Origin of the sequence: Enterococcus sp. C50, assembly GCF_040887505.1 — a bacterium.
Lineage (GTDB): Bacteria > Bacillota > Bacilli > Lactobacillales > Enterococcaceae > Enterococcus_B > Enterococcus_B thailandicus.
This window is the reverse complement of the sequence record NZ_JBFOFW010000003.1, coordinates 115,344-173,014: the sequence shown is the minus strand read 5'-3', so window position 1 is coordinate 173,014 and position 57,671 is coordinate 115,344. Positions and strand designations below refer to the sequence as shown.

Genomic DNA, 57,671 nt, shown 5'->3' with positions numbered 1-57,671 from the left:
TTTTCGTTTGATGACGCGTCAAATGGTCAATGCTGTTTTAGAATTAACAGAATACAATCGTTTTTCTAAAGGCTTATTCAGCTGGGTTGGTTTTAAAACAGAATATATTTCTTATGAAAATCGTGAACGTGTAGCTGGAGAAACTTCATGGTCTTTTTGGAAGCTGTTAAGTTATTCGATTGATGGCATCATCAACTTTTCTGATGCACCGCTTACCTTAGCTGCATTAATTGGCGCACTTTCTTGTATCGGTTCAGGGATTGCAATTTTATTTATCATTGTTCGCGCTCTTTTATTCGGCGATCCCACATCTGGTTGGCCTTCTATGGTTTCAATTACCTTATTCATCGGTGGAATCCAGTTGTTGTGCCTTGGTATTATTGGCAAATATATTGGGAAAATTTTCCATGAAACCAAGCGTCGTCCTATTTATATCATTCGTGAAACAGAGAAAATGAAACCTCATCAAATTGATTCTCACTAAAACATACGTCAATCAATACAAATTTTTTTAACGAGGCTGGGATAAAAATAAATCCTAGTCTCTTTTTTATTTTATAAAAAGACATAGAAAAAACCATCTCACTGGTACGAGATGGTTCATGACTAAATTTTTTGTAATTGTTTGTAATTAATAATAACTACGCCTTTGCTTTGGGTCATCAGGTTGGCATTTTCAGCAGTTTCATCAATTTCAACCACTGCAGAATTCTTAAGCTGCTTTGAAATCGTGCCAGTTTGTGGCTTTCCATGTACTGTAAAAGTGACGTGAGTGTCAATTGTAAATTTTTCACCCAATTCTGACGGGACGACATGTGTATCAAATTTTCCAAAAGTTGCCATTTCATAAAACCTGCCTTTCATTACAATTATAGCACATTTTATGAAAAAAATCATGAAATTGATAAAATCTACGAATATCTCTTTACATTCATTAAGATTGGGTTTATAATTTCCTTGGCATTTGCCAGCTTAGCTCAGTCGGTAGAGCAACGCACTCGTAACGCGTAGGTCACAGGTTCGATTCCTGCAGCTGGCATAAAAAGGTTGTGAAAGAAGTGACCTGCTCCAACAAATAAGAATAAATTTTCGGAAATTGCTTCCCAAATTTTTGTAAAATTTAGGCTTATTTGGAAGGAGTTACTTCTTGAACACCGTGAATGAAGTTGTGGCACAAAGTACTTGGCCGCAACTAAACAAATGCAAGAGTCTTGGGCATTCACTTGTCTTAGGCTCTTTTTTATAGCAAAAATCACTTATTTATTTTATATTGAAAAATACCTCACAGCAAAAGGAAGTTTACTATGATGAAAAGTTATCAGTTTGAATCAAAAATTTATTGTTCTGAAACTGGCAAAGGTGGGGCCTACGTTATCTTTCCTTACGACCTCCGAAAAGAATTTCATCAAGGGCGTATAAAAGTCCATGCTACTTTTGATGGTGAAGATTATCAAGGAAGTATTGTAAACATGGGAGTGAAGAATGAAGACGGCAGCATTTGCTATATTCTCGGTATAAAAAAAGAAATTCGAAAGAAAATTAAAAAGAAAATTGGTGATACTGTACTCGTTACCGTTCACCCCATTTAAATCGTTAACAATAACCTATCGCATAAAAAACTGGACTCTCTTGACAGTGAGAGCCCAGTTTTTATTTAGTACTCTTTCTCAACGTTTTTTATTTAACGTTAACAGTTATATTTAGGCTGACCTTATCATTATATTCTTGATGAACTTCAATAATAGTGCCCGTTAGCTGTGCAGGAATGTCCATTACCCATTGTTTATCTTCGTCAACAGTTGTCCTTCCAATTTCAACATTGTTTACTTTTGCAATAACTGTTGCTCCTTTGAAACCTGTTCCTTGTAACTTGTCATCAACAGATGTTACTTCGCTTTGAATAGTAGGTGGCAATAAAAGCCACGGTGTGTCATCATTAACGAATGAACCGCCAATTATTTTTCCTACTTGATTCGCCATAAAATCAGCCGAAAAATCTTCGTTTGAAGAGGAAATCATTTCCTGAACAGCAGTACTGCCAATTCCACTAAGTGAAAATTCTGCTTCAACTGGTTCAGCATAAATTTGATCTGGTGTTTGAAGAAGCGCCCGACCACGCACCCAAGTTTTTACACCTTCCTTAGAATTCAGTTGGATAGTTGCTTTTCCACCAATATTGCTCCCAAAAATAGTTCCTAATTTTTGACTATTATTATTTACAATTTTAAAGTTAGCTCCTTCTTCAAAAATAATTTTTCCATTACTCATAATTGTTCCCTGTGCTTTTGTACCAATCGCTTCAAAAGTAGCGCCATTTTTTACTGTAATATCGGTGTTTTTTCCAACAATTCCTGTACTGCCACTTATTTTTGAGGTACTTCCAGATGCAAAATATGCAGAACTATTATTATCAACACTAATGGCAGAACCACCAAATCCATGAACTTCTAACACTCCTTCATTAGTCAATGTCAGATTTGAATTGTTGTGTATTCCGTGAAGTGTACCTTGAACGTTTAAAGAAGCATTTTCCCCAATCGTAACATTTGGATTCGTACCGATCATATCAATTCCATTTGTTGCGGGATTAGGATAGCCCACTCTTGCACGCATATCTGCAATTGCATTCGGTAAAATTGTTAGTTTATTTCCTTGAAATGCCTCTTCTAAATTGGAAACACATTTAAAGTTTCCTGCAACTTGTAATTCACCAGAAGGCAAGTAAGTAAATTGATGCCCATTTTCAAAATCAACATTCTCAACATTCAATACAACGTTAGGTTGATCGCTCCAAAATACCCCATAGTTATCGGTATTTTCAATTTTTATATCTTTTAATGCTATCTGGGCATCTTCAACAGTGACCTTTATTTGAAATAGATTGGCATTGATTTTATGGTTATTGCCATAAATCGTTTTATTTTTAGCATTAGCTAAAATCGTTTCTTTTAAGTCCAGATCATTTTGCAAACTAATTTCTGTAATCGAACTGTCAATCAGAGCAGCCTTTAACTGTTCAGGAGTAGACACTTCTGCTAATCCTTTATACACTTCAATTTCATTTTGTCTCTCAGCATTCGAAATTGTTTGTGCTAAGCCAACACTTCCGTTCATCATCACTGCGCAAGTGAATAATGTCACGGAAAAATAAATTGATTTTTTTATCATTATTCTTTCCTCCAAGAAATAGTTGATTTGCTAAGTATTTTGTTAACTCTGCAAGTTATTGTACGTTATCATTTATTTTACGACTAAATAGCCAATGCCATCTTTATCTAATGGCGCAATTGTGTGACTACCAACGGTTGTTTCTGGAATTTCAGTAAAGATGTGCGCATAGTTATCACGGACAGCACTTGCGACATTTAAGTCTTGTGTTTCTTTAAAGTCGCCTACTTCAAGTGTGATACTTAATTTATATTCGCCTGGTTCTAGCCCAGCTAGCACTGTATCTTCAACAATTACTTGATAGCCATTGAAAACGCCAGTGTTGTACCAATCATGGTTTGCACAAGCAAACGTTCCGATCTCTGTTCCATCCGTTGCTGTTAGATGAAGCGTTTTCTTCACAGCATCTTTATTTGTTAAGTCTAAGCTTCCGTTATCAATTGAACCTTCTAAAATCAGACCATATCCTTGCCAGTAACCTAATTTAAAAAAGTTAACTGTTTGATCCAAATGACTAACGACTTGTGAAACAAACTCACTTTCGTTTCCGTCAACAACTTGATTCACATCAATTTTTGTTCCTTCTGCTTGTGGCTCAATCGAGATTGTCCAGCGACCATCTGCCCCTACTACTCCAGTTCCAAGCAGCACGCCGTCTACGTAAGCATTAATTGTTGCTCCTGGTGTACCAAGACCAGTTAACTGCTTATCTTTGTCATTCACAACGTTAAAAACAGGTGCATCAATTTTTTCTCCGACGTAAGTTCCACCTTGAATTTTACTTGTTTGTCCTGTGACATATGTACTCGAAAAATCTGCATTACTTGATTGCATGTTCGTTTGTTTCACACTCGATAGATAGCCTGACAACGTAAAAGTAGCTGTTGTTTTCTGGTACACTTTATCTGGCTGGCTTGCTTCACTATTTCCCAAATTCCAAGTATTGATTCCTCTGGTCGAAGCAATGCTAACATCTGTTGGAGTCGTGTAAGAACCCATGACAACTCCATTTTTATTATGATTTGTAATTGAGAAATTTGCGCCATCTTCAAACACAATCTTTTCACCTGCGATCAAAGTTCCTTGTGTCCCTTTACTTTCTGCAACAAAATCTGCACCTGTTCGTACAAATATACTTCCTGAAGTGGCTTCAACTGCTTCTTCAATTGTGTCTCCGCCATTTGCCTTCGTACTACTTCCTGCTTCAAAATTCATTTTACTCTTTGAAGCTAAATGAATTGCTTGATGTAGCTTTGAGGTAACTTCCAAATCTCCTTGATTTGTCAATATAAAATTAGTTCCGCCATAAATGCCAATTGAACTAGAATTTAATGTAAAGCTTGCACCTGTTCCAATCGTTAATTTCGCTTGGTCATAATCCATTGACACTGGCGCCCAAAGAGTAGAGTCGTTTTCAAATAAAACTTCTGCACCCGTCGTTAATTCTATTTCTTTTCCTTGAAAAACTTCCTCTGTATCCGAATGACTACTAACTTTTCCAGCTAGAATCAATTTCCCGTTTGGTAAGTAAATCATTTGCTTCCCACTATGGGTAATATTTTCATATGTAATTTGCACATTTTGATTGTCACTCCACAATAAGCCATAAATATCTGTGTTGATAATCGTTGCACTATCAATGGACCCGATTGACGAATCTTCATTAAAATATATTTGATAAGAATTCGCATCTAATGTATGACCGTCTCCATGAATATGTTTTTCTACTCCCTGAATCGCTACAGTTGACTCTAATGTCAAATCATTCGCTAATGTGATATCTGAAACGTACTCATCACTTAAAGCATCTTTTAGCTCTTGCCAGTTAGCAACTTCGACTTTCCAACCCTTATCTTCCAACAGAACACTGTCAGAGATTGCGCTTTCATTCCCTTGTATTACTTGTCCACTTACCGTACTTGTTAACAATAACGTCGATAACAATACTCCTGCTAACAAGCCATTACGAAACACCACGTTTTTCAAAACTATACCTCCTGTTATTTTTATATAGAATTTTAATTCTAAAATAATTATACCAACAGAAAAACAAGACAGTCAATATAGATAAAATAAAGAATACATGTTTTTTTAATTTTAAAAAAAGTTATTTAAAACCATTTTGATTCATTAGATAAAAGAAAAGATACCATTCTCTCCGTATTAGAAAGAGAATGGTATCTTTTATTTCTTAACTAAATTTGAACTTATAGCCTTTAACTATTTTGTTCCAAATAAACGGTCACCAGCATCCCCTAAACCAGGAACGATGTACCCTTGTTCATTTAATTTTTCATCAAGAGCTGCTGTGTAGATATCAATATCAGGGTGTGCTTCTTGTAAAGCTTTCACGCCTTCTGGTGCAGCAACAAGACAAACAAATTTAATGTTTGATGCGCCACGTGCTTTCAAAGCATCAATAGCCATGATTGCTGAGCCACCAGTTGCTAACATTGGATCAACAACAAATAATTGACGTACGTCGATGTCTTCAGGTAATTTAACGAAATATTCGTGTGGTTCTAATGTTTCTTCATCACGGTATAAACCAATATGGCCAACTTTAGCAGCAGGAATCAATTCTAAAATTCCATCAACCATTCCAATACCTGCACGCAAGATTGGTACGATTGCTACTTTTTTTCCAGACAATGTTTTTTGTGTTGATTCTGTAATCGGTGTTTCAATGACGATATCTTCTAGTGGCATATCACGTGATACTTCATACGCCATTAACATAGCGATTTCATCGACAACTTCACGAAAAACCTTTGTTCCGCAGTTTTTGTCTCGAATAATAGTCAGTTTGTGTTGAATTAATGGATGGTCGATCACTTGAAATTTGCCCATTTTTAGCTCTCCTTTGTTCTGTCGTTTCTTTTTTATTTTAAAACAAAATTATCAGTTTAGCTAGTCCGAGTTGCCTTTTTCCGGAAGAAAATCATAGTCTAGTTTAATTTGTTTAAAAATAATCAGTCAAATTTTTGAGGAAGTCGCTTCAACTTTATCAAATCCTCATTCTCTTCCAATTGCTTTTTTCTCTATGAGAATACACTCAACTGTCATCTGTTCAACCAACGTATTAAAAAAGTTTTTCGCAAAAAAGGAGTTATGACAAAACTCTTGTCATAACTCCTTTTTACGAATAAACGGTGTTCAAGAAGTAACTCCTTCCAAATAAGCCTAAATTTCACAAAAATTTGAGAAGCAATTTCTGAAAATTTATTCTTATTTATTGGAGTTGAACACTTCTTTCACAACCTTATCCACGGTGTTCCCAAAACAACTCCTCGATATAGTTTGCCTACTCCTCAAAATATGAAAAGTTGCGTGTTTGCTCACTATCTTGTCGGAGCTAAGCATTTTGTGTCACAATCTACCAAATAGTTTTACCTTAAAATTTATTTTGAATACAAAGGATATTTTTGAGTCAACTCACGAACGCCTTGTTTTACTTCGTCTAACTGGGCATCGTCACCTTTTGATTGTAAAGCTTTCACAACAAGTTCAGCTACTTGAGCTGCGTCTTCTTCTTTGAAGCCACGTGTAGTGATTGCAGGTGTCCCAATTCGGATACCGCTTGTCTTGAACGGGCTTAATGTTTCAAATGGAATTGAGTTTTTATTTACTGTGATATTCACACTGTCTAAAATTGCTTCTGCTTCTTTCCCATTAAGACCCATCTCACGAACATCGATTAGCATCAAATGATTATCAGTGGCACCTGAAATAACACGCGTACCCGTTGCTTGATTGAACACTTTGACCATCGCTTTAGCATTGGCAACAACTTGTTCGCTATACTCTTTGAACTCTGGTGTCAAAGCTTCTTTAAAGGCAGCCGCTTTTCCAGCAATCACATGCTCCAATGGACCACCTTGGATTCCTGGGAAGACAGCACTATTGATTTTTTTCGCTAATTCTTCATTGTTTGTTAAAATCATTCCACCACGTGGACCGCGAAGTGTTTTATGCGTTGTTGTTGTTGTAATATCAGCATATGGTACTGGGCTAGGATGAACACCAGCAGCTACTAAACCAGCAATATGTGCCATATCAACCATTAATTTTGCACCGACTTCATCAGCAATTTCTCTGAATTTCGCAAAATCAATTTCTCTTCCATAAGCACTAGCACCCGCAACAATTAATTTTGGATGATGTTTTCGTGCTAAAATTCGTACAACATTGTAGTCAATGACTTCTGTTGTTGGATCAACGCCGTAAGCCACAAAATGATACGTTTTCCCACTGAAATTTACTGGTGATCCATGTGTTAAATGTCCACCTGCAGAAAGATCCATACCTAAAATCGTATCACCAGGTTCTACCAAGGCAAGGTATGCCGCAGTATTTGCTTGTGAACCAGAATGTGGTTGAACATTTGCAAATTTGGCACCAAATAATTCTTTGGCACGGTCAATTGCTAAATTTTCCACGATATCAACAAATTCACAACCGCCATAGTAACGATGTCCAGGATATCCCTCAGCGTATTTGTTTGTTAAAATACTTCCTTGTGCTGCCATCACCGCTTCAGAAACAACATTTTCAGAAGCAATCAGCTCCAAATTATTTTCTTGTCGCTCTTCCTCACGTGCAATTGCATTCCATAGATCAGGGTCAAACGTTTTGTAGTCCACCACAAACAACAGCTCCTTTTAACTAGTATACTGCATTGTATCATACTAAAAATTCATCGTAAAAAGTATTAGACTATTTTTCAAAATAATTTTGAGCCGCCGCTTTTTTCAAACGGTTCATGTAAGCGACACCTAACCCTTCGTTAGGGAAAACTTGAACAAAAATCAAGTCCAACCCAAGCAGTGGTTCATCTAAACCACGTAGACCTGCAAACAAACCTTTTGCCGCCGCTTCAATAGAATCATCATGAAACATATATACAGCTGCCGTATCAAATCGTGTCTCTTCTGCAATTTTTGGTCCAGCAATCACGCCTGTTCTGAACCCTTTATTTTTTGCCCATTGAATAGCATCTGCCCAATCATTATCATGAACCATCAGGACTTTTGTGTCAGGTGAATAATGTTTATATTTCATTCCTGGTGCTTTCGGTGTCTCCGATTCTTTCACTAAATGCTTGTCAACAGAAACTTCTCCTACAACTTCTTCCAATTGCTCTTTGGTCACTGCACCTGGTCGTAAAATCATTGGCACTGCATCAGGATTACTTAAATCAATTACGGTTGATTCTACCCCAATTCGAGTTGCTCCATCTTCGATGATTCCAGTAATTTTCCCATGTAAATCGTGGTACACATGATCTGCCGTTGTTGGACTTGGCTTACCTGACGTGTTTGCACTTGGTCCTACTAAAGGCACACCCGCTTGGCGAATAACTTCAAGTGTTTTTTTGTTATCTGGCATTCGAAAAGCAGCTGTGGATAAGCCACCTGTTACGACACTTGGTAACTTGTTCTTTTTGATTTCAAAAATCATCGTCAACGGGCCAGGCCAGAAATTTTCAACAATTTTAGCTGTTGCAGGATGAAAGTTATCCACATATTCTTTTACTTGGTCAAACGAAGCAACATGAATGATCAATGGATTATCTTGTGGTCGTCCTTTCACTGTAAATACTTTCGCAACTGAATCGGGTAAAAGTGCATTAGCACCTAATCCGTAGACCGTTTCTGTAGGAAAAGCCACCAGTGAGCCATCGCGTAATGCTTGGGCCGCTTCTTTCAATTCTGATTCATTATATCGTTTTGTTTCCACAGTTTATCCACATCCTTTTTTTTGAAAATCCTTGATTTTTAACGATTTATCCTCAGGTTATCCCCAAATTGTTGATAAGTTATTTGTCAATAGTGGATAAGTATGTTGATAAGTTTTAAAATCGCTTTTTTAACTGTTATATCAGTGTTTTTTTATCATAAAAAAACACTAAAAAATTTTTTCATCCACAGACCTGTTAATAAACTTGAATCATTCGTTCATTTCCAGATAGATCTTTTTTTACTATGACCGTTTTATGCGGAAATGCCTGTTGAAAGATGTTTTGGACTGCCTCTCCTTGACGAAAACCAATTTCAAGAAAAATCTTTCCTTCTTCAGTCAAGACGTCTGGTGCTTCCCTCGCAATTTTCCGATAAATCGCTAAGCCATCAGCTTCTGCAAATAATGCCATTTTAGGCTCAAACGTTCGAACACTTTCATCCATTAAATCCCATTCTTTGTGACTAATATATGGTGGATTAGAAATAATTATGTCAAAACGTTGATCTAAGACCGGCTCTAATGTATCACCGAGATAAAAATCGATTTCAGCTTGTTCTTTTTCAGCATTTTCTTTTGCGACATCCAGGGCAGACGCAGATAAGTCTACTGCCGAAACTTGCCATCCTGGTCTTTCAGCCTTTAAACTAATGGCAATTGCACCTGTTCCCGTTCCAATGTCAATAACGGCTTGTTCAGAACCAGCTACTTCCGCCAAACACCAGTCCACCAGTTCTTCTGTTTCTGGGCGTGGAATAAGAGTTGCCTCCGTTACTTTTAGTCGATGACCATAAAAATCTGCATAGCCCAGTAAATATTGGGGGGGATGATTTTCCAGCAATAATTTCATATCCGTTTGGATCAAGAGCTGGTCAGCTTCTGAAATCACCTCATTCATATGCAATAACCAATCTAATTTTTGCCATTGTTTTCTTTCCAGAAATAAGAATTGGATACTATAACCTTCTTTGCCTTGCGCCTCTAAAAAAGAAGAAGCCCCTAACAAGGCTTCTCGATATGTTTTCTTATCCATTTTGCATAGCTTCCAGTTTAGAAGTTTGATCATACATAATCAAGGCGTCTACGATTTCATCTAATTTTCCAGCTAAAATTTGATCTAATTTTTGGATCGTTAAACCGATTCGATGATCGGTTACTCGATTTTGTGGGAAGTTATACGTACGAATACGCTCTGAACGATCACCTGTACCAACAGCTGATTTTCTAGTTGCATCATACTCACTTTGTGCTTCTTGTTGAATTTTATCATACACGCGCGCACGTAGAATTTTCATTGCTTTTTCTCGGTTCTTCAACTGTGAACGTTCGTCCTGCATTGCGACCACGATTCCTGTTGGTAAGTGAGTCAAACGAACAGCAGATGCCGTTTTATTGACGTGCTGTCCACCGGCACCAGATGCATGATAAATATCTGTACGAATGTCTTTGTCTTCAATATCAATTTCAACTTCTTCTGCTTCTGGCATAACAACAACTGTAGCTGTTGATGTATGGATGCGCCCTTGTGATTCAGTTGATGGCACACGTTGTACGCGGTGTGCGCCACTTTCATATTTTAGTTTTGAATACACGTTTTCGCCCGTAATCATCATGATCACTTCTTTGTATCCGCCAATACCAGTAATATTCGCTTCCATCACTTCGGTTTTCCAACCTTGTGCTTCTGCATATTTTTGGTACATATTGAATAAATCACCTGCGAACAAGGCTGCTTCGTCCCCGCCAGCAGCGCCGCGAATTTCCATGATGATATTTTTATCATCATTAGGATCTTTTGGTAAAAGTAAGATTTTAATGCGGTCTTCTAAAATTTCTTTTTCTTTTTTTAGATCTGATAACTCTTCTTTTGCCATTTCAGCCATTTCATCATCAAGCTTTTCGCCTAAAAGTTCTTCCGTATCAGAAATTCCTTGGACAACTTCTTTATAACGACGATAAACTTCAACTGTTTCGCGTGTGTTTGCTTCTTCTTTTGATAATTCCATGAAGCGTTTTGTATCCGTAATTACTTCTGGGTCACTCAGTAACTCACCCAGTTCTTCATAACGGTCTTCAATTGATTGTAATTGATCGTACATGCTTATTCTCCTTCTTTGATAACTGGTGGGTGAAAATAATGATGTCTACATACTGGATAGTAAGCTTCATTTCCACCAATTTGGACTTGATCCCCTTCATAAACAGGCTGATCGTCGATATAATGTAAATTCATGATTGCTTTTTTGTGACAGAACCAACAGATTGTTTTCATTTCTTCAATCTTGTCTGCATAAAGCAATAAGTATTTTGATCCTTCAAATAACTCATTTCGAAAATCATTTTTCAAACCAAATGCCATAACTGGAATATTTAGTTCGTCAACAATTCTTGTGAACGCAATGACATGTTTCTTCTTCAAAAATTGCGCTTCATCAATCAAGACACAATAAGGTCTTTCTTCATCAATCATTTGGCTAATCAATTCAAATACATCTGTTTCTTCAAAAACTGGTATGGCTTCTCGCTTCAAACCAATTCGGCTTGAAACTACACCAATCCCATCACGTGTATCAACACCACTGGTCATTAATACGACATTTTTCCCTTGTTCTTCGTAGTTATGCGCTACTTTTAGAATCTCAATTGTTTTGCCGCTATTCATTGCGCCATATTTAAAAAAAAGTTGTGCCATTTATCCGTTCACCTTCCAGTTTGTTCCTAAGGTATTATACTTGATTTTCATCATTTTTTACAGTGACAATTTTTAACCATACTGAAATAAGTTTGAAAAGTCATTTTTCTTTGTCTCAATTCCATCTAAACAAAGAAGTGATTCTCCTTGTTTTTATTTGAAACAGCTCGATAAACGTTGTTTCAGCTAACCTAAAAAATTTATGTTACAATCAATTTCTTATCAACGATGTTAAAGGAGACTTTCTATGTCTGAAAATATTTTTAATCAAATGGCCAATCATTATGACACACCTGACAGATTGGCGCTCGCAAAAATTATTCGTGCAGAAATTCGTCAAAATTTACCCAAAGAAACAAACCAAAAAGTTTTTATTGACTATGGTGGCGGTACTGGACTTGTTAGTTTACCTTTGGCAAAGTTATTCAAAGAAACTTGGATCATGGATGCTTCTAAAGCAATGTTAACTGTTGCTGACCAAAAAATAACTCACAGTCACTTAAATAATGTGCATACTCAGTTAGCAGACTTGACGAAGGATTTACCGAGTCAAAAAGCAGATCTTTTGCTGGTATCTTTAGTACTTTTACATATCCCCGATACTAAATTGATTCTGAAAAAACTAGCAGAACTATTAAACCCTGGCGGTCAATTATTCATTGTCGACTTCAATAAAAATGAAGCAGTCAACCATCCAAAAGTCCATAATGGATTTGAGCAAGAACCTTTGGAGCAATTGTTGGCAGAAGCTGGACTAACACCCCTCAAGCTAGAAACTTTCCATGAAGGAGAAAACCTTTTTATGAGGCAACCAGCTTCTTTGTTCTTAGCTATTAGCCAGAAATAAAAAGGGGCTGGGACAAAAGTAGCCTAATGGATAGAAAAAAAGCCTAAAACCCGTTTTTGAAAACGTTGATTTAGGCTTTTTTTATCTGTTAAGAACGACTGGATTTTTAGTTTTGTCTCAGTCTCTTTTTCGTTAGCTGTGTTTTACCTTTCGTCCTTCGGGTTGCACTCTTTTCTACAATCATTATTTTTCCGTAAAATGAATAGCTATTTTTTGAAAGAACTTCGTATTGCTTGAAGCTAAACGCTTTATTTTTTCGAAGCTGAGTGCTTGAAGCCACAACCTTCTCCTCGGTGCTCAAGAAGTAACTCCTTCCAAATAAGCCTAAATTTCACAAAAATTTGAGAAGTAATTTCTGAAAATTCATTCCTATTTATTGGAGTTGAACACTTCTTTCACAACCTCTTTCTCGGTGTTCCCAAAGCAGCTTCTTCGGTAATAAGTTTTCTTTTCATAAATATGAAAAGTTATTTTTAGAAAAGATTCCTTATCACTTGAAGCTAATCACTTTGCGCCACAACCTTAACTAATCAACGAAATTTCTGTCAACGGCCAATAACGGAAAACTACTTTTCCCTGAACCAATTTTTCATCAACTAAACCAAAAATTCGGCTATCTTTTGAAATCAAGCGATTATCGCCTAAAACCAAATAATTTCCTTCCGGCACCGTGTACTCAAAATCACTAGTGAAATTTGTCGAATTTTCTGCTTGAATTTGGAATGACTCATTATAAGAATACTCGTTTTGCAATTTGTCATCGGCAAACTTTTCTTTGTATTCATCCAAATAAGATTCATCATATTTTTTCCCATTGATTGTCAGCTGGTCATTGACCATCTTCACTGTGTCACCAGGCATCCCAATTATTCGTTTCACGATCATCCGTTCTTCGTCTTCCGGTTCTTTCGTGGTAATAATATCAAAACGTTCATATTTTGAAATTTTAGATGAAATCAATCGTTGTCCATCACTCAATGTTGGATCCATCGAATGACCATTGACAGTTACTGGTGTAAAAACAAAAACTCTAGCTAGCAAAATAGCTGCCAAAACGAGAATTAATACGCCCCAGTTTTTCAAAAAATTTTTCACACTATCCCTCCTTTTTTCTTTGCATTCGTTGTTTATTCTCTTTGTTCATTTAAAAATAAAACTGATAACATAAGATTATGCTTACCTTTTATTCTACATTTTTTACAGAATAAAGAAAAGAAAAAGTGTCATTTTTAGTGACCTCTGTGTTTTCGATTTTAGGCATAAAAAAAGAAAAACTTGCCACTTTCCAAAAGAAACAATCTGCTTTCTTTTGGAAATTCTTTACTAGCAAGTCTCACTTCTTTTATGAATGTTTTCGACGCTGGCTTCGACTGTAAACAACAGGCTCTCCTGTAGCTGCTTGCAGTTGCTCTTTTTTCGCTATCAATTTTAGCCGATATGGCTCATGGTAGCGCAGACCATCTTTCACGAAATCACCACCAACAATAAAAAGCCCTACCGGATTAATTGTTTCCTGACCAGCTTTTGCATGAATTTTGCCGACCTCAACTAACTCTGAATAGTTTTTTCCAATCTTCAAGACATATTCTTGTTCACTTACTTTTTTGACGTAATAATATGGATATAACGTATTACGATCAACTAAAAAGCCATCCATTCGACCAAGATCATTAACCTTGATTTGACCCTCTGCAATCAAATAACTCATATTTTCAGCCAATTGCAGTTGATAATCTTCATTATAGTCAACAGTCACTTCTTCTGTATCTACTGATTGAAGTGTGTTTCCAGTTTGAATGCCACCTTCCGTTTGAATATTGAAAGCTTCATCTGGCAAGTACTTAACGAACACTTGTGTGACATCTGCTTTCGAGTTTTTGTCAAAAAAGTAATAGAAGATGTTTAAAACGATAAAATAAACTAAAACTAAAAAAACAATTCCATAAAGGAAAAACTGTAAATAATTCTGATTTTGCCACAAACCAAAAATGATTCGCAATAAATACATCGTTGGAATCACGCTTAAAATCGTGTATCCTCGATTCAAATATTTTGGACTAATATCCAAATAGCCTAAAAATTTATGCACACCATTAATCAAATCTAATAAAAATGTCATTGATTCTCACCTGCTTGCTGATTACTCATTTGCGTTCCCGCTTTTTGTGTTGCAACGTCGTCCTGCGAATTCGCTGTCTCTGCTTCCGGCGTGGTATCATTTCCAGTCGCATCACTAGTTGTAGTGGCATCATCTTCCGTTGCAGAGGAATTCGTGGTTGGTGTTTGGTTATTCGTATCGTTATTCTCTGAACCAGAATCAATTACACCAAAATTATCTTTTGAACTACTTGTAGGTGTTTCATAAGTTGTTGAATCCGTTGTTTCGGCCCCTGTCTCTGTTGACTGGGTGTTTGGTAATGACGAACTGGTTGGTGTCGTTTCTTCTGTAGTTGGCGGCGTGGAGTTTGAGCTAGGAGCCCGATAACTTGAGCTATTAACTACGCCGGTTGCAGTTGCCACGATTGTGGAAATGGTTAACACTGCGATTGGTTTTAAAATCGGTGCTACTTTTCGCATCATATCTCTTCCTTTTCTAGTATCATCTGATCTTTCTATGTTACTTGATATTTATCATAATTCTTTTATTTTTTTCTTACGTTTTTATGAAGTTTTTATTGATTCGCTAGATATTCTTTCGCTTCACGATTCACTTTTTTCAAGTCAATCCCTTGTTGTTTGGCAGAAAATACACAACCACAATAACATTGACGATAGATATCATATTCCTTACACATCTGAATCGAGCGTTCATAGCCCTTATTTTTCTTGAAATCACTAGGCAAATAATGGGTGCCATATATTTTTTGGATATCCATTCCAATTTGATTGATCAATGCCGCATTTTTTTTTGGCGAGATTGTTAGGGCACTCCCAAAGTAATCATAGCCTAATTCTTGTGCCTTTTGTGCTACTAAATCTAATCGCATGTTAAAGCAAGCTGTGCAACGTGCACCACCTTCTTTTTCATTTTCTAACTGATTTTCCAACACCATTTTGTTAAAAACGCTAGGACGATACTCATCGACAATTAGTTTCACTTGATGATTCGTATTTTCGTTAAATTCATCAACAAACCGTTGTTGCTCTGCTAACCGACGTAAATATTCACTTTTAGGATGGATATTTGAATTCGAGAAAAATAAAGTGACTTCTGCATGCTCTGACATAAATTCTAATGTGTGCGTGCTACAAGGAGCACAACAGGTGTGGATTAAAATGGTTGGCTTTTTTTGTGCCAATTCCCATTGTTTGATCATTTTTTTTAGAACAGAATCATAATTTATTTTTTGATTCTTCATTTTTTCAACTATTTCTGTGGCATCAACTACTTCCGTCACGCCAGCTCACCTCTTTTTAAAATATTGCTTCATTATATGCTATTTTTTCATAAACAAAAAGACGAATCTCACACTTATTTTAGCGATTTTTTTGAGCTTTTGCATTTGCACCTGTTATACTGTTAGCAACAACCCAAAGAAGGAGGCTTACTTTTTTTGAAGATTGAGCTTTTTTTGCGTAAGACGCAACGACACACGCAACGATTTATCACGAATCACTTTACTTCGATTCAAATTATTGTGTCTTATTATATTTTGATGACTATCCTTTCATTAGGATTGTTTTATTTACCTGTTTTCCGAGAAAAAGGTAGCCACGTTCCATTTGTCGATATGCTATTTATGGCAATCAGCACGGTTAGCGTAACCGGTCTTTCTACTTTTGATATCAATTCGGTATTCAATGATTCGGGCATTATTTTATTGGAAGTTCTATTTCAAATCGGCGGGTTAGGAATCATGATGATTTCGACTGCCTTCATTATTTTATCCAAAAGGCGCATTACGTTGCGTCAACGGCAATTGATCATGACCGATATGAACCAGCCACGACTTTCGGGAATTGTGCGCTTGATTCGGACAACTTTTTCCATTTTGATTTGGTTTCAAGTAATCTTTGGTACATTATTTTCAATTTATTTCTACTATCAAGGGTACTTTGAGCGCTGGCGTGATGCTATCTTTTACGGTTTTTATCAAGCAATCTCAGCTGTAACCAACTCTGGCTTTGACGTGACTGGTGACTCCATCAAGCCTTTTGCTCATGACTATCCATTTCTGATTGCTATCATGTTTTTGATTTTCATTGGTGGGATTGGTTTTCCGGTTCTAATGGAAGTTCGCGAGTGGTTTTTGTATCGAAAACGAAAAGAACGCTTGCCTTTTCGCTTCTCTTTATTTACCAAATTAGCAGTTCTGGCATTTATCATTTTATTTATTAGTGGCACACTGTTGATTTATTTACTGGAAAAAGATCACCTCTTTCATTCTTCCAGTCAAGGTGTCCAGTGGATTAATTCCATGTTTTATTCAATGACTACCCGGAATGCGGGGCTTCAAATCCATGATTTAGGTAATTTTCAAATCACCACATTAATTGTCTTTTCATTGCTCATGTTTATCGGGTGTAGTCCAAGCTCTGTCGGTGGTGGAATTCGAACGACGACTGTTGCAATCATTGGGCTTTATCTGTACTCTTTCTTAAAAAGTGAAGATAATATCAATATTTTTGGGCGAAGAATCGATGATGATGATGTTCGTAAATCAGTCGTTGTGTTTATGTTATCCCTAGGTATGTGTTTCTTTTGTATCCTATTTCTATCTGCAACAGAAGAACAATCTCTAATAGCTATTATTGTAGAGGTCACATCTGCTTTTGGGACAACTGGTCTTTCATTAGGTATCACCCCAGATCTTTCTGTCATTGGAAAAATCACGATTGCTGGGCTGATGTTTATCGGACGAATCGGTATGCTTTACACCTTGATGTTGTTCGTGCCAAAAGAGACACGAGATTTGGGTTATGAATATCCTTCAGAAAAAATTATTATTGGGTAATCTCTTCTATATGAAAAAAAGAACGTTCTTGATTCTATCAATCAAGAGCGTTTTTCTTTTTTTTATTAACTTCCTCTGTAAAATCCTCCATTTCTTAAGAAAAAGAAAAGCAATTTAACCTTTTTTTCAACATGTGGTATGATAAGTTGAATTTACTCGTCAACACGACGTTTTTTGGAGGTTACATAATGGGAATACGCAGTCAATTTGCGATTGCAGTTGGGAAATCATCACAATGGGCATTGAAAACATTTTTTAAAGGTGGCTCAAGCTTACCTGGTAAGCTTGCTCTTAAAATAGATCCGCATATTTTAGATAGTTTAGCCAAAGATTATGAAGTAGTTGTCGTAACTGGAACAAATGGAAAAACATTGACCACTGCCTTAACTGTTAATATTTTGCGTCAACAATTTGATGAAGTTTTGACAAATCCAACTGGTGCAAACATGGTTCAAGGAATCGTTTCAACATTCTTACAAGCCAAACCAAAAAAAGGACAGAAAAAATTTGCTGTTCTCGAAATTGACGAAGCTAGCTTGAGTAAAGTGACAGAATATATGAAACCTGAACTATTTTTATTCACAAATATTTTCCGTGACCAAATGGATCGTTACGGTGAAATTTATACAACGTACAAAATGATTGTTGACGGTGCTGCAAAAGCACCAAATGCAACGATTATTTCAAATGGTGACTCACCAATTTTCAATTCGGTACAAACCGTCAATCCAAACAAATATTATGGGTTTGATCACGAAGAAGATCATGAACAAATGGCTCACTACAACACAGATGGCGTTCTGTGTCCAAAATGTCATCATATCTTACATTATAAAATGATCACTTATGCGAACTTAGGGAAGTATTATTGTCCAAATTGTGACTTTAAACGTCCTGAACTTGATTATCGTTTAACTGAGATGATTCGTATGGACAATGTTTCTGCTGATTTTGTCATTGACGGACATGAGTATGGTATCGAAGTTGGTGGAATGTATAACGTGTATAATGCGTTAGCTGCTACAGCTGTGGCTGAATATTATGGTGTCGCACCAGAAAAAATCAAACAAGGTCTGGGTTATGATGAAAAAGTCTTCGGCCGGCAAGAAACGATAACAATCAATGACAAGAAATGCACATTGATCCTTGTTAAAAATCCAGTTGGAATCAATCAAGTAATTGATATGATTGGTCTTGCGCCTTACCCGTTTTCATTAGTTTCCCTACTAAATGCGAATTATGCTGATGGAATTGATGTCAGTTGGATTTGGGATGGCAACTATGAAAACTTCGCAACTATGGCTATTCCAGCAGTTATCTCTGGTGGAGATCGCCATACAGACATGACTTTGCGCTTAAAAGTTGCGGGTATTCCAGAAGAAAAATTAACGGAAACAAAAGAAATTCCTGAAGTAATTGAAAAAATCAAAACACTTCCAACCGAACATGTTTATATTCTAGCGACTTACACTGCTGTTTTGCAGTTGCGTAAAGAATTGGCAAATCAGGGATATATTAAGGGAGGCATGAATAATGGCTAATTATGAATTAACTATTGCGCACCTGTATGGTAATTTAATGAATACTTACGGGGATAACGGAAATTTATTGATGCTCAAATACGTTGCCGAAAAAATGGGCGTGACTTTCAATTCTGAAATCGTCAGCATCCATGAACCTTTTGATGAAAAAAAATATGACTTAGTCTTTTTCGGTGGTGGGCAAGACTTTGAACAGCTGATTATTTCAGAAGACATTCAAGACAAGAAAGAATCTTTGACAAACTATATTGAAAATGATGGTGTCATGCTTGCGATTTGTGGTGGCTATCAATTACTTGGTCACTATTACATGGGCGCTAATGGTGAAAAAATCCAAGGAATCAGTGCTTTAGATCACTACACACTTAGCCAAGACAACAATCGTTTTATCGGAGATATTGTTATTCACAATGAAGAATTTGACGAAACTTATTATGGATTTGAAAATCATAATGGACGAACTTTCTTAGGTGAAGGTGAACGTCCTCTTGGGAAAGTCGTTCAAGGAGAAGGAAACAATGGCGAAGATCAGTCTGAAGGAGTTATTTACCGTAATGTTTATGGTTCTTACTTCCATGGTCCTATCTTAGCACGTAATGAACACTTAGCTGAACGCTTGATTCGCCTAGCTTTAGAAAAGCGTTATGGAAAAGAGTTAGATTTGCCAACTGTGACAACAAAAATGTAGCACCTAGCATTTCATACAAAAAACTCAAACAAAAAGAATGAACCAAAGCGAAATTCGCGTTGGCTCATTCTTTTTTGCATTCTTTCAATCAATTATTTCTTTTCACCGGGAACAGAAGCAATAATTGCTAACTCACCTTGGATCGTCCATTCTTTGACGCCATCAGGAATGATGCAGCTTGTCCCTTTCTCCAATGAATAAGTTTTTCCGTCAACCACTAACTCGCCAGCGCCAGCAATTACTGTCATCAGCGTATAAGGTGCTTGTTTTTTAAATGACATGATGCCTTTAACGTCCCATTCATAAACGTTAAAGAATTCTGTTTCTAGATACGTAACTACGGAAGAATTGCCTTCACGAATTTCTTTTACGTGTAATTCTGGCGTTTTCGCTGGAACAGTTGTTACATCAATTGATTGTTGGATGTGTAATTCACGGGTATTTCCTTGATCGTCTTTGCGATCGTAATCATAAACACGGTAAGTCGTATCTGAACTTTGTTGTGTTTCTAAAATCATGATTCCTTTACCAATTGCGTGGATTGTTCCACTTGGTACATAGAAGAAATCACCTTTTTTCACAGGAACACGTTTCAATAAATCATCCCAACGACCTTCTTCAATCATTTTCGCAAGTTCTTCACGTGTTTTTGCGTGATGACCATAAATGATTTCTGCGCCTGGCTCTGCATCAATGATGTACCAGCACTCTGTTTTACCTAATTCACCTTCATGTTCCATTCCATATGTATCATCTGGATGGACTTGAACAGATAATTCATCTTCTGCATCTAAAATTTTAATTAGTAATGGAAAAACTGGTTCTGTGGGGTGACCGAATAACTCTTTATGATTTGCCCAAAGGTCATCTAATTTTTGACCTTTAAATTCGCCATTTTCAACGATACTTACACCATGAGGATGCGCACTGATTGCCCAGTCCTCTCCAATTTTGTCACTAGGAATGTCAAATCCAAATACAGAACGTAGGCGACTTCCTCCCCAAATTTTTTCTTGGAAAACTGGTTTTAAAAACATAGGTTCTTGCATAATTCAAACTCCTCTCAACTTTCATAGCTATTATAGCACTATTTTTGTAAGAACGCTTTCTCTTTCAGATAAGTTTCAACAATTTCATCACGACATTCAAGATAGGCTTCACGCGCATCATTTGGATGAATACGGTTGGATAAAAAGATAAAGCCTTCTTGACTAATAACATCAATTAACAGGAACGTTCCTGTATATCCCGTGTGGAAAAGTATCGGATGTTGATCCTTTTGATCTAATTTAAGATCCCATCCTAATGATCGCTGTCCATTTTTTTCAGGTGTATGATCTTGAAGTAATGACTCAATCGTTTGGGTAGTCAAAAATTGTCCCCCATTGACTTTTCCTTTAGCCAAATACATTTGAACAAAAGAAATGCTATCTTCTAAATCCAAAAATAACCCTGCATTTCCAGCATGTTCAGCTAAAATTCTTGCTTTAGGGTCATGAGTGATTCCTCTTAAAACTTCTCCAGAGGGTAATTGTTCAGTAGGAACGATTTTTTTAGATGGAAAAGGTAAAAATAAACTATTCATCATTCCTAAAGGTTCAAGAACTTGTTCTTGAAATAATTCAACCGCTGGCTCTTGATAAATTTCTTCCAACATCAAACCAAGCAAGATTGTCCCTGCATCAGTATATTTTACCGTTTTGCCTAACTCAGCTCCAGGTTGCAATGTTAAATAAGCAGCAATCAATTCTTCTTGTGTTAATGAATCTCGGTCAGGTATCCAAGTTTGAATATCTGAAGTGTGCGTCAATAAATGACGAATGGTAATTGTCTGGTTTTCAAATGCTGGTAAATAGCGCTGAAGCGGTTGATCCAAGTCAAGTTTACCGTCTTCCCACAATCGTAAAACAAGTGTTGTGGTAGCGATGACTTTCGTTAACGATGCTGCATCAAAAAGTAAGTCTTCTGACATCGGTTGTGTATCAGGAACAATTTGGGCTTGTCCTGCTGCAAATGATTCGACTTTTTCTTGTTTGATAAAAGCAGCTACAACACCGGGGTAAAAACCTTCCGCAAGTTTAGTCAAAATCATTTGTTTTGTTTCTGGATACATGTTCTTTCCTCATTTCTACTCAAAGAATCTCTTTGAAGGATTTGATCATTCATACAGCACAAGCATATATTTTTCTGGGTAGTGAAGCAAGCTGTTTCAGTTGATTTCTTTCGATTACTTTGTTTAAAAAAAATAAGAGAAGCCATCCAGCTACTCTTATCCTTTATCAAAATGATTGTAGTCAGTACTATCGTTAAGAAATTATTTTTTGGCTGACTCCAATCTATTTAGCTATTTTTTAGGATTGCTGACAAACCACCACTCGATACCAATTGCATCATACACAGTGATGACTGATTTTTTCTTATCTACGAAGAAATCAAGATTTTCAGCTTGTAAATGTTCAATCAATGTTTCCATGTTTTCTGGTGTCACGACAAATTTCAAGAAGTCTAACCCTAAAACCTCATCTGTTGGTAAGTCGATTGTTCCACCTACTGCTTGGTTCAAACCAACATGAAAATCGCCTTCGTTCAGTACATGCAGACCATTTTCTTCGTTATGTACTTTTAGTCCGAGTACATGACTCAAAAATTGGCGCTCTTTCGCTAGGTCGCTAACATTCAAATGAATTTTTTCAAAATAGGCACCTGATGTTAACTTTGTGAATTTTTCTTCAGATTTTCGCAGTAAAGCTTCTTGATCCATTACTTCAGGTTCTGCTTTTTCAACATTTTTTTCTTCGTAATAAATTTCAAGTTCGTTACCTTCTGGGTCAACTAATAAGATTCCCATACGTGCTTGATCTTCCAGTGCATCTTTAATTGGATAATTTGTTTTACGGATACGGCATAACATATCTGCCATTTCTTCCACACTTGGAATGACCAAAGAAAAGCGACTCAACTTTTTGATTTCACCTGTGTGATTGTTCGCACGTGGGCTTTCTTCTAGTAAAAGCATTTCACTGTCACTATCTTGTGTACCAAAAATAGCCAACTCATTTTCTTCACGCTTCAAATCAAAACCAACTGTATCCTTATAAAAAGCAATCATTTTATCGCGATCTTTGACTCGGATAGCCACACTTTTTAAATAGGTAGTAGCCCCCAATTTAAAATCTTTCATTTATTCTACTCCCCTTCTGCGTCAAATTATATTTTAACGATGGATGTCACTTCTTTCAAGCAATAACTAAGAATTTGTGAAATTTATTTAGTCCGAGAGTAACACCAATCTCCATTTTCTTCAAGAAAATCAAAAAAATTGGCGGAATCTAACAAATAACTTTTCCTGAATACAGCTTTTTTAATTATTTTTCGTTGCCAATCAGTTGGTTATTTCAAATAAATATGAAAAAGGGATGTGACAATCCTTCTGTCACATCCCTTTTTAGAATAAACGGTGTTCCCAAAGCAACTACTCAATATAACTTGCATTCACTTCAAAACATGAAAAGCTATTTTGAGTGTTTGCTCATTATCTGTTCGGAGCTAATCGCTTGGCGCCACAACCTCTTGTTATTAAGCAACTTCTTCAGAAAATTGACTATTATAAAGATCAGCATAAAAACCATCTTTAGCCATTAGTTCTTCATGGTTACCTGTTTCTACAATTGATCCATGATTCATCACAATAATATTGTCTGCATCGCGAATCGTTGACAAGCGATGCGCAACCACAAAACTTGTCCGATTTTCTAAGAGACGGTTCATTGCTCGTTGGATCAAAATCTCTGTTCGAGTATCAACACTTGAAGTTGCCTCATCCAGAATCAAGACATCTGGATTAGCCAAGAATGCGCGAGCAATCGTGATCAATTGGCGTTGTCCTTGAGAGATGTTACCTGCATCTTCATTTAAAATCGTGTCATATCCTTCTGGTAATTTACGAACAAAATCATCCACATGAGCAGCTTTGGCAGCGGCAATTACTTGGTCTTTTGTGGCTTGTTCATTTCCATAATGGATATTGTCATAGATTGTACCTGTGAATAACCACGTATCTTGTAAGACCATCGAGAATTTGGCACGCAACTCATCACGGGATAAGTCTCGAGTATCAACACCTTCATAGCGAATGCTTCCGCCAGACACATCATAAAAACGTTCCAACAAATTGATCAACGTAGTTTTACCGGCACCAGTTGGGCCAACGATTGCGACCATTTCTCCCGGTTTGACATTTAAGTTAAAATCGGTCATCAATAAGTTATCCTCAGTATAACCAAACTGTACATTTTCAAAGCGAACTTTATAGGGAGAATCTTCTTCTACTGGGAGTCCTGAAGGCTCATCTGTCATTTCAGCTTCGTCTAAGACTTCAAATACACGTTCTGCAGAAGCGACAGTTGATTGAATGGTATTCATTAAGCTAGCGATTTGAGTAATTGGTTGTGAGAATTGGCTCGTATATTGCAAGAATGCTTGAACATCCCCTAAAGAAATATTCCCATTTGCTACTTTAATCCCACCAAGGACAGCGACAAACACATAGCCTAAATTCTTAACAAAGTTCATCAACGGCATAATGATTGCCGAAATAAATTGGGCTTTCCAACCAGACGCATAAAGTTTTTCATTTTCAACTTCAAAAACTTCCTGATCTTTTCCAGCATGATTAAAGGTTTTAACAATCGTGTGACCAGCATAGGTTTCTTCTACTTGGTTATTCAACAAACCTAAACTCTTTTGTTGATCTGAAAAATATACTTGTGATTTTGGTGCGACGATCATCACAACGATTAAACTTAACGGAATCATTAGTAAAGCGACTAGTGTCAATTGCCAACTAATTGATAACATCATCACGATGACCCCAATCAGTGTAACTGTACTCGTTACAAATTGCGTCAAATTTTGTTGAAGGGTACTTGCAATGTTGTCCATATCGTTGATTGCCCGAGACATAATATCCCCATTCGTATGTGTATCATAATAAGAAATGGGTACTCGGTTCATTTTAGCTTCTAAGTCCTTACGCAAATCATAAACTGTTCGTTGTGAGACACGCGTCATAATAAATTGTTGTAAGAAACTAAACACGGCAGCAATAACATACATGACAATGACGGTCGCAATAATTTGGCCGATTTTATCAAAGTCAATTGGAAATTCAGTCACTTTTTGACCTTGCTGCATCTGTTTCGCGCCAATCATGACGCCTTTAAAAATTTCAGTTGTTGCACGACCTAGAACTTTCGGCGTTTGGATTTGGAAAATCACTGCCGCAATTGCCAAGACAAATACTAAAACAATCGCAATTAGTCGTTTTGACATATAGCTAAAGAGGCGGCTAACTGTCCCCCAGAAGTTTTTTGCTTTTTCTCCTTTTGCACCAATGTTACGCCCAGGTCCATGACCACCTCCGCCACGCATTGATCCATGAGAGGATTGTGTTTTTTCTTTACTCATGCTAAGTCCTCCTCTCTTAATTGCGAACGAACAATTTCCGCATAAGTTTCATTTTTTTCTAGCAGTTCTTTGTGTGTTCCTTTACCAACTAACTTGCCTTCATCTAAAACTAAAATCGTATCAGCATCCATGACGGTACTTACGCGTTGCGCTACTAAAACAGTTATACTGTCGGTCATGTCCTGTTTCAATGCTTGACGAAGTTTCGCATCTGTTTTGAAATCAAGCGCAGAAAATGAATCATCAAATACATAAACATCTGCTGGTTTGACTAATGCGCGAGCAATCGCTAACCGCTGTCTTTGTCCACCAGAAAAATTTCCTCCACCTTGTTCAACATGACTATCTAGCCCGTCTTCCAACTCAGAAACAAACTCTTTTGCTTGAGCAATTTCTAATGCTTTCCAGATCATTTCATCCGTTGCGTCAGGTAAGCCATATTGCATGTTTTCCCGAATCGTTCCAGAAAATAAAATCGCTTTTTGTGGAACGAAACCAATCAAATCACGCAAGTTTTCTTGAGTCATTTCACGAATATCCGTTTGATTTAAACGAATTTCGCCTGATTCAATTTCATATAGTCGAGGAATCAAATTCACTAACGTTGTTTTACCAGAACCAGTTCCACCGATAATCGCAACGATTTCCCCTGATTTTGCACGAAAATCAATATCTTCAAGCGCTAATTTTTCCGCGCCACGATAACGATAATCCACATGGTCAAAATTCAACGTTGCAGACTTTCCGGCAAGCGTTACTTCTTTTGGATTTTTTGGGTCCGTAATATCGATATCTTCGTCTAATACTTCATTGATCCGATCAGCAGAAGCTTGCGCACGAGGAACCATGATAAAGATCATTGATAGCATCATGAAACTAATTAGGATTTGCATCGCATAAGTCATAAAAGCAATTAAATTCCCAACTTCTAAATTCATTTCAGCTATGTAGTGTCCACCAAACCAAGTAATTGCTACGTTTGTTCCACTCATGATTAGCGTCATCAACGGCATCATCAATGCAACAATTGAGTTCACGCGAATCGCTGTGTTTGTGTAATCTTTATTTGCTAAATCAAAACGGTTCTCTTCAAACTTTGTTTTATCAAACGCACGAATCACGCGGACACCCGTTAAGCCTTCACGGAAAACTAAGTTCAAGCGGTCCGTTTTCTTTTGCATACTCTTAAACAACGGAACCGCAAAATACATAATACCGCCAACTAAAACTAACATGATTGGGATAACTACCAAAAAGATTTTTGTTAACTCTTGATCTTTTTGATAAGCAAGAAAACTTGCTCCTATCAATGTAATAGGTGCGTTGATCATCATCCGTAAAAACATTTGAACAACCATTTGAATTTGTGTCACATCATTTGTTGTTCTCGTAATCAACGATGCTGTTCCAAATTTATCAAAGCCATCATTTGTTAGATTTTCTGCCTTTTGATAAACATCTGAGCGTAATTTTTTCCCTAATTTTTGTGACTCACGTGTCGCAAAAAAAGTATTTCCAATAGCAGCTAAAATACTAATCAGTGAAAAGCCAATCATGACAAAGCCAGTCTGCCAAATATAGTCAATGTCTCCTTTAGCTACCCCTTTATCAATAATGTTGGATGTCAATGTTGGTAAATATAAGTCTGCCAAAACTTGAACAACCATAAAACCAACTGCGGCAATGGCAGAAGTAATGGAAATTCGTTTAATAATTTTCAGCATCTATTCCCCTTCTTTCTACTTATAGGCTCCCTCTTTCAACCAAGAAAGCTTTAACTTAAATTCTTCGATTGCTTGTTCAACTGAGTAGTCTTTCGTCACTGAAAGTGATTTGTATGAATGTGCAATCGTTGAAAAAACAGCATTCATCAACAGTGATATCAACAGCTCTAATTCGTGTGAATCTCTTACTTTTAGTTTTGTTTGATCAATCACTTCTATTAAAGCTTGAGTATCCTGCTTATGTCTTTTATGTGGCATTTTTTTTGCCTTTTCCTCTTCAGAAAGATGAGGAGTCACTTTACGTGAAGCGCGATAATCCATGTTCATGAATAAGTGTCGATAAAATGCAGAATTTTCTCCTGCTAAGATTTCGCGAATCATCTTTTCAAAATAAAGCTCGAAGCCTTCAAAAAGATCTCCATGAACTTCTTTCATCAAGTTTCGCATATCTCGCGAACTATCACGTCGCAGTGTCTCAAAATAATAGAAGTACAGATCCTCTTTATTTTCAAAATATTGATAAAAACTACCACGTGGTATCTCAGCTAGTTTCACGATATTAGCAATTGACGCATCCTTTAACGGCACACGTGAAAACTCAGCATTCGCAGCGGCTAATAATCGTTGTTGCTTTTCCTTTGGCAAATGAAAAAATGTTTGTGTTGGCATAGTCCTCCTCCTTTCGTTTCTTCACCCAAATGACGCGTTGTCATATGACGCTATGTCATTATAACACCAGCAGACTGTTTTGCAAGTTTTTTACATTATTTTTTTCATTTATTTCAACTGCAAAAAAGAAACAGTGCATCCGTTAAACGAATGCACTGCTTCTTTTAAAAATAAGTGAGTAAGGGTTTCCCACCTTTTACGTTTGAGTTCGTTCATTATTTGCCTAAAAGAAAACCCGTTTGCCAGCCAGACGAACTTAGAATATGAGAAGTCTCTTCGGCTATCTTTTTGTAAAAACAATGAACTAACAGCAACTCTAATGAAAGAGTGATGATTTGCTACGACTATGTAAAAAAAATCAGCTCTTCCACTTGTGGGGTTATTTGAGATGTTCATCCCAAATCAACATGGTGGAATAACTAAATTATAGCCATGCAAATCAATCATTTCCAATATACTTTTACCGATGTCGAGGTAAATAAATCTAAACAAACTGGCCTTTAGTTGAAGTTTTCTTATTTTTTTACACTTGATTTCAGTATGATTTTGTTTTGGCTCCACCAAATGGATCAGTAAAAAAAGAATGAGTAGTAAAAAAGAAAAGCAGCTAAATTAACTATTCTTTGTTTTTAAACCTTGATAGCCTTTTCTTTTTCGAGTAAACTAGCTTTGTTAGTCTTGAACATAACAAGTATGTTTACAAAAAAGGAGATTGAATCATTATGTCATCAGTATTAATTGTCAAAGGTCATCCTTTAACTGCTGAAGAATCACGCTCAGTTAAAGCTCTTTCTACATTTCTAACTAGCTATAAAGAAAGTCATCCAGAAGATGAAATCACTATTCTTGATCTTTACCGTGATGATATTCCTGAAATTGACGAAGAATTATTATCTGGTTGGGAAGTTCTTCGTACTGGAGCCGACTTCTCAGAATTAACTGAAAAGCAACAACATAAAATCGCGCGTTTTAACGAATTAACTGAACAATTTCTAGCTGCTGATAAAATCGTCATTGCCAACGCACTTTGGAACCTAAATATTCCAACACGTTTAAAAGCTTGGTTTGACACGGTCAACGTAGCTGGTAAAACATTCAAATATACAGAAAATGGTCCTCAAGGTTTAGTTCAAGGAAAGAAAGCTTTACACATCCAATCAAATGGTGGTATTTATCAAGGCCAAGATTTTGCTTCACAATATGTTAAAGGAATCTTGAACTTTATTGGAATTGACGAAATCGATCAATTATTTATCGAAGGAATCGACTACACACCTGACCGTGCAGAAGAATTGATGCAAGAAGCACTAGACAAAGCTACTCAATTAGGAAAAGATTTCTAAGCAAAACAGATCTCTTTTACAACAAAAAAACAGCAAACAACAATCTAGTTTTCGATTGTCGTTTGCTGTTTTTATTTATGTTTCTTTTTTGATTTTTAAGATAGTTGCCTATTCTTTTTTCGGCGTTTCAACTGGATCGTCTTCATATAAGGAAGAAATCGTTGTGTACCATTCAAAAATATGCGTGATGATTACTTTGGCTGCCGCATAAACAGGTATTCCCAAAATAACTCCCACAATTCCAAACAGTTTTCCAGAAGTCAATAAAACCAATAAAATCGTTACTGGATGAATCGCTAATTGATTCCCTAAAACTAATGGTGAAATCAATCGTCCTTCGATCGTTTGCTCGGCAATAAAGACGATAATCACTTTCACCAACATCAAAGGCCCTGCTACAATCCCAAGAAAGACTGCTGGAATCATGGCTAAAAATGAGCCAAGGTACGGAATTAGATTCAAGAATCCTGCAACAATACCTAACGTCACTGAATATTCCAATCCAATAATCGAAAAACCAATGATAAACATGATTGCCACAGCAAAAGCCACAGTCAATTGACCTCTTATATAAGAAGATACTTGATCGTTCATTTCACTTAATACTTTCAAAGTTGGTTTTCTCATACGTGTTGGTAAGAATTTAACAAAGTAAGGTGCTAATTGACGTCCATCTTTCAATAAATAAAACAAGATAAATGGCATCGTCATAATTGCCACAATGACTGTCGCTACCGCTCCTACGATACTTCCAACACTTTGAACGGTCGTTTTTGAAAGGTTCTTAATCAAATCGCCGGCAGAATTAATAATTTTATCCCCCGCAGTCTCAAGTTGTTCACGAAATTGATTAAACAAAGGATCGCGTAAGATTTCTGTTAATTTATCATCTATCGTGTCGACATATTGTGGGAAATTACTAGCAAAGCTAACTGATTGCTCTTGAATTTTTGGCACAATCACTACGATTCCCCAAACGATTAGCGCCACCACAACGACAAATAAACCAATAATACTGTAAATTCTGGGAATCTTTTTCTTCTCTAAATAGTCCACCACAGGATTCATCAAATAATATAAAATACCCGCTAAAATAATTGGTAGGCCAACGATAGCTAAGAATTGCCACACAGGTTCAAATAGGTATGACACTTTCGTAAAAAGAAAGACGATTACTAATAAAAGCAGAACAACTAATAAGGCCGTTACTACTTGATTATTTAAAAACCATTTCCAAAACCAGGAAATTGGTTTTCCTTTTTTATTTTTCTCCTCCATATGTCCCTCCTACTGATAATAAATTTGTGTTCCCAAATGAATTTCTGGAAGTTGATAAGGATTCAAATACACACCATTAACAATCGTATTTTCTGGTTGATGCTCGTCAAACACTAACGTTACGTGACCAACTGTTTCCAGATTTTGATTAGCAGTCGTTCCGACATGTTCAATCGTATATTCTTGTTCATCAAATCGAATTGTTTTTCCAGATTCTAGCTTAAAGGGTTCTTTATTTAAAAATTCTTGGATAATCGAGTAGTTTCGTAAAGTAGTTGTTGCTGTGTTGTTGAATAAAATCAGCATTGGTTCTTTTTCATTAATTGCTTCTGGTCCAATTTCTACTACATTGGCTTGAATCATCTTGATCTCTCCTTTGATTACTATCACAATGAACAGTGTTTTTCTTCATACAGCGTATTTTTACGCTCAAAAATATTATAGCATATTCTCTTTCATTATCCGCCAAGAACAGTTGTATGCTAAAATAAAAAAGAAAACAATTTCATTTTTTTAGGAGGGAATCAAATGATTGAAAAAATCATTTTGGGTACTTATACACGCCGAGTAAGTGAAGGAATTTATACAATCGATCTTGATACTGAAAAAAAAGAATTATCTGGACTAACTTTAGCAACTAAAGAAGTGAGTCCCACCTATTTAGCAAAGAGTAAAGCAGGGAATCTATACACTGTCACAACAGTTGATGGATTAGGTGGCGCAGGCGCATACGATTCAACGTATCAATTTTTGAATGCGGTAACAGAAGAAGGAGCACCTCTTTGTTATGTAGCAGTAGATGAAACTCGTCAGCTGGTTTATGGTGCAAATTATCATAAAGGTGAAGTAAATGTTTATCGTATTTTAGATAATGGTGGTATTGAAGCTGTCGAATCTCTTTATCATCAAGAGGAAACTGGACCACATAAAAATCAAGACCATGCACATGTCCACTACACTGATTTAACACCTGACCAACGTTTAGTTGTTTGTGATCTTGGAACTGATCGAGTGTACACTTATGATGTTGCAGAAAATGAAAAGTTAACTCTAGCAGCCACTTTTGTAGCTGAACCTGGAACTGGACCCCGTCATTTAGTTTTCCATCCGACACAGCCAATTGCTTATTTATTTGGTGAATTAGACAGCACCGTAAGCGTCCTCGCTTATCAAGAAAATGGTTCATTTGAAAAGTTACAAAAAATTTCAACTTTACCAGAAGATTTCACAGGTGAAAATGGCGGTGCTGCTATCCGAATTTCAAATGACGGCCGTTTCTTATATACTTCTAATCGTGGACATAACTCAATCGCAGTCTTTGAGATTTCTAGTAATGGTGAACAGCTTTCTGCTATTCAAAATATTTCAACAGAAGGTGATTTTCCTCGTGACTTTGCCTTAAATTCAACAAATGAGTTTTTAGTTTGTGCAAATCAAAATAGTGATAACTTAACTTTATTCACACGTGATGCTCAAACCGGAAAGTTAACATTACTACAAAAAGACATTTATGCACCTGAGTGTGTGTGCGTCTATTTCGACTAAAATCAACCTATTTTTCAAAGGAGGAAATTTTTATGATTCAAAAATCAGCTGAAGAGTATCTATTAGACAACCTTTCTGAACTTTATAATAAGTGTCTTCCCTTGTACGAATTGATTACTAGCCCACGCTATGAAAAAAATCGAGTTATTGTTGTGACGAACGAGCTATACAGCCTCGCTCAAACAGCAAAATTATATACTCAGCTACATCCAGAATTGCAAATCAAAGAAGTCAGCAAATTTTTTGATGCTTTTCATCAGTTTTATGCTGAACTCAAGCAAGTCTTCTTCAATGAAGATTCTAATACCGCTTTGCTTTATAGCAAATTGACCATTATGAAACAAAACTTTGAACATTTAACTGCTATTTTTCACAGCTTATAAATGAACCTAGTAATAACTATAGATGAATGATGAAGAAAGAAGCGAAGAACATGAACCAACAAGAAGTGTTAGATCGTTTGCGAGAAGATTTGCAGATTCCTTTTTTTCAGGGGAAAATCGAAGATAAAGAGTATACTGAAGCAGACTATCAACAACTAAAGAAAAATCTGGAAGATTATTTTGATAACTACGTCAGGAATGTTGAAAACTGAAAAAGGTTGTGGCGCAAAGTGGTTAGCTTCAAGTAATAAGGAATCTTTTCTAAAAATAGCTTCTCATATTTTTAAGAAAAGAGGACTTATTACCGAAGAAGCTACTTTGAGAACACTGTGAATAGAGGTTGTGGTTCCAAGCGCTCAACTCCAAACAGATAATGAGCAGGTACTCAAAATAGCTTCTCATATTTTGAAGTGGATCCACGTTATATGGAGGAGTTGCTTGGGGAACACCGTAAATAAAGGTCGTGAAAGAAGTGTCTAGCTTAAATAAATAAGAATAAATTTCCAGAAATTGTTTTTCAAATTTTGTGAAATTTAGACTTATTTAGCAGGAATTACTTCTTGAACACCGTGAGTAGAGCTTGTGGCACAAAACGTCTAGCTCCGACTAGATAACAATCAACTGACCAAAATAGCTTTTCATGTTTTGGGCTAGTTGTGAATTATCTGGCGGAGTCGGACGCTTTGTACCACAAGCTTTTTTATTATACATTGAATTTTTGAGCATCAAAAAACCACCGAGTTGGTTAGGCTCGGTGGAAAAGGCTACTTACTCAATGAGAGTAAATAAAGGTTGTTGTTGGTTATGCTTTTATCATATAGCAGTGAACAACTCTTATCATAAAAAAAACGTTATATTTAGATTAAATAACTCTAGTTTTATCTTTAAATTATTTTTTCATCAAAAGATTGGTCATTTTTTGGATTGCTAGTGAAATATCATCTGTTGCTTGGTCTTGTTTCTTTTCTGAAGCTTCAAATAAATCCGTATCAATTCCCTTTTCTACGTTAATACTTTGAATCATTTCTTCACAACCAGCTACATAAGAAAGATAGGCACGTTCAAATTTTTTGTGAATCCCCATCACTTTTGCTGGAGGACGTAACGTACTAACTTTTTTCAGCATAGCTCGGTATTGCTTAGTTCCAGCTTCAAACAATTGAACAACTTCTGTTAATTGCTCTGAATTTAATTCTGCCACTTTCTTTTCATCAATTGCTTGACGAATCATTTCGTATTTGGGATGCATTTGCTCGCCAATTTCTTCCGTTTGTTTCACAATGTTATCGACTGATTGAACATAATAACCAATATTTGGTAACATGAAATTCCCTACTTTCTCCGTTTATCTATCCTTTATTGTACCTGTTTTTACTATTTTATGACAAGCTTATTTCTCGCCTTGTTTCTTTTCACTTCAATCACTATTTTCAAAAAAACTAGCCTGTAAACTATATTGTTTACCAGAAACGATGTCATATTGAATCATTTGATAGTCTTCATATAATTTTTTTTGTTGCTCATTCAGTTGTGCCTCTTTACGCCACTGCCCATTTTGATAATATAAGCCCCTTTCAAACGCAGGTAAAACTTGCTCCATTTCCAATAGCAATTGATAGAACCCTGTTGTTGCTTGATTCGTTTGTTCCAATAAGTTAGCTGCAAAATAAAATGGACTACTGATTGCATCATGAGTAGCTTGATTTGTTAATTTTCCTTCGCTATCAAACATTAAAAATTGTGTTTCATGTAAAGTCTGCTCATCGTTTGCTCCTTGCACTACTTCTGAGTAAATACCAGGAAGATGATCTCCCCAGAAAACAACTAGGGTTCTTCGCGAAACATCTTGTAAACTATCAACAAATTCCTTCAGTGCCTCACTGCTATAGGCAACATCCTGCAAATAGTTGGTTAAATTATCGGTGTCACTGCCGTCACTTGCCTGAGCATCGTAAGCAATATCTGAATACTTTCCACCATAAGGCATATGTGTTTGCATCGTTACTAGATGAACAAATTGTGGTGAATCTTGCTGTTTTAAAATAGATAAAACTTCTTGATAAGCGGCTTTATCTGAAATATAAGGATTGTTTTGGAGTTTTTCTGTGTAATTCATTTCTTTTTCACTGATAAATGAATCAAATCCCAAAACATCATACACATCTTCACGCTTATACATTGATGTGTTATAGGGATGAATCGCTGTTGTTTGATAATTTTGCGCTGCTAGATTGGAAACCAATGATGGAAATTTTGTCATTTTAGGAACTAACATCGTGTACGGAGTTGTTAATTGTGCATTAAATAGTTCCATTGAAAAACCAGTTAACGCTTCAAACTCAATATTTGCAGTTCCACCCCCATAATTTTGGGACAACATTTTGCCACTATAGGTTTGATTCGCAATGTCATAATAATCTTGCAGTGGATTTCCTGAAACTTCGATTCCGTTTAAGTGACTAGGGTCAGAAAAACTTTCGCTCATCACATAAACGATGTTTGGTTGCTCTTCTTCAACTGTTTGATTTTTCTTATCAGCTATTTGTTGATAATTCTTAGTGATTTCTGCCACTTTCGCTTTGGAATAGCCTTTTGGTTCATCCATTGCTTCAACTTGTAGATTGTAAAGAAACCCGCCAATAAATCCTGTATTATAGTAGTTCATTTTCTGACTATAAGGAATCCACAAGGCTGTTTTGTTGTACGCTTTTCGTAAGAGATTATTCGGGTTATTAAAACTACCAACGTACATCAATAGAATAGCAGATAAAACGAAGACAGTTCCTCGTACGACCTGAAAACGACGACCTTTTTTGAAACTCCGGTATAGCCCCCAAGCAAATAAAATGATTACTAAACCAGTAATTCCCATTAAAATAAAAAATGTCGTTCCCCCTGCCATCTCTTTCAGCAAACTAAGTTCCGTAATCATTTTGATGTCATCAGGATAAATAGGCTCTTGTCGATAACTCATTTTTAAATAGTCAGCAACACCTAAAATGCCGATAATCGTTGTATACAAAATAGATCCAACCAGAACCGATCCTGCAACACTGCTGAGGAAGGCCAGAAAAACGAATAAAACTAAGCAAGCTAAAATAAACTTTTCTGTATGCCAAGAAAACGCAAATTTCAATGCTAAGTCATAGGACAAATCATTTTGGCACCATTGTAAAAATAAATTACTCAATACAACTAAAGCGATCACGCCAATCGTAGTCAAACTAATTCGAATGATACTCTTTTGTTTAAGTGAAAGATTATTTATTCTTTTCTTCAATTAATTGCTCCTTCATCGCCTACTTTATGAACTTAAACGATTATTTTAAATTTGACTCACTCTCTTATTTTAGTAGCATCAAATTTGAAAGTAAAGCGGTCATAGGCTAATTAAAGAAATAAAAATAACTTGATTAAACTTGTGGACGTACTAATAACCGTACACGTTTAACATCCGCAATCGTTTCTAACTGACGGTTAGCTTCTAATAAATTTTTGACATCTGTACTCTCAATGTCAATCAGTGTATAAACGTAATCCTCTTTCTGGTTACGCGTCATATTACCAATTGGTAAATCATTTTCCTCCAAAATTTTAAAAACTTCCGATAAGATTCCTTGTCTTTTTTGATAAAAAATCGTAAAACGATACGGCGCACGAAAGACCATTCGCACAGCTGGAAAATTCACCGATGAACGAACTGTTCCAAACAGCAGATAGTTTCGTAATGCTCGAACAGCTTCCCGACTGCTATCCGCTAAAGCTTCTTTTGTGGACCCACCAATGTGCGGAAGCATCATGATTTTTTCATTTCCTAAAAATTCTTGTGCTGGAAAATCTGTTATGTATTTTGCCAGTTTTCCATCCTCAATCACTTGTAAAAGTGCTGCATTATCTACAATTCCACTTCGTCCCACATTAATTAAAATAGCCTCTTCTTTCATTAAAGATAACTCTTCTTTCCCCAACAGCCCATTTGTTTCCGGCGTTGAAGGTAGCATAATCACGACGAAATCAGACAATCGTAAAATATCCGGCAAGGGTAATTGCTCAACATAGTCTAACTCGTGATTTCTTCTAGCATAGCCTAAAACTTCCATGCCTAATTCATAACAAATTCGAGCAACTTCTCTTCCAATTGAACCTAATCCAAGTAAACCAATCACTTTTCCTTGTAATTCTTTACCTACAAACGGTTTTCGTTTTGCTTCTGCTTGCTCTAACAAGTCTGCTCCCTCTAAAGCTTGAACCATCTCGCTTGCTTTGATAACCGGGCGAACAGATAAAAACAAACAGCTTAATACTAGTTCTTTGACTGCATTTGCATTAACGCCAGGCGTATTCATCACAATCGTGCCATTTTCGGTGGCTTTTTGTACCTGGATCGTGTTGACCCCAACACCAGCTCTTGAAATTGCTAACAATTCTGAGCCAATCCAGTCTTCTTCAACAATAGAACTTCTTACTAGTAAGCCGTGCGCATCCTTTTTATCTGTCCGCTCAAAAAATGGCTCTTCCAATTGTTTCATCTGTTCCGTGGCAATATCATCAACTAAAGAAATCCGGTACATAAAATCGCCTCCTTTTTATCAGTATCTCTGATTACAGAAATTTAGACAAGAATTAACTTCTATTAGTCAACTGTTGTTATCCAATTAGTTTCCCAAGCAAAATAATCTATTTTCTTCACTTAAAAAATACAATCAAATTTCTTGCAAAAGAATCTGATTCAACAATACTTTTGACACACCATTTTCATCATTAGTCGCTGTTTGGATGGTTGCCCCTTTAGTTACTTCTTCCGGTGCATTGCCCATTGCCACTCCCATTCCAGATAATTTGATCATAGGCAGATCGTTAAAGTTATCTCCAATTGCCATCGTGTTTTCTAAAGGAATTTGATAGTGATTTGCCACAATCGTTAACGCTTTTTCTTTCGATACTTGATAGTGAGTAACTTCCAGATAATTTTCCTTTGATAAATAAAACGAACTAGTTTCCAGATTTAATGATTCGCAAACTTCCTTTAGTTGCTCAATTTCTGAAGTTGATCCTATCAATAATAGCTTATGAACTGGCAGTCTTTGTTCTAAAAGTAATTGGTTAAGATTGGCTACAATTGGTTCAAGTTTCGTGATTGCAGCTTCTTGCTCTACCCACTCGTCAACTGACTCCACATACCAGTCGCTTCCTGAATACAAACTAATTGAGATAGTTTTAAATTTTTTCGTTAAAAGTTCAATGAGCTGAAGTGTTTCTCCTACATTCAATTCTTGACTAAAAATTTGTTGAAACGGGTCGTCTTCTCCTTCTCTGACAATCAAGGCACCATTGTAACAAGCCATTGGGTATTCAGTGATTTCCAATACTTTCGCAATGTCATGCATTCCTTTAGGAGATCTGGCAGATGCCAAAACAAAAGGAATATTTCTAGCTTTTAGTTGTTTCAAACGACTAGCTAATTTGTTATCAATTCTGTGTTTGCTAGTTAAAATCGTTCCGTCAATATCACTCATTACTAGTTTGATTTCTTTTCTCATTTTCGTTCACCTTCTAAATAATTATTTTTAATTTTTTATAATCAAAATCGACTGCTCATGTTTCATCGCTTAGCCAATCTGTACAATCACACATTTTTTTAAAATTTATAATTGGCTTTTCCTTCAAGCTTACTCGCCCTTATGAATAATTCAAACCTTATTCAAATCCTATTTTTTAAACTAGCTTGTTCTCTTCTTTTATTATAACGGTTCCTGTAATTCTCTGTCTCATTTATCGGCATTTGCGAACATAGCTAGCTCAAATAAGTAAAAAAGAAGTCGGAAGATTTAAAAATCCTCCGACTTCTTTTACAGCTTTGTCTTACTTCCAAAAATCATCAAAAACCGTAATTGGTAGATGACGTTTATGTTTTGTTTTATCCCACCAAGCTTCAAGGGTTTCTTGTGCATGTTCAGGAATTTCTTTTCCTTCTAAATAATCATCAATTTGATCATAAGTGACACCTAAAGCAACTTCATCTGCAATTAATGGTTTCCCATCTTCCAAGTCCGCCGTTGGAATTTTTGTATACAATTCTGCTGGCGCACCTAGTTCTTTTAACAGAGCTTTTCCTTGTCGCTTGTTCAAACGAAAAAGTGGTAAAATATCTGCCCCACCATCACCAAATTTTGTAAAGAATCCTGTAATATTTTCTGCAGCATGATCTGTTCCCAAGACAGCACCAAATTTTGCACCAGCAACACCGTATTGAGTAATCATTCGTTGACGTGCTTTGATATTTCCTTTATTAAAATCACTGATTTCAACACCTGCTTCACTCAATGAGGCAACTTGTGCATCCACAGCAGGTTTGATATCAACACGTAAACTCACATCGGGCTGAATAAAATCCAATGCAGCTTTTGCATCTTCTTCGTCAGCTTGTTCGCCATAAGGTAAGCGAACAGCAACAAATTGATAACTGTCATCTTGTGTTTCTTCACGCATTTCAGCCATTGCTAACTGTGCTAAACGACCAGCTAAAGTTGAATCTTGTCCACCACTGATTCCTAAAACAAATGTTTTGATAAATGGGTATTTTTTTAAGTAGTCTTTCAAAAAGTCCACACTTCGACGAATTTCTGTTTGTGCATCAATTATAGGTTTCACACCTAGTTCTTGAATAATTTCTTGTTGTAAACTCATGTTTGTTCCCCCTCAGTGATTTCAATCATGCTTCATTGTGTAGATCAGCAACGCTTTTTTTCATTCGTTCCATAATAGACATCTTGTGATTCCAGCACTCTGTTGATAAATCAACTGGATACTTTTGTGGGTTCAAATCACGTTTATATTCTTCCCATAGAGAGTCCAAGTTCTCACGTGCATAGTCTTTAATTTCATTTAGCGAAGGTAATGAATAGACCAACTTTCCTTCAACAAAAATATCTTGTAACATCGGACGTGCCGAAAAATCACGTACCGTTTTATTGATGAACGTATGAACAGGATGGAACATAAAGATTTCCTCTTCCTTGCGAGGATCTTCATTCCATAACGTGACATAGTCTCCTTCAGATTTTCCGTCAAAATTTCGTGTAATACGCCAAACCTGTTTTTTCCCTGGCGTTGTTACTTTTTCTGCATTACTAGATAACTTGATGGTATCAATCATTTTTCCTTCTTTGTTTTCAATAGATACTAATTTGAAAACAGCCCCTAGTGCAGGTTGGTCGTAAGCTGTAATCAACTTAGTGCCCACACCCCAAACATCGATTTTTGCTTTTTGCATTTTTAAATTTAGAATCGTTGCTTCATCTAAGTCGTTAGAAGCATAGATTTTTGCTTCAGTAAAGCCTGCTGCATCTAATTGTTCACGCACACGTTTTGAAATATACGCCATATCACCACTATCAATGCGGACACCTTGGAAATTGATTTTATCACCCATTTCTCTCGCCACTCGAATCGCACTTGGCACACCTGACTTCAACGTATTATACGTATCTACTAAAAAGACACAGTCTTTATGTGTTTTCGCGTAAGCCATGAAAGCATCATAGTCGTTTCCATATGACTGAACTAATGAATGAGCATGAGTTCCACTCGCAGGAATACCAAAAATTTTCCCAGCACGCACGTTACTTGTCGCATCGGCACCACCAATGAAGGCTGCACGTGTTCCCCAAACCGCCGCATCAAGTTCTTGCGCACGTCTTGTTCCAAATTCCAATAGTGGATCGTCACCAATAACGGATTTGATTCGGGCTGCTTTCGTAGCAATCAATGTTTGGAAATTGACCATATTCAGCAGTGCTGTTTCGACCAACTGGCAATGTGCCAACGGTCCTTCGACTTGAATAAGTGGTTCATTGTTAAAGACGATCTCGCCTTCAAGCATTGAACGAACGGTTGCTTTAAATTCAAATTCTTTTAAATAAGTAAGGAAACCTTCTGGATAGTTACCCACTTCTCGTAAGTAGTCAATATCTGATTCACTGAAAGTTAAGTTTTCTAAATATTGAACTAAACGTTCCAGACCAGCAAAGACAGCATAACCATGGTTAAAAGGCATTTCTCGAAAGTAACATTCAAAAACGGCATGTAGATCTGCACGACCTAATTCCCAGTATGTCTGCATCATATTGATTTGGTACAAATCAGTGTGTAGCGTCAAACTGTCATCTGGGTAAATTTTATTCATCTGTTTAATACTCCTCTTGGCAATTTTTCATTTCCTAACCATTATATCAAAAAAACGAAATAGGAAAAGAAAACTTGATTTTTTTCCGAAAATATCAGCTTGATATTCTTTATTCCTTTTCATTTTTTCTTTGATGAATTGATTGACAGAGAAACGAACATATGTTCTAATTAATTTGTTGAAGACTTCAATTCATTGTAGTTATCCATTCATTTATTCGCGCAATCTACTTGGACAGTATAGATAAGGAGGCTGTTATGCGTACAATTACACAGCACTTTGAAACAGTTATTATCACTGCTTATATCGCAAAGCAAAAAATTATTGTTGAACGTTTGGACCATAGTTATGCAGAAGGATTGGTTCAACCAAGCATCACACCTGATGGCTTCTATCTTGATGAACATTTTATCCAGTGGGAACAGATTTCAACAATTTGCTTGGCTGAACAATATTTTCATTTTTGGAAGGACATCGTTCAAAAATAAAAAGAGTCTGGGACAAAAGCAGCCTAAATAGAAAAAAAGCCTAAAATTCGTTTTTTAAAACGTTGATTTTAGGCTTTTTTGCATTGAAAGATAGATTAAGAACGACTGAATTTTTAGTTTCGTCCCAGTCCCTTTTTGTTAGGCATTTGTTACATTTTGTTCAATAATCACAATATCTTTATTTGGACGCTTGAATTGAAGGCCAGCCCGTTCCAATTCTTGTTTGACACCAATGTGAACGGTCACATCTTCGCGTGCTACTTTCAAGATTCGACGAATAGCATAGTCGATTTCTTGCTTTGTAATTTTCTTTTTCGTATTAATCATCACCAACTGAATTTTATCATACGTATCTACATATAAAATTTGTGTACGATCTAGCGAATAGAACTTATAGTAGTTAATTGCCTGATTTCCAAAAAAGAAATCCACTATTTTTGGGTAAAATGTCTTGATATTTAGATTACTATTGATTGGTGTTTCAACTAATTTCATCTCATCCCTCTTTTTCTTTTTAATTATAAAATATGTTCAAAAATAAACCGGCCGACGCCACCTTCACTGCAACTAGGCGCAATCACATGACTACTTTCTTTCACATTGGTTGCGGCATTTTCCACAGCAACAGGCACATCAACAACAGCTAACATAGCCAAATCATTTTCTCCATCTCCGATACCATAGCTGGTTGCTAATGGATAATCAGATAAATAATTGGTGATGGCACTTCCTTTTGTACTATCAGGATGTACAATTTCCAAGGTTTTTATAAATGAATGGAACACAAGCAATTCTGTTTCTTGTAAAGAAGATCGAATCGCCTCGTGACGTGCATCATCTGCTTCCATCAATTCGATCTTGACCACGATTGTTTCAGGTCTTTCAGAAAGATACTTTGCGATATCTTCCGTATGTACGCAATCGTTTTCAAAATATTGTTCCTTGTAATCCATAATTCGTTTGCCTTGCTCCCCAAGTTTTTCTAATGATTCTCTCAAGGCACTTAGCTGTTTCGTGTACTCTTTCGTAGGTCTTATCACCACACCGTGATTTGTATGAATAAAGTGTAAAATTTCTTGTTCTTCTAAAATGTTGATTACTTCTGTTGTTTCTTGATGTGTCAGTGTACTAGTATAACGTTCAGGTTCGCCTATTTTCTTAATACCTGCACCATTTCCAAAAATAACATCACAATCAATTAATAATTCATCATTCATTTGTTTGACTAAGTCGTATCCGCGTCCTGTAACAAAAACAAAATGATCGCCTTTGGCTTGTAACGCTTGAATGGCTTCGCGATTAATCGGCGGAATTTCTTTTCCTAACTCTTGAAACGTTCCATCAATATCTGAAAAAACAATGTTCATTGATTTCTCCTTTTCCTTTTCTTATGAAATAGTATAACATAATTTTTAATAGGATTTTGAAATTTTTCCTTGACCTTCTCGTTACGTGAGGGAGTATTCTAGCAAGTGTCAGGAGGGAAAAAATGGAATATACAATCAAAAAAATAGCAGAGCTATCAGGTGTTAGCCCCCGAACATTACGTTTCTATGATGAAATTGGGTTGCTCAAACCAGCTAGGATTAACTCTTCTGGTTATCGCATCTATGGAGCAAATGAAATTGATCGACTCCAACAAATTTTATTTTATCGCTCACTTGAGTTCAAACTTGAACAAATTCAGGAATTACTAAACCAACCAGACTTTGATCAGCACCAAGCTTTACTTGAACATCAGAAACTTCTATTAAAAAAAAGAGCACAAATTGACGCCCTTTTGACAACTGTACAAAAAACACTTACTAGTTACGAAGGAGGAATAACTATGTCAGACCAAGAAAAATTTGCAGGATTCAAGCAACAAAAAATCAGCGAAAATGAAGAAAAATTTGGACAAGAGATTCGAGAAGCGTATGGCAAAAAAACAGTTGCGAAAGCCAATCAAAAATGGGCGAACATGACTGAGGAACAATTCCAAGCCATGCAAACAGTTGAGTCACAGCTTTTAGCCGATTTAACAACTTATCTTACACAGCCAGGAGTGGATCAACCACTAGCAAAAGCCATTTTTGACGCACATAAAAAATGGCTAACATTTAGTTGGCCTACTTATACGCCACAAGCTCACCAAGGATTAGGACAAATGTATGTGGCAGATGAACGTTTTACCGCCTATTATGATGAACGAAGTGGGAATGGTGCAACCCAAGCATTGAATGAAATCATTCAACATTACACCAGCAAATAATTATTACTTTCTGTCCCTTATCAGTTATTGAAATAGGCGAAACATTTATTCCAATCCAATCTGTTCTAATTTTTACCGAAGAAAAAGACTGAGGTAGCTTACTCCAGTGCCCTCAAAAAGCCCAATTTTACAATTGAACTTTTTGAGGAATCACGTAAAGCTACTTCAGTCTTTTTTATTATTTCTAGCCTAACCTCTTACAATCACTAATTATTTTTGCTATTAGTTTGTTTAAACTTTCTTTATCTTTGAATAAATTCATATGGAATCTTGATTTGTTCCGGTTGTCTTTTCAAAAATAAGTGAAACGCCATTTCACCACACTGTTTCAAGTGATGATCAATAGTGGGAAAATTTAAGAGATCACTCACATACAGATTGTCTCTGCCAACTAATTTAGGTGCTCGACCTTTCGGAAATGTTTTAAGGATACCAGCTGCAACCATATCTGAATTCGTAAAAATACCATCTACTGGATGCTCATTAAAAAAAGCACCTGCCTTGATCCCATCTTCCAAACCAATACAATCCCAGAAAACCATTTCTTCTTCAAAATTCGAATAGACTTTCCGACATAATTGCAAGGTAATCTTAGAATTAAAACTAAGTCGACTACTCCTTCCTAAAGTAACACCTAGTTTTTTGACACCAACTTTTTGTAAAAATTTCAATGCTTCCGTAATCGATTGTTCCCGATCAATAAAGACACAGCTTGATTTTTCATCTTTGATTTCTTCGCAAAAAATAATAGGGCCATATTTTTGGTACGCTTTCAATTTTTCTAACGAATGAGCACGCGAGGTTACGATCAAGCCATCAAATCTTTTTGCTGCAAACTCTTCGAGATACTCTTTTTCACGACTTGCTTGATAATTTGTCGGTAACAAGGTGACTTTATAATTGGAATCGAAAGCGGCTTCAGTAATTCCACTAATCAACTGATCAAAGTATGGATGATTGGTGTATGGCAAAATGACTCCTAAATTTTTGGTTTCTCCATAGCTTAATGTTCGTGCATTTGCATTAGGAATATAGTCTAGTTCCTTCATAACTGCTAAAATTTCTGCTCGTTTTCTTTCATCCACATAAGGGTGTTCATTAATAACTCGAGAAATAGTCGAGACGGAATAACCTGTTAAACGTGCGATATCTCGAATAGTTGCCACGATGATGATTCACCTACCTTAAACGAAAAGTTTTTCTTGTAGATAGTCTATCACAGCCGGCCCACATTCATAAAACTGATACAACTTTTCTTGATAATAAAAACTAATTCGCTGTCCGCCCCAAAATGTATCTTTTGTTAAATTCGTTAACTGATTGACATCGATTTCTTCTCTCATTGGTTTGTTCAGGCCTTGAAAACTTTTTAAAACTAGTTTATTTTCATTACAATCTACCAACGCGTAAAAACAAGTGCTTGATGTTCCCAAAACTTTCACATAAGTATGCATAGGTAAGCCCTCCTTCTTGATAGCTCGAGTATAGTTTATGAAACGCGTCCCAGAGCAAGCGGAAAGTTTTGGTTAAATAAAATCCAAGCAAACAAGTTGGAAATACTGTTTGCTTGGATTATTTTTATACTTATTAACAACTTTTTCAGTGCAATCAGTTTGTTTCGTTTGTTTCTCCCAAATTAGGGTCTAACTTATTTGCCGCAAGAATAAATGGTGCCCAAATCAATGCTGCTACAAGCAAATTCACAATCGTCAACACAATGGCACGCCAATCTCCAGCAGTCGCTAAGAAACCACTAATAATCGTTGGCATGACCCAGATTACATTGACAACTACAGGTCTTACAAATCCCGCCATCGTTGCGAAGTATGCAATAGTGGCAGTAGCTAAAGGCGCTAAAATAAACGGAATCATTAATAACGGATTTAGTACAACCGGCAAACCAAACATCACTGGTTCATTAATATTGAATAAACCCGGAGCAATACCTAGTTTCCCAACTGTTTTATAATCCGCACGTTTTGATAAGAAAAGAATCATTACAATTAATACTAAAGTCACACCTGCACCACCAGGCCAGACAAAAGCTTCAAAAGAGCCGGCTACCCACTTAAACGGAATTGGCTCATTATTTTGAAAAGCATTCGTATTTTCAACCATAGCAGTTCCATAAAGTGTTTGTAGTACTGGTGACATGATGTTCGTTCCATGAAGCCCAAAGAACCAGAGAACATGAACAAGTAGCACAATGATAAATACTGCGCCGTAGCCCTGTGAAAGATGCATTAAAGGCTTTTGGATTGCTTCAGAAATCCAGTCGATTAAAGGAACACCAGCCGTTTGTTTGAATAAATAGTTAATAATTCCAACAACATACAAGGAAACCACTGCAGGGATGATTGCAGCAAAAGCCTTAGAAACAGCCGGTGGTACAGAGTCCGGCATACGGATAATAATGTTTTTTCGAATTAAAAGAGCAAAAATAATGACTGAAATAAATCCAAAGATCATTGCAGTAAAAAGACCCGATCCACCCATATACTTACCAAAGTTAAAATAACCCCATGCGCCCATCGAGAGCGTTTGGCCACCTTCTGCAGCATCAGAAAGAACTCCACCTGCTGTAGTGATCATTGTCGAAGCTTCTTCTGATAACTTCTCTGGTAATGTCAAAACTGCAGTAGCGGCATCCGGTAATCCGATGATAAAAGCGACTAATGAAACAATACTTCCTGACACAGGATCAACTTCATACGCTTTTGCCAAATTTGCGCCTAAAGAAAGTGCAAATACAACTGCCATAATCGCCAATGTTCCATTCCAAATCAATCCATTTACACCAATAACAGGTGTAAAAAAGGTTGTAATTGCATTGCCCTCTCCTAAATAGGTATTAGGAAAATCGCGCATGAAAGCATTAAGCAAAACTGCGATTGCACCAGCCATTGTTGCTGGCATCGTACCAATAAAGGCATCTCGCAAGGCGACTAAATGCTTTTCTGACCCTATTTTTGTTGCCACAGGTAAAATATATTTTTCCATCCACTTCATCAATCCGTCCATCTTCATCCTCCTAAGTTTTAGTTGCATCACCTATAATGTATGCGCATACATTATAATGATATTACAAATATAGCATATATTTTTATATGTGCCTACTAAACGACACAGACGACTATTTTTGGCCATGAAGAAGACGTACTAAACGATTTTTGTTTATTTAGAGTTAATAACTAAGCTAAAGCAACAGAAATTTTTTCTACTTCTTGTAGTTTTTTCTAGTAAGAACAAACAGCAAGCTGTGCAGCCATATGAACGAAGATAAAAATTATTCCTCAGATAATTTTTTAAATCTAATTTAATCGTATTTCTTTTTAAGATGTTGTTTCTCGAAAGAAAGTAGGCACACAAAAAAGGCACACCCTTTTTGAACAGGATGTGCCTCTTTTTTGTTATACTTTCAATTTTTATGAATTGAAAGTAGTGATTACATCATGCCGCCCATCATTGATGGATCCATTGCTGGAGCAGCAGGTGCAGCTGGTTCTGGTTTATCTGCAACAACTGCTTCTGTTGTTAATAACAATGCTGAAACGGAAGCAGCATTTTGCAATGCAGAACGAGTTACTTTTGTTGGATCAACGATTCCGGCTTCCACCATGTTTACCCATTCGCCTGTTGCAGCATTGAACCCAGTACCAAGTTCAACATTTTTCAGTTTATCAACGATTACTGAACCTTCATAGCCAGCATTTTCCGCGATTTGACGAATTGGTTCTTCTAATGCACGAACAACAATCTTAATTCCTGTTGCTACGTCACCTTGGGCTTCTACTGCAGAAACTTTTCCAATAACATTTACCAATGCAGTACCACCACCAGAAACCATGCCTTCTTCTACGGCAGCACGAGTAGCATTCAATGCATCTTCAATACGTAATTTCAATTCTTTTAATTCTGTTTCAGTCGCCGCACCAACTTTGACTACTGCAACACCGCCAGCTAATTTAGCTAGACGCTCTTGTAATTTTTCACGATCAAAATCAGAAGTTGTTTCAGCAATTTGATTTTTGATCAATTGAACGCGTGCGTCAATTGCTGTTTTATCGCCAGAACCTTCAACGATTGTTGTATTGTCTTTATCAACAACAACTTTTGAAGCATTTCCTAAGTTATCGACAGTTGCGTCTTTTAATTCTAGACCTAGATCATCAGTGATTACTGTACCACCTGTCAAAATAGCGATATCTTCAAGCATCGCTTTACGACGGTCACCAAATCCTGGTGCTTTGACAGCAACTACGTTAAATGTTCCACGAATTTTATTCAATACTAATGTTGGTAATGCTTCGCCATCTACATCATCTGCAATGATTAATAATGGACGAGATTGTTGTAAAATTTGTTCTAATAGAGGCAAGATATCTTGAATATTTGAGATTTTTTTGTCTGTAATCAAGATATATGGATTATCTAAAACAGCTTCCATTTTGTCATTATCAGTAACCATGTATTGTGATAAATATCCACGGTCAAACTGCATTCCTTCAACAACATCTAGTTCTGTTTCGATCCCTTTTGATTCTTCAATTGTGATGACACCGTCATTGCCGACTTTTTCCATTGCATCCGCAATCAAATGACCTACTTGTTCTGAACCAGAAGAAACAGCCGCAACTTGTGCAATTGCTTCTTTTGAATCAACAACTGTTGAAATATTGTGTAATTCTTCTACTGCCGCTTTTGTAGCTAATTCAATTCCGCGACGAATGCCTAAAGGATTAGCGCCGGCTGTTACGTTTTTCAAGCCTTCACGAACGATTGCTTGTGTTAAAACAGTAGCAGTAGTTGTACCATCACCAGCAATATCATTCGTTTTTGAAGCAACTTCAGAAACTAATTTTGCACCCATATTTTCAAAATGATCTTCTAATTCGATTTCTTTTGCAATTGTTACCCCGTCATTAGTAATCAATGGAGATCCATAAGATTTTTCTAAAACAACATTACGGCCTTTTGGACCTAAGGTAACTTTTACTGTATCAGCTAATTTATCTACGCCACGAAGCATTGCTGCGCGTGCGTCTTCTGCGAATTTTAATTCTTTTGCCATGATTGGTTTCACCTCAATAATAAATTTTGTTTATCTTGTTTTACTCAACGATCGCCATGATATCTTTACCTGAAACGATCAAATATTCTTTACCTTCAAATTTCACTTCTGTTCCAGCATACTTTTCAAACATTACTTGATCGCCTTCTTTAACAGCGGCAGGAACTTTTTCACCGTTTTCTAATAAACGGCCTTCACCAACCGCAACGATTCTACCAGTTTGTGGTTTTTCTTTGGCAGAGGAAGCTAAGACGATTCCTCCAACAGTTTTTTCTTCTTCTTTTGCGACTTCGATGATGACGCGGTCACCTAATGGTTTTAACACGATAAATCCCTCCGATAACACGATTTTTAGTTCCGTTAGCACTCTTACCTTTCGAGTGCTAACCTACATTTTTAATAATACTCATTCTGCTCCTTTTTTGCAAGCTTTTTAAATCAAAGAAATCTGATTTTTTATTTTCATTGGCGAACAACTTTCGTATGGTATAATTACCAATAAATCTTGTCTACTAACACAGGTAAGTCATCTTTTATAAGAGCCTGTAAGGAGGAATTTCATGTCATTAAAAAAATATAGTCTACTAAGCATTTTTTGCTACGGTTTAGTCTTTGTTTCACCTGCCCTTTTAAGAATCACAGGTATTGTTACCTCTTCGACTGGTTTGATTTCGGCCATGACTATTACTTATTTACTAGGAGCAGTTTTGCTGCTGTTTTTGTACTTCAAACAAAAGGAACCTTTAACAATAGAGGCAGATGTCCCTAAAGCAAGTGTTCCTGAAATCATTTTACTTGGATTAGGTGGTATTTTGATAGCAATCTTTTTACAAGGTGCGGCTGTCGGAATCGAAACTTTCTTATTTGGTCAAAGCGCTCCATCTGAAAATACGCAAAACATCATCCAAATGATTTTAAAAGCACCCGCATTTATTCTAGCAACGACTATTGGTGGCCCAATCATGGAGGAACTTGTTTTTCGTCGTAGTATTCTAGGACTCGTTAGTCACTACTCGAATTTTTGGGTAGGTGCTGTAATCAGTTCTCTACTTTTTGCTGTTGCACATGCAGATGGTCATCTATTGGTTTACTTTTTCTTAGGTTTCTTCTTTAGTTTATTGTATAAATCAACTGGTCGAATTTGGACTTCAATGATTACACATGTAGGTATGAATACATTGGTCATCGTTGTACAGTTGTTAATCCAAAAATAATTTTTGCTTTCAATTAAAAACTGCGACAAAATCTTAAACGATTTTGTCGCAGTTTTTTTAGCTTAATGTTTCACCGTTTGTGGCAATAACTTCCTTATACCAATCAAACGATTTTTTCTTGCTTCTTGCCAATGTTCCATTTCCTTCGTTGTCCTTATCAACATAGATAAAGCCGTAACGTTTTTTCATTTCTCCTGTCCCGGCAGAAACCAAATCAATGAATCCCCATGGCGTGTAGCCCATTAAATCAATACCATCATATTCAACAGCATCTTTCATTGAAGCAATGTGCTCTCGCAAATACTCAATGCGATAATCATCTTCGACTTGTCCGCTTTCCCCAATCTCATCAATTGCACCAAACCCATTTTCCACAATAAATAATGGTTTTTCGTAACGTTCATTGAACCAGTTCATTGCGTAACGCAAACCCATAGGATCGATTTGCCATCCCCAGTCAGATGCTTTCACATAAGGATTTTCTACTAAGTCTGCTGCTTCATCATAGTCAAAAGTTGGTGCTTTATCATGATCTTTGATTGCAAACGACATATAGTAACTAAAGCCGATATAGTCGACACACCCTACCTTTAAAATACGGGCATCTTCTGCTGTTCGATCTAATTCAAATCCTTTTCGTTTAAAGTACGCATCCATATAACTTGGATAGCGACCTTTACAATGCACGTCAGTAAACCAATAACGTCTTTGCATCGCAACTGTTGCTGCCATCATATCATTAGGACTACATGAGTAACTATAGATTGGCACCATGGCAATCATACAACCAATTTCAAAATCTGGATTAATCCGATGACCGATTTCTACCGCTTGCGCACTTGCCACTAATTCATAGTGTGCAGCCTGGTACATGATTGCTTCGCGATCTTCGCCTTCTTCATAACGAATGCCCGAATTAGTAAATGGTGCAAAATCTTCGTGAAAATTCGCTTGGTTATTGATTTCATTAAAGGTCATCCAGTATTTCACTTTCTCTTGGTAACGAGTGAAACAAGTTTCCGCAAACCGAGTAAAAAATTCAATCATTTTTCGATTTCGCCAACCACCATATTCTTTTACTAAATGATAAGGCATTTCAAAATGGGAAAGCGTGATAACCGGTTCGATCCCATATTTTAGACATTCATCAAATAGGTCATCATAAAATTGTAACCCTGCTTCATTTGGTTCTAATTCATCACCTTTTGGAAAAATTCTGCTCCAGGCAATTGATGTCCGAAAACAATTCAAACCTAATTCAGCAAATAAACGAACATCTTCCTTATAATGATGATAAAAATCAATTGCCTCATGATTAGGATAATAGTTGCCTTCAATCACACCATCTGTGATCTTTCTTGCCACACCGTTTTTTCCAGCAGTCATAACATCAGCAACACTAACACCTTTGCCACCTTCTTGCCAACCACCTTCTAATTGATGGGCTGCTACTGCACCGCCCCATAAAAATCCTTTTCTCAACACGCTCATACGATCGACTCATTTCTCGTTAATTTGTAAAATCGTTTATAAAACTTGTGATTCTTCTAATTGATCTGCTTCTGCAAAAGAAAGATGGTTTTCTTGTGCATAGTTCATTGCATCAATTTTCTTCACGAATGGTAAATAGATAAAGAAACCAATTGCTAAAACAAATGTTTGTAACAACGCCGCTTGCCAGCCACCTACTAAAAATCCTGAAATAATTGGTGGTGTTGTCCATGGTACTTGTACAGCTGTAAACAATGGAACTAATCCTGTATACAAAGCGAAGTAAGTAATCACACCAGAAACAACTGGTGTCGCAATAAATGGAATCGCCATAATCGGGTTCATTACGATTGGTGTTGCAAAAATAATTGGTTCGTTAATGTTAAAGATAGCTGGAGCTAAAGATAAACGTCCAAGCTGTTTGAACTGTGCTGATTTTGCAAAGAAAACCATGAACATCACGACACCAATCGTCATCCCAGCACCTGTTACTGTCATGAATTGGTCTAAGAATTGTTGCGTAACAATATGTCCACCATTTGCAACGGTCAATGCTTTACCAGATTCAAGAATCTCTGTGTTTGCTAATGAGTTTGCTTGTAGGATTGGTCCCATGATCCCACCAACAATTGTTGAACCATGTACTCCAAAGAACCATAAGAATGGAACTAAGAAACCAAGCATCAACGCACCACCAAGTGAATCTGTTACACCTTGCATTGGGCTTTGGATTACTTCATAAATCCATTGAATCATTGTTGTGCTGAAGACTGCATCAAAGAAAATATATACAAGCATTGCAAAGGTAATCAAAACAGCTGCTGGAATCAACGCTGTAAATGAGTTTGCTACGTTATCCGGCACTTGCTCTGGCAATTTGATTCGAATATCTCTTTTTAGGAACCAAGTGTAGCCCCAACCAACAAATAGACCAACCAAGATTGCACTGATCATCCCTTGACCACCAGTCCAACCTTTATCAATTACGTTACCAATTACAACACCAGATTCTGCATCCGTCACATCTGAACGCATCGTTAGTAAAAAGATAACCAATGCAATCATCCCTGCTGGTAGCCCTTCAAAGCCTTCATCTTTGACGTAAGAATAAGCAATCCCAACTACTGCAAAAATTGCCATAATAGCAAATGAAGCACCATACGCTTGGTTAAAATAAACTGCGAGTCCAGAATTGTTGACCCACTCTGAAACTGCTGTGACGGGGAAGTTAGCAAGTAGTAAGAAAACCGAGCCAACAATTGTGAACGGCATTGTGTATAACATCCCATTACGTAACGCAGTAATAGGTTTCGTATTAACAAATTTTAAAACCGGAGGTAAAACTTTCTCATTAATCCATTCATTCATAATACTTCTCTCCTTATCCAGTTAAATTAAAAAAATCATCCAATAAAAAATAAGTGCATTTCATCCAATAAATCCTATTCTATACTCCTTTCTTTTTTGTATCCGTTTACATATATAACTATAACTAACCTGTACAAAAAAAAAAGAGCTTAGCCTTCTGCAGGAACATGTTCCAACAAAAAAAACAGGCTAATGCGCTCTTTCTATTTCTTGACTCGCTTTTTGCGCTAACATTTCTAATAAAGTCACCACCGGAACTTGTGTTGTCAGGTTTAGCGATTCCTCTTTTCCTCTTGTTTCTGGCATATAATAAGACAAATTATAGTCTGCCAAACGAGCAATCGTCGAGGTTTCATCATTTGTAATACTAAGAACTTTTGCACCGTAGCGTTTAAAATCCTCTGTTTTTTCAATCATTTCAACCGTTTCACCTGATACAGACAAAATGATTGCTAGTGTACTTTCTAATCCGCGAGAAGGGACTGGAGCAAACGGATCAGTGATGCTATAGGCATTCAACCCTAAATTGATAAAATAACGACTACCATATAATCCAAGGACACCACTTGTACCAATTCCAGAAAAAGCAACATGACGGGCTTCTAAAATCATTTGGACTGCTTGCTCCAAAACGATTCGATAACTTTCATTATTGACCTTTTTCAAAAAAGAATCTACCTGAACCGTTGCATCATAAAATTGTTCAAACATCTGTTGTTTTGCTTGTGTTTGATAATTTTTTATTGCAAATTTCAGCTCAGAAAAGCCTTGTAAGCCCAATTTGTTACAGCAACGTAAAATCGTCGAAGTTGACACATGGCATGCATCTGACAATTGACGAATCGTCATTTTTGACACTTCTTCTAAATGAGCAATCAAGTAATTATAAACAATCATCTCCAGCTCATTCAGTTGCTTGATTTTTTCTGCTTCAAACACGGCTCCCCCTCCTTTCAGTATCTTTTAATTATAACAGAGCAATAATTATAAAAGAAAGTCTGGTGTTGAAATCTTCTATAAAAAACCAATTCTTTGACCCAAGTGACATAACTTCATACAATAAAGGAAATGATAGGAGGTTTTTTGATGAAAATAGCAATTATTGGCGCAACTGGTCACGCAGGTTCATTGATTTTGAAGGAGGCTCTTGCTCGTCATCTTGACGTTACAGCCATTGTCAGAAATGCCAAAAAATTAACAGTAACTGTTCCATTTATTGAAAAGGATTTATACGATTTGACGACTGAAGACCTTGCTCCTTTTGACGTTGTTGTTGATGCGTTCAATGCACCTGTAGGTAAGGAAGAAATGCATCAAACATCCCTTGCACACTTAGCAAAAATTTTAGCGAATACTTCGACTCGTTTACTTGTCGTTGGTGGTGCTTCTTCTCTATTTATTGATCCAGAAAAAACAACTCGTATGATTGACCAAGTACCAGAAGACGCACCTTTTTATCCAACAGCTTTCCATATGTCGCAAGCACTTGTTCATTTAAAAGACACAAAAGGACTTCGTTGGACCTATATCAGTCCAGCTGCGTTCTTCAATCCAACAGGCGAACGAACAGGAAAATATCAACTAGATGATGACTTTCTTCATAAGAATGCACAGGGAGAAAGCGTTGTCAGCATGGCAGACTATGCCATTGCTTTGATTGACGAAGTACTGGCAGATAAACATGAGAATGAGCATGTTAGTGTCGTGAGCCAATAAAGCAGTTAAAATAAAAAAGGTGCAACCGGTTAGCTAAAAATAACCGATTGCACCTTTTTTATTTGGAATGAATACTTTATGTTCTTAATAGAAAGCAGATTGCTAGAAAGCATCTTGTTACTTAACGTTTTACGCCACAATCTTTACCTTCGGTGTTCCCAAAGCAACTTCTTCAGCAATAAGACCTCTTCCCATAAAAATATGAAAAACTATTTTTGTCAGTTGCTCATTATTTTTTCGGAGTTAACCGCTTGGAGCCACAACCTTTATTTACGGTGTTCCCAAAACAGCTCCTCGATATAGCTTGCATCCATATCAAAATATGGAAAGCTATTTTGAATGACTGTTCGCTATCTAGTCGGAGCTGAACGTTTTGTGCCACAACCTTTTTAAATCGAAAACAATTCCGTCGCCTGATCAGGATCCGTATCGTACACATCAAAATCAGAACCCACACCAAAATCCTTTTCTTTTAACGTATTTTCCATCGTCAAATGCGCCAACTCTTTCAAGTTGTTTTCTTTACTCAAATGACCTAAATAGATACGTTTTGTTCGATTACCAATTACATCAGTCATCACTAATGCACCATCTTCATTTGATAAATGACCACGATCTCCCAAAATTCGTTGTTTTAAATTCCAAGGATAAGAACCCATTCGCAACATTTCTAAATCGTGATTACTTTCCATTAGATAGCCGTCCGCATTTTCAATAATTCCACGCATATAATCACTACAGTAACCAGTGTCCGTTAGCATCACAAATGAATGATTTTCTTTGTAGATACGATAAAACTGTGGCGCAGCCGCATCATGCGAAACACCAAAACTTTCAATATCTACATCCCCAAAAGTTTGGACTTTTCCCATTTCAAATAAATGTTTTTGCTCGACGGGGACATTGCCAATCAATGGCGACATTGCTTCCCACGTTTTTTCATTGGCATACACATCTAAATGATATTTCCGCGCCAGCACACCTACACCATGAATGTGATCTCGATGTTCATGCGTTACTAGAATGCCATCTAAATCTTCAGGTTTACGATCAATTTGAGCCATCAAGGAAGTAATTTTTTTCCCGCTAAGACCTGCATCCACCAATAGTCGTTTCTTCTCACTTTCTAAATAAAGTGAGTTTCCTGAACTCCCACTCGCAAGGATACTGATTTTAAAAGCTGGTTTTTCTTCGACCATTTATTTATTACTTCCCTTCTTCACACTGTAAACTTTTTTCATTATACCTACTTTTTTAATTATCTTCCACTTTTGGAACCACATTATTTGTCACAATCGTATTACTGAATGCGTTGACTGATTCAATTTGAACACTTTTATCACTCGTTTCAATAGCCACATACCAAATTGGAACATATACATTTTTTTCACGAACCTTCACGATACAAGAATAAGCAAGTTGACGCCACAAAATTTTTGAAGAACTAGGAATCTTATTATTCACATAAAGCGTTTGGATTGCTTCCTCTTCTGAATATAGATCCATTTTTTCACGTAGTTGTTCAATGTTTGTTAAGTGCGTCTGGGTATATTTCGTCAGTTTATAAACACCCTCGTCTTTTTCCACTATAAAATTGATTTCAGCAGTATCGTCATGAAATGGGATTCCTTCATAGGACTGGCTTGCTTCAATTTCTAGTGAATTTCCTTCTAATGTGGAGAAATTCGACATAAATTCATATTCATCACCATAAAGTACGTTATTTTGACTATTCAAAAATTCTGTAATCGAATGTTTGGTCTGTTTGTTGTCGATTTTGTACTTTTCAGATTCTTCAGCAGTGAACGTCTTCGTTAAAGTCGACAGCCCATCAAAAGTGATTCCACTACGAAGTAGCCCTGTTGGATTCTTCTTTCGGTGTTGTGCTAAGACCGTACCAAGATCGCTTTGTTCGGCACTTAAATAGTAGCCCTGTTTACTCTCAGAAGAAATATTTCCTGAATAAGAAATATCATCACTAGCTAGACGATTTTGCAGCGATTCTGTTTGGTCAGAACGTATCACATTGTTTTCTTGATTCATTGCCTCGTGATAACTGCTGAATAAAAAAACATTGAGGCCTAAGAAAGCTAGGAAAAAAATCCATTCAATTTTTTTAAAGTCCACTTAGTTCGCCCCCATTTCAGCTAGTTTGTTAGACAACTCACTGGCGGAGTACCAATTCCCTTGATATTTCACATACCATTCTGGTAACAAGTCTACGACCCGGTTCGTTTCTTTGATATTTTGCCACGTGTAACCAATAATGACTGATTCAAGTTCTTCCTTTTCCGCACCATGGGTAACTAATTGTTGAATAACGTCTGCCGTACTAGCCAATTCCACTGACTCGTCTGAAGGAATAGGTACTTGGATTGCATTTAAGCTGGTCTGAATGTTAACTTGCGTTTTTTCAGTAGCTTCACCATTAATCGTTATACCAACTTTGCCTTTACTATCCGTGCCAAACACTGGGAATCCTTCAACAAAAATCCGATAGTCAATTTGATTATCCGTACGATCAAAATAATGAAGATTTCCTAAGTTGCTGCCAATTTTACTAATGTATGGAAAACTTTTCGAGTAAATATTTCCGTTATTATTTGTATCAGATAACTCTCCACGAAAATCTACAACTTGACTGGCAGAATGAATCGTCATCGTTTCATTGCCACCATAAAAAATCAGTTCGCTGCTTTCATCATTATTTTTCACTTCATCTGGGGATTGAAAGAAAGCATTTCGAAAAAGTGTGTACGGTTGTTGCGATAAAATATAACTGTATTTTTTTAACTTAATTGGTGATTCTGTATCATATTGATGAGCAATCACAGATGTTTTTTTAGACATTTTAGTCCATTTATTTTCATCAAAAGATAACTCTTTTTTGATGTCTTCCCAGTCTAAAGAAAGGTTAGCTTCATAAATCGTTTGATGAACAAAATCCAAGAAACGAATTTTTTTATTTTTTTCATCAAACTGAATACAAGTAAAAGAAATCATCTCCGTATCATCAGATAGATTACTTACATCTAAGTTCAACCCAAATGCTTGGATATATTCTTGTAACAAAAATGGTGCTAGATAAGTTAACTCAAAGCCTTCCGAAAGTTCCTTTTTCTGATCAAATTCAGTTTTATCTCCTGTAACCACTTCTGAAAGCTTACCAAAACGAGCTTTACCGATTACTGTTTGCAGGCGCGAAACTAAGTTTTCACTATTTGTTTCTTGGATATTTTCTCCTTGGACCCACGTCACGTGTAGTGGTAAAAAAATTTCTGAAGATTTTCGATTTGATTGTGATTCAGTCATCACTTGTGAACTCGTTTCGTCAACATTCACTGTTTCTTTTCCAGCAGGACTTAGCCAGATGACATAGGAGAAATATAAACTCAGTGCAACCATCAAAACTAGTCCAATCCGGATGATTTTCCCTGAAATTTTCATTCCCACCAGTCCTCCTCATATGGTTCATATGGTAATGAAATATAGAAAGTCGAACCTTGACCTTCTTTACTTTCTGCCCAAATGGCGCCTCGGTGTGCCTTAACTACTTCACGCGAAATCGCTAAGCCAAGACCTGTTCCGCCTTGAGCACGTGCCCGAGCTTTGTCTACACGATAAAAACGCTCGAATACTCGAGTCAAATCTTTTTTAGGGATACCTAGCCCCTGGTCAGTTATGCTTAGAATAACGTTATTATGTGTTTCTAACAGACGGCAAGTAATCGTTCCTCCATCAGGAGAATATTTAATAGCGTTATTCATGATATTGTCGATTACTTGTATGATTTTGTCAGTATCTATTTCAACCCAGAGATCTCGTTGGGTAAATTCACGGCGAATCGCA

Annotated in this window: 55 protein-coding genes and 1 tRNA gene (2 of these 56 cut by a window edge); 15 read left to right on the top strand and 41 right to left on the bottom strand. The window is 36.6% G+C overall.

What is annotated here, in order from left to right; all coding sequences use genetic code 11:
• A protein-coding gene (locus AB3I20_RS05625; protein ID WP_067482794.1) for a glycosyltransferase family 2 protein crosses the window boundary here: on the top strand, positions 1–484 show its 3' portion. The gene continues 461 nt to the left of window position 1, outside the view; only the last 484 of its 945 coding nucleotides appear in the window; the start codon falls outside the window, past its left edge; it ends in the stop codon at positions 482–484.
• Positions 485–606: 122 nt separating this feature from the next.
• Here the strand turns inward: AB3I20_RS05625 and AB3I20_RS05620 are convergent, their stop codons facing one another.
• A complete protein-coding gene (locus AB3I20_RS05620) occupies positions 607–843 on the bottom strand; it encodes a hypothetical protein (RefSeq protein WP_067482796.1) in 237 nt (78 codons plus the stop codon).
• Between the two features lie 123 nt (positions 844–966).
• Between AB3I20_RS05620 and AB3I20_RS05615 the strand changes: the two genes are divergently transcribed.
• Together AB3I20_RS05615 and AB3I20_RS05610 are read left to right on the top strand one after the other, a co-directional pair.
• Positions 967–1,039 (top strand) — tRNA-Thr (locus AB3I20_RS05615).
• Positions 1,040–1,307: 268 nt separating this feature from the next.
• Positions 1,308–1,589, top strand: coding sequence for a DUF1905 domain-containing protein (locus AB3I20_RS05610; protein ID WP_368027100.1), 282 nt, complete (start codon positions 1,308–1,310; stop codon positions 1,587–1,589).
• Between the two features lie 88 nt (positions 1,590–1,677).
• On the opposite strand, the gene AB3I20_RS05605 is transcribed toward AB3I20_RS05610, so the two are convergent.
• The 8 genes from AB3I20_RS05605 to AB3I20_RS05570 all read right to left on the bottom strand — a co-directional run bounded on the left by AB3I20_RS05605 (position 1,678) and on the right by AB3I20_RS05570 (position 11,599).
• On the bottom strand, positions 1,678–3,168 hold the full coding sequence (locus AB3I20_RS05605) for a pectate lyase-like adhesive domain-containing protein (protein ID WP_368027072.1): 1,491 nt from the start codon (positions 3,166–3,168) through the stop codon (positions 1,678–1,680).
• 72 nt (positions 3,169–3,240) lie between these two features.
• A complete protein-coding gene (locus AB3I20_RS05600; protein ID WP_368027099.1) occupies positions 3,241–5,145 on the bottom strand; it encodes a pectate lyase-like adhesive domain-containing protein in 1,905 nt (634 codons plus the stop codon).
• 243 nt (positions 5,146–5,388) lie between these two features.
• The gene (gene upp, locus AB3I20_RS05595) at positions 5,389–6,018 is read right to left on the bottom strand and encodes a uracil phosphoribosyltransferase (protein WP_067482804.1); all 630 of its coding nucleotides are present in this window, start codon (positions 6,016–6,018) and stop codon (positions 5,389–5,391) included.
• A 551-nt stretch (positions 6,019–6,569) separates the two neighbouring features.
• Positions 6,570–7,814 (bottom strand): serine hydroxymethyltransferase, encoded by a 1,245-nt coding sequence (gene glyA, locus AB3I20_RS05590; protein WP_368027071.1) that lies wholly within the window; start codon positions 7,812–7,814, stop codon positions 6,570–6,572.
• Positions 7,815–7,884: 70 nt separating this feature from the next.
• Positions 7,885–8,907, bottom strand: a complete 1,023-nt coding sequence (locus AB3I20_RS05585; RefSeq protein WP_067482809.1) for an L-threonylcarbamoyladenylate synthase — start codon at positions 8,905–8,907, stop codon at positions 7,885–7,887.
• A 196-nt stretch (positions 8,908–9,103) separates the two neighbouring features.
• Positions 9,104–9,940 carry a peptide chain release factor N(5)-glutamine methyltransferase gene (gene prmC, locus AB3I20_RS05580; RefSeq protein ID WP_368027070.1) on the bottom strand — a complete coding sequence of 279 codons (837 nt, stop codon included), beginning with the start codon at positions 9,938–9,940 and terminating at the stop codon, positions 9,104–9,106.
• On the bottom strand, positions 9,933–11,006 hold the full coding sequence (gene prfA / locus AB3I20_RS05575) for a peptide chain release factor 1 (protein WP_368027069.1): 1,074 nt from the start codon (positions 11,004–11,006) through the stop codon (positions 9,933–9,935). Before prfA ends, prmC begins: the two co-directional genes overlap by 8 nt.
• Positions 11,007–11,008: 2 nt before the next feature.
• On the bottom strand, positions 11,009–11,599 hold the full coding sequence (locus AB3I20_RS05570; RefSeq protein ID WP_067482815.1) for a thymidine kinase: 591 nt from the start codon (positions 11,597–11,599) through the stop codon (positions 11,009–11,011).
• A 247-nt stretch (positions 11,600–11,846) separates the two neighbouring features.
• Here AB3I20_RS05570 and AB3I20_RS05565 point away from each other — a divergent pair, with 247 nt between their 5' ends.
• Entirely contained in the window at positions 11,847–12,446 is a 600-nt protein-coding gene (locus tag AB3I20_RS05565) for a class I SAM-dependent methyltransferase (RefSeq protein ID WP_270492860.1), read from the top strand.
• Positions 12,447–12,968: 522 nt separating this feature from the next.
• Here AB3I20_RS05565 and lepB read toward each other — a convergent pair.
• The 4 genes from lepB to AB3I20_RS05545 all read right to left on the bottom strand — a co-directional run bounded on the left by lepB (position 12,969) and on the right by AB3I20_RS05545 (position 15,805).
• Positions 12,969–13,541, bottom strand: coding sequence for a signal peptidase I (gene lepB / locus AB3I20_RS05560; RefSeq protein WP_067482821.1), 573 nt, complete (start codon positions 13,539–13,541; stop codon positions 12,969–12,971).
• A gap of 247 nt (positions 13,542–13,788) precedes the next feature.
• Positions 13,789–14,565 carry a DUF6681 family protein gene (locus tag AB3I20_RS05555; protein ID WP_071869103.1) on the bottom strand — a complete coding sequence of 259 codons (777 nt, stop codon included), beginning with the start codon at positions 14,563–14,565 and terminating at the stop codon, positions 13,789–13,791.
• Complete coding sequence (locus AB3I20_RS05550; protein WP_067482825.1) at positions 14,562–15,023, bottom strand: hypothetical protein; 462 nt, start codon at positions 15,021–15,023, stop codon at positions 14,562–14,564. Before AB3I20_RS05550 ends, AB3I20_RS05555 begins: the two co-directional genes overlap by 4 nt.
• A gap of 95 nt (positions 15,024–15,118) precedes the next feature.
• Positions 15,119–15,805, bottom strand: coding sequence for an epoxyqueuosine reductase QueH (locus AB3I20_RS05545; protein WP_067483114.1), 687 nt, complete (start codon positions 15,803–15,805; stop codon positions 15,119–15,121).
• A gap of 195 nt (positions 15,806–16,000) precedes the next feature.
• Between AB3I20_RS05545 and AB3I20_RS05540 the strand changes: the two genes are divergently transcribed.
• The 3 genes from AB3I20_RS05540 (at position 16,001) to AB3I20_RS05530 (ending at position 19,630) form a co-directional block, all read left to right on the top strand.
• Positions 16,001–17,401 carry a TrkH family potassium uptake protein gene (locus AB3I20_RS05540; protein ID WP_067482827.1) on the top strand — a complete coding sequence of 467 codons (1,401 nt, stop codon included), beginning with the start codon at positions 16,001–16,003 and terminating at the stop codon, positions 17,399–17,401.
• A gap of 188 nt (positions 17,402–17,589) precedes the next feature.
• Entirely contained in the window at positions 17,590–18,942 is a 1,353-nt protein-coding gene (locus AB3I20_RS05535; protein WP_067482829.1) for a Mur ligase family protein, read from the top strand.
• Positions 18,935–19,630, top strand: coding sequence for a type 1 glutamine amidotransferase (locus tag AB3I20_RS05530; RefSeq protein WP_067482831.1), 696 nt, complete (start codon positions 18,935–18,937; stop codon positions 19,628–19,630). Before AB3I20_RS05535 ends, AB3I20_RS05530 begins: the two co-directional genes overlap by 8 nt.
• Before the next feature lie 92 nt (positions 19,631–19,722).
• Here AB3I20_RS05530 and manA read toward each other — a convergent pair whose 3' ends face one another.
• From manA to AB3I20_RS05500, 6 genes are all read right to left on the bottom strand, one after another.
• Positions 19,723–20,679, bottom strand: coding sequence for a mannose-6-phosphate isomerase, class I (manA, locus tag AB3I20_RS05525; protein ID WP_067482833.1), 957 nt, complete (start codon positions 20,677–20,679; stop codon positions 19,723–19,725).
• A 38-nt stretch (positions 20,680–20,717) separates the two neighbouring features.
• Positions 20,718–21,743: a serine hydrolase domain-containing protein gene (locus tag AB3I20_RS05520; protein WP_368027068.1), complete on the bottom strand. Its 1,026-nt coding sequence runs from the start codon at positions 21,741–21,743 to the stop codon at positions 20,718–20,720.
• A gap of 231 nt (positions 21,744–21,974) precedes the next feature.
• A complete protein-coding gene (locus AB3I20_RS05515) occupies positions 21,975–22,811 on the bottom strand; it encodes a VOC family protein (protein WP_368027067.1) in 837 nt (278 codons plus the stop codon).
• A 395-nt stretch (positions 22,812–23,206) separates the two neighbouring features.
• Positions 23,207–25,096 (bottom strand): ABC transporter ATP-binding protein, encoded by a 1,890-nt coding sequence (locus AB3I20_RS05510; RefSeq protein ID WP_368027066.1) that lies wholly within the window; start codon positions 25,094–25,096, stop codon positions 23,207–23,209.
• A complete protein-coding gene (locus AB3I20_RS05505; protein ID WP_368027065.1) occupies positions 25,093–26,820 on the bottom strand; it encodes an ABC transporter ATP-binding protein in 1,728 nt (575 codons plus the stop codon). The genes AB3I20_RS05510 and AB3I20_RS05505 overlap by 4 nt, the downstream gene beginning before the upstream one ends.
• A gap of 15 nt (positions 26,821–26,835) precedes the next feature.
• Entirely contained in the window at positions 26,836–27,489 is a 654-nt protein-coding gene (locus AB3I20_RS05500; protein WP_270608165.1) for a TetR/AcrR family transcriptional regulator, read from the bottom strand.
• Positions 27,490–28,211: 722 nt separating this feature from the next.
• Between AB3I20_RS05500 and AB3I20_RS05495 the strand changes: the two genes are divergently transcribed.
• Positions 28,212–28,832 carry an FMN-dependent NADH-azoreductase gene (locus tag AB3I20_RS05495; RefSeq protein WP_067482848.1) on the top strand — a complete coding sequence of 207 codons (621 nt, stop codon included), beginning with the start codon at positions 28,212–28,214 and terminating at the stop codon, positions 28,830–28,832.
• Positions 28,833–28,940: 108 nt separating this feature from the next.
• On the opposite strand, the gene AB3I20_RS05490 is transcribed toward AB3I20_RS05495, so the two are convergent.
• Together AB3I20_RS05490 and AB3I20_RS05485 are read right to left on the bottom strand one after the other, a co-directional pair.
• A complete protein-coding gene (locus AB3I20_RS05490) occupies positions 28,941–30,110 on the bottom strand; it encodes an AI-2E family transporter (protein ID WP_067482849.1) in 1,170 nt (389 codons plus the stop codon).
• A gap of 9 nt (positions 30,111–30,119) precedes the next feature.
• Positions 30,120–30,473 carry a PTS glucitol/sorbitol transporter subunit IIA gene (locus AB3I20_RS05485; protein ID WP_067482850.1) on the bottom strand — a complete coding sequence of 118 codons (354 nt, stop codon included), beginning with the start codon at positions 30,471–30,473 and terminating at the stop codon, positions 30,120–30,122.
• Positions 30,474–30,638: 165 nt separating this feature from the next.
• Between AB3I20_RS05485 and AB3I20_RS05480 the strand changes: the two genes are divergently transcribed.
• Genes AB3I20_RS05480 through AB3I20_RS05470 form a run of 3 tightly spaced genes read left to right on the top strand, consistent with a single transcriptional unit; the run spans position 30,639 to position 32,250 of the window.
• Positions 30,639–31,655, top strand: coding sequence for a lactonase family protein (locus AB3I20_RS05480; RefSeq protein ID WP_368027064.1), 1,017 nt, complete (start codon positions 30,639–30,641; stop codon positions 31,653–31,655).
• A gap of 32 nt (positions 31,656–31,687) precedes the next feature.
• Entirely contained in the window at positions 31,688–32,038 is a 351-nt protein-coding gene (locus tag AB3I20_RS05475) for a hypothetical protein (RefSeq protein WP_067482853.1), read from the top strand.
• 50 nt (positions 32,039–32,088) lie between these two features.
• The gene (locus AB3I20_RS05470; RefSeq protein WP_086270684.1) at positions 32,089–32,250 is read left to right on the top strand and encodes a hypothetical protein; all 162 of its coding nucleotides are present in this window, start codon (positions 32,089–32,091) and stop codon (positions 32,248–32,250) included.
• 677 nt (positions 32,251–32,927) lie between these two features.
• Here AB3I20_RS05470 and AB3I20_RS05465 read toward each other — a convergent pair.
• From AB3I20_RS05465 to AB3I20_RS05440, 6 genes are all read right to left on the bottom strand, one after another.
• The gene (locus AB3I20_RS05465; RefSeq protein ID WP_071869109.1) at positions 32,928–33,362 is read right to left on the bottom strand and encodes a hypothetical protein; all 435 of its coding nucleotides are present in this window, start codon (positions 33,360–33,362) and stop codon (positions 32,928–32,930) included.
• 93 nt (positions 33,363–33,455) lie between these two features.
• Positions 33,456–35,318 (bottom strand): LTA synthase family protein, encoded by a 1,863-nt coding sequence (locus tag AB3I20_RS05460; protein WP_368027063.1) that lies wholly within the window; start codon positions 35,316–35,318, stop codon positions 33,456–33,458.
• A gap of 133 nt (positions 35,319–35,451) precedes the next feature.
• Positions 35,452–36,609 (bottom strand): NAD(P)-dependent oxidoreductase, encoded by a 1,158-nt coding sequence (locus tag AB3I20_RS05455; protein ID WP_067482861.1) that lies wholly within the window; start codon positions 36,607–36,609, stop codon positions 35,452–35,454.
• A 132-nt stretch (positions 36,610–36,741) separates the two neighbouring features.
• Positions 36,742–37,578 carry an HAD family hydrolase gene (locus AB3I20_RS05450; protein ID WP_368027062.1) on the bottom strand — a complete coding sequence of 279 codons (837 nt, stop codon included), beginning with the start codon at positions 37,576–37,578 and terminating at the stop codon, positions 36,742–36,744.
• A 322-nt stretch (positions 37,579–37,900) separates the two neighbouring features.
• A complete protein-coding gene (gene nadE, locus AB3I20_RS05445; RefSeq protein WP_067482866.1) occupies positions 37,901–38,725 on the bottom strand; it encodes an ammonia-dependent NAD(+) synthetase in 825 nt (274 codons plus the stop codon).
• A gap of 25 nt (positions 38,726–38,750) precedes the next feature.
• The gene (locus tag AB3I20_RS05440; RefSeq protein WP_095803822.1) at positions 38,751–40,223 is read right to left on the bottom strand and encodes a nicotinate phosphoribosyltransferase; all 1,473 of its coding nucleotides are present in this window, start codon (positions 40,221–40,223) and stop codon (positions 38,751–38,753) included.
• A 257-nt stretch (positions 40,224–40,480) separates the two neighbouring features.
• On the opposite strand from AB3I20_RS05440, the gene AB3I20_RS05435 reads away from it, so the two are divergent.
• The gene (locus AB3I20_RS05435; protein ID WP_067482870.1) at positions 40,481–40,711 is read left to right on the top strand and encodes a hypothetical protein; all 231 of its coding nucleotides are present in this window, start codon (positions 40,481–40,483) and stop codon (positions 40,709–40,711) included.
• 138 nt (positions 40,712–40,849) lie between these two features.
• Here AB3I20_RS05435 and AB3I20_RS05430 read toward each other — a convergent pair whose 3' ends face one another.
• Together AB3I20_RS05430 and AB3I20_RS05425 are read right to left on the bottom strand one after the other, a co-directional pair.
• The gene (locus AB3I20_RS05430) at positions 40,850–41,206 is read right to left on the bottom strand and encodes a DUF1827 family protein (RefSeq protein WP_067482872.1); all 357 of its coding nucleotides are present in this window, start codon (positions 41,204–41,206) and stop codon (positions 40,850–40,852) included.
• 23 nt (positions 41,207–41,229) lie between these two features.
• Positions 41,230–42,078, bottom strand: coding sequence for an HAD family hydrolase (locus AB3I20_RS05425; protein ID WP_071869113.1), 849 nt, complete (start codon positions 42,076–42,078; stop codon positions 41,230–41,232).
• A 122-nt stretch (positions 42,079–42,200) separates the two neighbouring features.
• Between AB3I20_RS05425 and AB3I20_RS05420 the strand changes: the two genes are divergently transcribed.
• Positions 42,201–42,962: a MerR family transcriptional regulator gene (locus AB3I20_RS05420; RefSeq protein WP_368027061.1), complete on the top strand. Its 762-nt coding sequence runs from the start codon at positions 42,201–42,203 to the stop codon at positions 42,960–42,962.
• 242 nt (positions 42,963–43,204) lie between these two features.
• Here AB3I20_RS05420 and AB3I20_RS05415 read toward each other — a convergent pair whose 3' ends face one another.
• From AB3I20_RS05415 to groES, 5 genes are all read right to left on the bottom strand, one after another.
• A complete protein-coding gene (locus AB3I20_RS05415; protein ID WP_095803823.1) occupies positions 43,205–44,128 on the bottom strand; it encodes a LacI family DNA-binding transcriptional regulator in 924 nt (307 codons plus the stop codon).
• Positions 44,129–44,146: 18 nt separating this feature from the next.
• Entirely contained in the window at positions 44,147–44,416 is a 270-nt protein-coding gene (locus AB3I20_RS05410) for a hypothetical protein (RefSeq protein WP_067482878.1), read from the bottom strand.
• A gap of 154 nt (positions 44,417–44,570) precedes the next feature.
• On the bottom strand, positions 44,571–45,983 hold the full coding sequence (locus tag AB3I20_RS05405) for a PTS sugar transporter subunit IIC (protein WP_067482880.1): 1,413 nt from the start codon (positions 45,981–45,983) through the stop codon (positions 44,571–44,573).
• Between the two features lie 424 nt (positions 45,984–46,407).
• A complete protein-coding gene (groL, locus tag AB3I20_RS05400; RefSeq protein ID WP_067482882.1) occupies positions 46,408–48,033 on the bottom strand; it encodes a chaperonin GroEL in 1,626 nt (541 codons plus the stop codon).
• Positions 48,034–48,073: 40 nt separating this feature from the next.
• Complete coding sequence (gene groES, locus AB3I20_RS05395; RefSeq protein WP_071869115.1) at positions 48,074–48,358, bottom strand: co-chaperone GroES; 285 nt, start codon at positions 48,356–48,358, stop codon at positions 48,074–48,076.
• Between the two features lie 235 nt (positions 48,359–48,593).
• Here groES and AB3I20_RS05390 point away from each other — a divergent pair, with 235 nt between their 5' ends.
• The gene (locus AB3I20_RS05390; protein WP_071869116.1) at positions 48,594–49,247 is read left to right on the top strand and encodes a CPBP family intramembrane glutamic endopeptidase; all 654 of its coding nucleotides are present in this window, start codon (positions 48,594–48,596) and stop codon (positions 49,245–49,247) included.
• Between the two features lie 57 nt (positions 49,248–49,304).
• Here AB3I20_RS05390 and AB3I20_RS05385 read toward each other — a convergent pair whose 3' ends face one another.
• The 3 genes from AB3I20_RS05385 to AB3I20_RS05375 all read right to left on the bottom strand — a co-directional run bounded on the left by AB3I20_RS05385 (position 49,305) and on the right by AB3I20_RS05375 (position 53,045).
• Positions 49,305–50,738, bottom strand: coding sequence for a 6-phospho-beta-glucosidase (locus AB3I20_RS05385; protein WP_067482885.1), 1,434 nt, complete (start codon positions 50,736–50,738; stop codon positions 49,305–49,307).
• Positions 50,739–50,774: 36 nt separating this feature from the next.
• Positions 50,775–52,106 carry a PTS sugar transporter subunit IIC gene (locus AB3I20_RS05380; RefSeq protein ID WP_270345752.1) on the bottom strand — a complete coding sequence of 444 codons (1,332 nt, stop codon included), beginning with the start codon at positions 52,104–52,106 and terminating at the stop codon, positions 50,775–50,777.
• Positions 52,107–52,295: 189 nt separating this feature from the next.
• Positions 52,296–53,045 (bottom strand): MurR/RpiR family transcriptional regulator, encoded by a 750-nt coding sequence (locus AB3I20_RS05375; protein ID WP_086270683.1) that lies wholly within the window; start codon positions 53,043–53,045, stop codon positions 52,296–52,298.
• 147 nt (positions 53,046–53,192) lie between these two features.
• On the opposite strand from AB3I20_RS05375, the gene AB3I20_RS05370 reads away from it, so the two are divergent.
• Complete coding sequence (locus tag AB3I20_RS05370; RefSeq protein WP_271015859.1) at positions 53,193–53,822, top strand: NAD(P)-dependent oxidoreductase; 630 nt, start codon at positions 53,193–53,195, stop codon at positions 53,820–53,822.
• A 389-nt stretch (positions 53,823–54,211) separates the two neighbouring features.
• On the opposite strand, the gene AB3I20_RS05365 is transcribed toward AB3I20_RS05370, so the two are convergent.
• The 4 genes in view from AB3I20_RS05365 to walK are tightly spaced (at most 55 nt apart) and all read right to left on the bottom strand, a layout consistent with a single transcriptional unit that may run on beyond the window.
• Positions 54,212–55,021 carry an MBL fold metallo-hydrolase gene (locus tag AB3I20_RS05365; protein ID WP_067482895.1) on the bottom strand — a complete coding sequence of 270 codons (810 nt, stop codon included), beginning with the start codon at positions 55,019–55,021 and terminating at the stop codon, positions 54,212–54,214.
• A 55-nt stretch (positions 55,022–55,076) separates the two neighbouring features.
• Positions 55,077–55,949, bottom strand: a complete 873-nt coding sequence (locus AB3I20_RS05360) for a two-component system regulatory protein YycI (protein ID WP_271027079.1) — start codon at positions 55,947–55,949, stop codon at positions 55,077–55,079.
• On the bottom strand, positions 55,950–57,269 hold the full coding sequence (yycH, locus tag AB3I20_RS05355; RefSeq protein ID WP_067482898.1) for a YycH family regulatory protein: 1,320 nt from the start codon (positions 57,267–57,269) through the stop codon (positions 55,950–55,952).
• On the bottom strand, positions 57,266–57,671 hold the 3' end of the coding sequence (gene walK / locus AB3I20_RS05350) for a cell wall metabolism sensor histidine kinase WalK (RefSeq protein ID WP_086270682.1). 1,430 nt of this gene lie beyond the right edge of the window; 406 of the gene's 1,836 nt are visible here — the last part of the coding sequence; its start codon lies beyond the right edge, outside the window — the gene reads right to left on this strand; the stop codon is at positions 57,266–57,268. Before walK ends, yycH begins: the two co-directional genes overlap by 4 nt.

Excerpts from the sequence above, each read along its gene's own strand:
- AB3I20_RS05440 (WP_095803822.1), bottom strand. The coding sequence starts at position 40,223 with ATGAATAAAATTTACCCAGATGACAGTTTGACGCTACACACTGATTTG.
- AB3I20_RS05430 (WP_067482872.1), bottom strand. The coding sequence starts at position 41,206 with ATGAAATTAGTTGAAACACCAATCAATAGTAATCTAAATATCAAGACA.
- AB3I20_RS05405 (WP_067482880.1), bottom strand. The coding sequence starts at position 45,983 with ATGGACGGATTGATGAAGTGGATGGAAAAATATATTTTACCTGTGGCA.
- prfA (WP_368027069.1), bottom strand. The coding sequence starts at position 11,006 with ATGTACGATCAATTACAATCAATTGAAGACCGTTATGAAGAACTGGGT.
- upp (WP_067482804.1), bottom strand. The coding sequence starts at position 6,018 with ATGGGCAAATTTCAAGTGATCGACCATCCATTAATTCAACACAAACTG.
- AB3I20_RS05520 (WP_368027068.1), bottom strand. The coding sequence starts at position 21,743 with ATGTATCCAGAAACAAAACAAATGATTTTGACTAAACTTGCGGAAGGT.
- AB3I20_RS05480 (WP_368027064.1), top strand. The coding sequence starts at position 30,639 with ATGATTGAAAAAATCATTTTGGGTACTTATACACGCCGAGTAAGTGAA.
- AB3I20_RS05450 (WP_368027062.1), bottom strand. The coding sequence starts at position 37,578 with ATGAGAAAAGAAATCAAACTAGTAATGAGTGATATTGACGGAACGATT.
- AB3I20_RS05495 (WP_067482848.1), top strand. The coding sequence starts at position 28,212 with ATGTCATCAGTATTAATTGTCAAAGGTCATCCTTTAACTGCTGAAGAA.
- manA (WP_067482833.1), bottom strand. The coding sequence starts at position 20,679 with ATGCAAGAACCTATGTTTTTAAAACCAGTTTTCCAAGAAAAAATTTGG.
- AB3I20_RS05425 (WP_071869113.1), bottom strand. The coding sequence starts at position 42,078 with ATGAACATTGTTTTTTCAGATATTGATGGAACGTTTCAAGAGTTAGGA.
- AB3I20_RS05370 (WP_271015859.1), top strand. The coding sequence starts at position 53,193 with ATGAAAATAGCAATTATTGGCGCAACTGGTCACGCAGGTTCATTGATT.
- AB3I20_RS05550 (WP_067482825.1), bottom strand. The coding sequence starts at position 15,023 with ATGCGAAAAGTAGCACCGATTTTAAAACCAATCGCAGTGTTAACCATT.
- yycH (WP_067482898.1), bottom strand. The coding sequence starts at position 57,269 with ATGAAAATTTCAGGGAAAATCATCCGGATTGGACTAGTTTTGATGGTT.
- AB3I20_RS05605 (WP_368027072.1), bottom strand. The coding sequence starts at position 3,168 with ATGATAAAAAAATCAATTTATTTTTCCGTGACATTATTCACTTGCGCA.
- AB3I20_RS05365 (WP_067482895.1), bottom strand. The coding sequence starts at position 55,021 with ATGGTCGAAGAAAAACCAGCTTTTAAAATCAGTATCCTTGCGAGTGGG.
- AB3I20_RS05380 (WP_270345752.1), bottom strand. The coding sequence starts at position 52,106 with ATGAATGAATGGATTAATGAGAAAGTTTTACCTCCGGTTTTAAAATTT.
- AB3I20_RS05500 (WP_270608165.1), bottom strand. The coding sequence starts at position 27,489 with ATGCCAACACAAACATTTTTTCATTTGCCAAAGGAAAAGCAACAACGA.
- AB3I20_RS05515 (WP_368027067.1), bottom strand. The coding sequence starts at position 22,811 with ATGAAAGATTTTAAATTGGGGGCTACTACCTATTTAAAAAGTGTGGCT.
- AB3I20_RS05505 (WP_368027065.1), bottom strand. The coding sequence starts at position 26,820 with ATGCTGAAAATTATTAAACGAATTTCCATTACTTCTGCCATTGCCGCA.
- AB3I20_RS05610 (WP_368027100.1), top strand. The coding sequence starts at position 1,308 with ATGAAAAGTTATCAGTTTGAATCAAAAATTTATTGTTCTGAAACTGGC.
- AB3I20_RS05510 (WP_368027066.1), bottom strand. The coding sequence starts at position 25,096 with ATGAGTAAAGAAAAAACACAATCCTCTCATGGATCAATGCGTGGCGGA.
- AB3I20_RS05535 (WP_067482829.1), top strand. The coding sequence starts at position 17,590 with ATGGGAATACGCAGTCAATTTGCGATTGCAGTTGGGAAATCATCACAA.
- AB3I20_RS05545 (WP_067483114.1), bottom strand. The coding sequence starts at position 15,805 with ATGAAGAATCAAAAAATAAATTATGATTCTGTTCTAAAAAAAATGATC.
- AB3I20_RS05475 (WP_067482853.1), top strand. The coding sequence starts at position 31,688 with ATGATTCAAAAATCAGCTGAAGAGTATCTATTAGACAACCTTTCTGAA.
- AB3I20_RS05485 (WP_067482850.1), bottom strand. The coding sequence starts at position 30,473 with ATGATTCAAGCCAATGTAGTAGAAATTGGACCAGAAGCAATTAATGAA.
- groL (WP_067482882.1), bottom strand. The coding sequence starts at position 48,033 with ATGGCAAAAGAATTAAAATTCGCAGAAGACGCACGCGCAGCAATGCTT.
- AB3I20_RS05420 (WP_368027061.1), top strand. The coding sequence starts at position 42,201 with ATGGAATATACAATCAAAAAAATAGCAGAGCTATCAGGTGTTAGCCCC.
- AB3I20_RS05565 (WP_270492860.1), top strand. The coding sequence starts at position 11,847 with ATGTCTGAAAATATTTTTAATCAAATGGCCAATCATTATGACACACCT.
- AB3I20_RS05455 (WP_067482861.1), bottom strand. The coding sequence starts at position 36,609 with ATGTACCGGATTTCTTTAGTTGATGATATTGCCACGGAACAGATGAAA.
- AB3I20_RS05470 (WP_086270684.1), top strand. The coding sequence starts at position 32,089 with ATGAACCAACAAGAAGTGTTAGATCGTTTGCGAGAAGATTTGCAGATT.
- AB3I20_RS05530 (WP_067482831.1), top strand. The coding sequence starts at position 18,935 with ATGGCTAATTATGAATTAACTATTGCGCACCTGTATGGTAATTTAATG.
- AB3I20_RS05390 (WP_071869116.1), top strand. The coding sequence starts at position 48,594 with ATGTCATTAAAAAAATATAGTCTACTAAGCATTTTTTGCTACGGTTTA.
- AB3I20_RS05490 (WP_067482849.1), bottom strand. The coding sequence starts at position 30,110 with ATGGAGGAGAAAAATAAAAAAGGAAAACCAATTTCCTGGTTTTGGAAA.
- AB3I20_RS05555 (WP_071869103.1), bottom strand. The coding sequence starts at position 14,565 with ATGACATTTTTATTAGATTTGATTAATGGTGTGCATAAATTTTTAGGC.
- AB3I20_RS05570 (WP_067482815.1), bottom strand. The coding sequence starts at position 11,599 with ATGGCACAACTTTTTTTTAAATATGGCGCAATGAATAGCGGCAAAACA.
- AB3I20_RS05465 (WP_071869109.1), bottom strand. The coding sequence starts at position 33,362 with ATGTTACCAAATATTGGTTATTATGTTCAATCAGTCGATAACATTGTG.
- AB3I20_RS05435 (WP_067482870.1), top strand. The coding sequence starts at position 40,481 with ATGCGTACAATTACACAGCACTTTGAAACAGTTATTATCACTGCTTAT.
- AB3I20_RS05620 (WP_067482796.1), bottom strand. The coding sequence starts at position 843 with ATGGCAACTTTTGGAAAATTTGATACACATGTCGTCCCGTCAGAATTG.
- nadE (WP_067482866.1), bottom strand. The coding sequence starts at position 38,725 with ATGAGTTTACAACAAGAAATTATTCAAGAACTAGGTGTGAAACCTATA.
- AB3I20_RS05385 (WP_067482885.1), bottom strand. The coding sequence starts at position 50,738 with ATGAGCGTGTTGAGAAAAGGATTTTTATGGGGCGGTGCAGTAGCAGCC.
- AB3I20_RS05410 (WP_067482878.1), bottom strand. The coding sequence starts at position 44,416 with ATGCATACTTATGTGAAAGTTTTGGGAACATCAAGCACTTGTTTTTAC.
- prmC (WP_368027070.1), bottom strand. The coding sequence starts at position 9,940 with ATGGATAAGAAAACATATCGAGAAGCCTTGTTAGGGGCTTCTTCTTTT.